This is a genomic window from Rhodovulum sp. BSW8, assembly GCF_003314725.1.
GTDB classification, from domain to species: Bacteria; Pseudomonadota; Alphaproteobacteria; order Rhodobacterales; family Rhodobacteraceae; genus Rhodovulum; species Rhodovulum visakhapatnamense.
This window is the reverse complement of the sequence record NZ_QNVX01000007.1, coordinates 62,256-112,034: the sequence shown is the minus strand read 5'-3', so window position 1 is coordinate 112,034 and position 49,779 is coordinate 62,256. Positions and strand designations below refer to the sequence as shown.

Sequence of the window (49,779 nt, the reverse complement as noted above, 5' to 3'; positions counted from 1 at the left end):
CGAGATGCGCCCCTGTTTCTGCAACACCCGCAAAAGGCGAAGATCGGTTTCGTCCAGCGTCATTTCCCGCATGATCCTTCGACAGTCTGGCGGCATCATGCATGGATCTTCGGTCGAGGCCCAGAGTTCCCCCCCGAGAAAATCCACCCTCTTCGGCCCGACCTGCGGCATTCTGCCGCCAGGAGAAGGAGACCCCAATGCAGATCGGATGCCCCAGAGAGATCAAGCCCCAGGAATTCCGCGTCGGCCTGACGCCAAATGCCGCCCGCGAGGCCGTCGCCCACGGCCATGCCGTGCTGGTCGAGACCGGCGCCGGGTTGGGCGCGGGCTTTGACGACGACGCCTACATCGCGGCGGGCGCCAGGATCGCCGCCTCGGCCGACGAGATCTTTGCCGAGGCCGAACTGGTGGTGAAGGTCAAGGAGCCGCTGGCCCAGGAACGGCGGCGCCTGCGCGAGGGACAGGTGCTGTTCACCTATCTGCATCTGGCCCCCGACCCGGACCAGACCCGCGAGTTGATCGACAGCGGCGTGACCGCCATCGCCTACGAGACCGTAACCGACGACCGCGGCGGGCTGCCGCTGCTGGCGCCGATGTCCGAAGTCGCGGGGCGGCTGGCACCGCAGATGGGGGCCTGGGCGCTGCAAAAAGCCAATGGCGGGCGCGGCGTGCTGATGGGGGGCGTGCCCGGCGTCGGCCCGGCCGAGGTGCTGGTGATCGGCGGCGGGGTGGTCGGAACCCATGCTGCCCGGATCGCGGCCGGCATGGGCGCCCATGTCACCGTTCTGGACCGCTCGCTGCTCCGGCTGCGCCAGCTTGACGAAACGTTCGGCGCGGCCTTCTCGACCCGCTATTCGTCCGAGGGCACGCTGGCCGAGTTGCTCGAGCGGGCCGACATGGTTGTCGGCGCCGTGCTGATACCCGGGGCGACCGCCCCCAAGCTGGTGCGGCGCGCCGATCTGGCGCGGATGAAGCCCGGCGCTGTGCTGGTCGATGTGGCCATCGACCAGGGCGGCTGCTTCGAGACCTCGCACCCGACCACCCATGAGGACCCGGTCTTTTCGGTCGACGGCATCCAGCATTATTGCGTGGCCAACATGCCGGGCGCGGTGCCGCGCAGCGCGACCTTGGCGCTTGGGAACGCCACCATGCCGTTCCTGCTGGCGCTGGCCGACAAGGGCTGGCGCCAAGCCTGCGCCGACGACCCGCATCTGCGGGCCGGGCTCAACGTGCATGCGGGCCATCTGACCTGCTACGCTGTCGGCTTGGCGCAGGGCATCGACGTTCTGTCGCCGCACCTGGCGTTGAAGGCCTGAGCGGAAGGCCGCGCTCAGCGCGCCTTCAGAAGGTCCCGGATCTCGGTCAGAAGCTGTTCCTGGGTCGGGCCCGCGGGCGCGCCGGGCACCGGCCGCTCCTTGCGGCTGGCGGCGTCCTTGATCCGGTTCACGCCCTTGACCAGCAGGAACACCACCCAGGCGATGATCAGGAAATTGATCAGCGTGGTGAGGAAATTGCCATAGGCGAAGACCCCGGCATTCTCGCCCTCCCCGATGCGGAAGGCGAGACCTGAAAAGTCGATGCCGCCGACGAAAAGCCCGATGACCGGATTGATGAGATCGTTGACCAGCGAGGTCACGATGGCGGTAAAGGCCGCGCCGACGATGATACCCACGGCCATGTCCATGACATTGCCCTTGGCGATGAAATCGCGAAATTCCTGCAGCATGAAAATACTCTTTCCTTCTGAAAGTCCCCCGCCGCACCTTCCGCTACGGCAGGTCGAGCCTAGCACAGCCTCGGCCGCCCGCGCTGCGTTTTTCGCCCGGCGGCAGAAGGTCGACCCGGACCCGCTCAGCCGCCGGTTTCGGCCAGGCTCCGGCGCAGTTCGACCGCGTCGCGTCCGGGCGGCTCGCCGAAATGGCGGCGGTATTCGCGGCTGAATTGCGACGGGCTGTCATAGCCGATGCGATAGCCGATGCCCGCGACATCGCCGGACCGGGTCAACAGAAGCCGCCGCGCCTCCTGCAACCGCAGGCTTTTCTGGAACTGCACAGGCGTCATCGCCGTCGCCTCCTTGAAGTGGCGATGGAAGGTGGCCGGGCTCATCCCGGCCAGCGCCGCCAGATGCCCGACCCGCAGCGTCTCGGCATAGTTCTCGCGGATCCAGCCGATGGCGCGGCCGATCCGGGCCAGACGGCTGTCGGCCATCCCGATCTGCCGCAGCCGCGCGCCCTGAGGCCCGTTCAGCAACTGCCAGACGATTTCGCGCCGGATCATCGGCGCAAGCACAGGGATGTCCTGCGGCCGGGCGGCGACCGATAGAAGCCGGTCGAGCGGGTCGATCAGCGCCTCGCCTAGATCATGCACCTCGATGGCAGCACCAATTGGCGGATCGCCCGTCGGGCGCTGGCCCAGCATCAGTTCGGCCACCACGGCCGGGTCGATCTCCAGCGCCAGCGCCAGATAGGGGGTCTCGGGCGCCGCGCCGACGATCTCGGCCCGGATCGGCACGTCGAGCGAGGCGATCAGGCATTTGCCCGCATCGTAGCGGAACACCCGGTCGCCCAGACGGCTGATCTTGGCGCCCTGCAACACCGCGCAAAGCGAGGGCCGGTACACCCCGTGAAAGAGGCCCGACGGTCTTTCGGCATAAGACAGCCTCAGCCCCGGAACCGGGGGCTCGCGCCCATGCGCCTCCCACAACGAAACGAGCTTGGCCCTGAGGCCGGAAAGTCGGTTGGTCATACGCCCACTCTAGCCCGGTCGGCGGCGCTCTCCAAAGTCAATCGGCGGCGGGATGAGAGAATCGTGCAAGTTTGCGAGAGGATCGGCGTGGCGAGGGACCCGGCCCGGGCCCATTTCGGGACAGAGGCCGGAGCGGGCGCCCCTCGCCGCGCTCGGGCCCCCAGTCAGGAAAGGAAAGCAACATGCGCTATCGTCGTCTTGGCCCAAGCGGCCTTTTCGTGTCGGAACTCTGCCTCGGCACCATGACCTTCGGCGGCTCCGAAGGCATGTGGGGCCAGATCGGCCAGCTGGGCCAGGCCGAGGTGGACGGCCTCGTGGGCAGCGCGCTCGAGGCCGGGATCAACTTCATCGACACCGCCAATGTCTATGCGGGCGGCGAAAGCGAGCGGCTTCTGGGCCAGTCGCTGAAGAACCTCGCCGTGCCGCGCGAAGATGTGGTGATCGCGACCAAGGTTCTGGGCCCGATGGGCGCGGGCGTGAACGCGCGCGGCGCCTCGCGCTATCACATCATGGACCAGTGCAAGGCCAGCCTCGCGCGGTTGCAGCTTGATCACATCGACCTTTACCAGATCCACGGCTTCGATCCGGCGACGCCCATCGTCGAGACGCTGGAGGCGCTCGATACGCTCGTGCGGCAGGGTCATGTGCGCTATCTGGGCCTGTCGAACTGGGCCGCCTGGCAGATCGTCCGCGCGGTCGGCATCGCCGAGGCGCGGCGGCTGGCCCCGATCCTGTCGCTTCAGGCCTATTACACCCTGGCCGGGCGCGATCTGGAACGCGAGATCGTGCCGATGCTGAAGGAAACCGGCATCGGGCTGATGGTCTGGAGCCCGCTGGCGGGCGGGTTCCTGTCGGGCAAGTACGACCGCGAGGGCAAGGCCGCGGACGGGCGGCGCGCCAGCTTCGACTTCCCGCCCATCGACAAGGACCGCGCCCATGACGCCATCGAGGCGATGCGCGGCATGGCCGAGGCGCGCGGGTGCAGCGTGGCGCAGATCGCGCTGGCCTGGCTTCTGCATCAGGAGGTGGTGACCTCGGTCATCATCGGCGCCAAGCGCGCGGACCAGCTGACCGACAATATCGGCGCGACCAAGGTCGAGCTGAGCGCCGACGAGCTGGCCCGCCTCGATGCGGTGACCCGCCTTCCGGCCGAATATCCCGGCTGGATGCTGGAACGGCAGGGCGAATACCGCAGCCAGAGCTAGGCCCCCAAGGGGCAGCAGGCGGGGGCCGGCATGGTCCGGCCCCCGTCTTCGATACGTCCGCCGGCGCTATTCGGCAGGGGTCAGCCCGTTGGGGCAGGTTCCGGCCTCGGCTTCGGCCGCGTCGCGGATGTCCTGGCTGATCTTCATCGAACAGAATTTCGGTCCGCACATCGAACAGAACTGCGCCTCCTTGTGGGCGGCCTTGGGCATGGTCTCGTCATGGAAGGCGCGCGCCGTGTCCGGGTCGAGCCCCAGATTGAACTGATCCTCCCAGCGGAAGGCAAAGCGCGCCCGGCTGAGCGCATCGTCCCGCGCCTGCGCGCCCGGATGCCCCTTGGCCAGATCGGCGGCATGGGCGGCCAGCTTGTAGGTCACGACCCCGGTCTTGACGTCGTCGCGGTCGGGCAGGCCCAGATGCTCCTTGGGCGTGACGTAGCACAGCATCGCGGTGCCGAACCAACCGATCATCGCGGCGCCGATGGCCGAGGTGATATGGTCATAGCCCGGCGCGATGTCGGTCGTGAGCGGCCCGAGCGTGTAGAACGGCGCCTCGTGGCAATGCTTCAGCTGCTCGTCCATATTGGCCTTGATCTTGTGCATCGGCACATGGCCCGGCCCCTCGATCATCACCTGACAGTCCCTGGCCCAGGCGACCTGCGCCAGCTCGCCCAAGGTCCGCAGCTCGGCGAATTGCGCCTCGTCATTGGCATCGGCGATCGAGCCTGGCCTGAGCCCGTCGCCCAGACTGAACGAGACGTCATAGGCGCGGCAGATGTCGCAGATCTCCTCGAAACGCTCGTAGAGGAAGGACTCGCGGCCGTGATGCAGGCACCACTTGGCCATGATCGAGCCGCCCCGGCTGACGATGCCGGTCACGCGCCGGGCCGTCAGCCCGATCATCCCGCGTCTCAGCCCGGCATGGATGGTGAAGTAATCGACCCCCTGCTCGGCCTGCTCGATCAGCGTGTCGCGGTAGACCTCCCAGCTGAGATCCTCGGCCACGCCGCCGACCTTCTCCAGCGCCTGGTAAAGCGGCACGGTGCCGATGGGCACGGGCGCGTTCCGGAGGATCCAGTCGCGGATGTTGTGGATGTTGCGGCCGGTCGAGAGGTCCATCACCGTATTGGCGCCCCAGCGGATCGCCCAGACCATCTTCTCGACCTCTTTCTCCATCGAGGAGGTGATGGCCGAATTGCCGATATTGGCATTGACCTTCACCTTGAAGGCGCGGCCGATCACCATGGGTTCAAGTTCGGGATGGTTGATATTGGCCGGGATGATCGCCCGGCCCGCAGCGATCTCGGCGCGGACGAATTCGGGCGTCACCAGATCGGGGATCTCGGCGCCGAAGGGCTCGCCGTCGCGGGGCTGGGCCGCGCTGCGGCCCTCGTTCTCGCGGATCGCGGCGAATTCCATCTCGGGGGTGACGATCCCGGCCCTTGCATAGGCCAGCTGGGTGATCGCCCGCCCAGCCGTCGCCCGAAGCGGCTCGGGCCGCCGCGGAAAGGCCGGCACGAGCCGCGCGCCTTCGGCAAAGCCATTGTCGGCGGCGGTCACGTCGCGGGCCGGATAGGTCTCGGCCTCACCGCGGTCGCGCGCGAAGGGGATCCGCACCGGCGCAAGCCCTGCGGCGATGTCGATCCGCGCCCCGGGGTCGGTATAGGGGCCCGAGCTGTCATAGACCGTCACCGCCCCCTCGCCGGTCGCGATCCGGCGCAGCGGCACCCGGATCGGGTGGATCTCGCCGCACAGGTAAAGCTTTTCCGAGGCGGGCAGCGGCCCCAGCGTGATCTGCGGAACGGTGTCGGGTCTGTTCATCTTCGTCTCCTCAGTTGACCTGACGAGACCCAGACGGATGATGAGGCAGAAAGCGGGGCCGTTGGCCCGAACGACCTTGACGGTCCGGGGGGCCTTGCGGCCCGGGGGGCGGGATCTTGCGGCATGCCCCTCGGTCTTCCTACGCCAGTCTCAACTGGGTCAGGTTCGAAGGGTCGCGTCACCGGGGTTTCCCCCTGTCAGCCTCTCAGTCCCCTTAGCGGGACTCCCCTGACGTGGGACGAGGTATCGCAAAGCCGGGCGAGTCTGTCAAACCCGGGCCGCCGAAGGGTCAGACCGCGTCGCCGGGCGGCGCCACGCGCGCGCCCGAGGCCGTCAGGATCATCTGCCCGTCCTCCTTGTAAAGCGGCCCGGGCGGCAACCGGTCGAGCAGATCGAGCACCGTCTCGGACGGACGGCAGAGCCGCACGCCCCTGGGGCTGGCCACGATGGGCCGGTTGACCAGAACCGGATGCGCGATCATCGCGTCCAGCAAGGCGTCGTCCGGCACGTCCTCACCCAATAGCCCAAGCTCGGCCGCGGGCGATTTGGTCCGGCGCAGCGCCGCGCGCGGTGTCAGACCGGCGGCCGCGAACAGCGCCAGCAGCTGCGGCCGGGTCCAGCCCTCGGCCAGATAGTCGATGACAACCGGCTCGGTCCCCGACCGGCGGATGATCCCGAGCACATTGCGCGAGGTGCCGCAGTCGGGATTGTGGTGAATGACGATCATGCGAGGTCTCCGGCAAAGCGCGCCCGGGTCCGGTTCGCGAAGGCCACCAGCGACAGCATCACCGGCACCTCGACCAGCACGCCGACGACCGTCGCCATCGCCGCCCCGGAATTGAGCCCGAAGAGGCTGATCGCCACCGCGACCGCCAGTTCGAAGAAGTTCGAGGTGCCGATCATCGCGCAGGGCGCGGCGATCCGGTGCGGCACCTTCAGCGCCCAGGCCGCCCCGTAGGCCAGCGCGAAGATCCCGTAGCTCTGGATCAGGATCGGCACCGCGATCAGCGCGATGGCGCCGGGCTGGGTCAGGATGCGGTCGCTTTGCATCCCGAAGAGGATCGCCACGGTCGCGATCAGCCCGACCGTCGAGACCGGCTTGACGCGGGCGGAAAAGCCCGCGATGGCGGCCGGGCTGCCCAGCAGGCGCCGGGTCAGCAGCCCCGCGGCCAGCGGGATCACGACATAAAGCAGCGTGGCCAGCAGCAGCGTTTCCCAGGGCACGGCGATCTCGGACACGCCCATCAGAAAGGCCACGATGGGCGCGAAGGCCACCACCATGATCAGGTCGTTCACCGAGACCTGAACCAGCGTGTAGGTGGAATCGCCCCGGGTCAGCTGCGACCAGACGAAGACCATCGCCGTGCAGGGCGCGGCCCCCAGCAGGATCAGCCCGGCAGTGTATTGCGCCGCATCTGCGGGGGCGATCCAGGGGGCGAAGACATGCTCGAAGAACAGCACCGCCAGCGCCGCCATGGTGAAGGGCTTGACCAGCCAGTTGATCGTCAGCGTGATGAACAGCCCCCGGGGCGCCCGCGCCACGTCCCGCACCGCGCCCAGATCGACCCCAACCATCATCGGATAGACCATGGCCCAGATCAGCACCGCCACCACGAGGTTGATCGAGGCGACCTCGGCCGCAGCGATGCCCTGCACCAGCCCCGGCGCAACCAGGCCCAGCACCAGCCCGACACAGATGGCGGCAGCGACCCAAAGCGTCAGATAGCGTTCGAACCGGCCAAGGGGTCCGGGCTCGGCGGAGGAGGGCGCGGCGGTCATGTCAGCCTCATTTCGTAAATTCTCGAATTATCGTTTCATAGCCGCGCGGCCGGGTCTGGTCAAGCATCGTCATTTCGAGTAGGACCGAAATATGGATCAGATAACCGCCAAGGACGCCTTCGCTGCCCTTGCCCATGAGACCCGCCTGTCGGTCTTTCGCCTGCTGGTCAGGCAGGGTCCCGGAGGCCTGCCCGCGCTGGAAATCGCCCGCCGCCTGGGCGCCCCGCCCTCGACCCTGTCGAGCCATCTGGCCAGCCTCAAGCGCGCCGGGCTGCTGAACGCCGAACGCCGCCACCGCCAGATCCTCTATGCCGCGAACCTCGCCGCAGTGAACGACATCGTGCGCTTTCTGCTGGAGGACTGCTGCGGCGGCGACCCGGCCGCCTGTGCCGGCATCGGCGGCGTGATCCTGCCCGCCCGGGCCACTCCCTCGGACGCGTGACGCGACCCCTGAACGGGGGCGCCCCAGCCGCCGGATTGGTCCCATCACAGCCGTGACAAGAGCGGCCATTGGCCCGATCTCCGCCAGGTTGCGGCGGCGATTCGCTGGGAAAATCAGCGGCTTGCCTCTTCCTTTGTCATCGCCGCCCGGCGGCCGACAGGCTGCACCGGCTTTTCGAAACGTCTGGCGGGCTTTGCCACCGGCATTCACGCGCCTGTCGCGCAGACGTCATCGAACCGTCTCATGTCCTGCCTATCGACCGTCGCATGGCCTTTTTTTGGCCATACTTCCACCACGGGACTGACAGGATTTTTCTCATGAAACGCACTCTTGGGGCGATTGCCCTGGGCCTGATCTCGATGGCGCCCGCCCATGCCGCCACCCTTTACAACACGCTCAGCGGCGAAGCCCCGCTGATCATCGCCCACCGCGGCGCCAGCGGTTATCTGCCCGAGCACACGCTGGGCGGCTACGAACTGGCGTTGCAGATGGGCGCCGACGTGATCGAGCCCGATCTGCAGACGACCGCAGATGGCGAGCTGGTCGCGATGCACGATTCGACGCTGAACCGCACCACCAACATCGAGGCGCTGTTCGCGCCCCGCAACGGCGGTTACCGGGTGTCGGATTTCACGCTGGCCGAGATCAAGACCCTTACCGTCGAGCCCACTGGCGCCACCGCCTCGACCAGCTATGACGGCTTCACCCCCTCGATGGCCGCCCCCTACAAGGTGCCGACCTTCCAGGAAGTCATGGATCTGGTCAGCGCCTACAACGCCACGACCGGCAAGGAAATCGGGATCTATCCCGAGGCCAAGACCCCCAACAGCCTGGCGATGAACCAGCAGATCCTTCAGGAAATGAAGGCCAACGGCTTCGACGGGTCGGTGCAGAACACCTTCATCCAGACCTTCAGCCATGAGGGCGCGCGCCAGCTGGCCGATCTGCAGGTCGAGATGGGCATGGACAACGCCATCGCGGCCCTGGGCTATGCTCGGCAGCTGGGCGACGGCTTCGGTGTCTATGACGCGACCACCGGCACCACCACTTCGCTGGAAGACCTCGCGACCTTCGCCGACGGTCTGGGGCTGAGCCTCAGCGGCGCGCTCAGCGCCGACTTCATCGCCGCCGCCCATGCGCTGGGCCTGACCGTCCATGGCTGGACCTTCCGTCCGACCTCGGACGAGGCCGCCTGGGACATGTTCCTGCCCTGGATCGAAGCCGGGATGGACGGGTTCTTCACCGATTACAGCCTGCGGGGCGTCGAGGTGCTGGACCGCTACGAGGCCGCGGAAGTGCCGGTTCCGGCGACCCTGCCGCTCATGCTGGCGGGCCTGGGCGGGCTCGCGATGCTGCGCCGCCGCCGCGCCGCGGCCTGAGCGACCCTTTGCGAACCGACGCGGGGCGCCTCTTGCGGGGCGCCCCGGCAGGCCCGGCCGGGCCCCCTCAGGCGGTTTCGGCCGGAGCGAGCGTGGGATAGTCGGTCAGGCCATGGGCCCCGCCGCCATACATCGTGTTCCGGTCGGGCTCTGCCAGAACGGCATCGCGCCGCAGACGCTCGACCAGATCGGGGTTCGAGATGAAGGGCCGCCCGAACGCCACCATGTCGGCCGCCCCGCTTTCGACCGCCGCCAGCGCCGAGGCCCGGTCATAGCCGTTATTGGCGATATAGGGGCCGTCGAACAGCGCCCGCAATTCCGGGATGCCGCGCCCCTCGGGCCAGTCGCGCGGGCCGCCGGTCTGGCCCTCGACCATGTGCAGGAAGGCCAGGCCAAAGCGGTTCAGGCCCGAAATCGCCTGCGAGAACAGCGCGAACGGGTCGCTGTCAGCGATGCCGTTGGCGTTCGAGAACGGGCTCAGCCGCAGCCCGGTCCGGCCCGCGCCGATCTCGTCCGCGACCGCCTCGACCACCTCGAACAGGAACCGGCAGCGGTTCTCGATCGAGCCGCCATAGGCATCGGTCCGATGATTGGTGCCGTCGCGCAGGAACTGGTCGATCAGATAGCCGTTGGCGCCGTGGATCTCGACCCCGTCAAACCCCGCCGCCATCGCATTCGCGGCGGCCTTGCGGTAGTCGCCAAGAACGCGGGCGATCTCGTCCGTCTCCAGCGCGCGCGGTGCCGAGACCGGAGCAAAGCCCTCGGCGGTAAAGGTCTTGACCTCCTCGGCCGGGATCGCCGAGGGCGCAACCGGGGCCTGACCGCCCGGCAGAAGCGAGACATGCGATACCCGCCCGACATGCCAGAGCTGGATCGCGATGCGCCCGCCCGCCGCATGCACGGCATCGGTCACCTTGCGCCAGCGTTCGACCTGCAGGTCCGAATAGATGCCGGGCGTGTCGAGATAGCCCTGCCCCTCGGGCGAGATCTGCGCGCCTTCGGTCACGATCAGCCCGGCGCCGGCGCGCTGGGTGTAATAGGTGACATGCAGGTCGGTTGGGGCCAGCGTGTCATGTTCGGCGCGGTTTCGGGTCAGCGGCGCCATCACGACGCGGTTCGCCAGCGCGATGTCGCCCGCGGCGAAGGGGGTGAAGAGCTTGGGCTCGGTCATGGAAAACGTCCTTTGGCATGCGAAAGCTGCAAGGCGCACCTAGGCATCCCCGGCCACCAGGCAAGAGGCTGCGGCGGGAACACCCCTCTGCGCGGTGACGCACAACCCGGGCCTCAGGCCAATGCCATGGCCTCGTCATTGCCCGGACGGTCGGCGACCCGCGCCGGTCGAGAACGTTGACCGCGAACGCCTCGATCCCGGCCGCGCAATCGTTCCGCAGCACCGCCCGCACCGCGCCAATAGTCCTCGGCGCGTTCGCGCCGGCAACCGGGCTGCGGAAGGGAATCGTCCTGGACAACGGACGAGACGGCACCGGCAAAGCGATGCCCGACCGGTCTGAGCGCACCGGCAGCCGGTCTCCTGGACGGTATGGTTCTGCAGGACCACTATCGAGACCCGGTCATGGCCATTCGCTGCGCGATGTCGCAGCTTCGCGCCTGACCATGACCTGTCGGCGGCGCATCTTCCCGACGTGCTGCAGCCGCGCATTCGGCGGCATCAGAAAGGCTGACGAGATCGTCGAGGAAGTCGAAGAAACCCTCAAGGAGCATGAGGACGGCAAACCCGTCTATCCTTGAGGGAAAGACCGGAGAAAGGCAGTGTCAGCCCGAGGCGCTTCTTCTCGTTGATAGTGCGGACGATCCTGCAGAAGGCGCCGATGTCCTTGTTTGCGGCGTTCGTTGAATACTGCCCGGCCTCGACGCGCTCCCAGAGGGCCTGGCGCCAGTCGAGCCTGTCGTCCTGGGTGATCTGGGAGAGTGGGAGGTCGCCGATATGCTCGATAAAGCTGGCAACCGGTTTCTTTCTGCCGTTCCGCCAGATCCGCATCTGATTGGCGTTCTTTCCATGAGCCACGTCGGCCGCGAGCGTCCAGTAGAGTTCCAGAGCGCGGCTGACGGTGATGGAGGGACGCTCGACGGCGCCGAGCAAGGCGCGAGCCTCGATCATGTCCGGCTGACCGCGGCGATTGCTGATCGCATCGACTCGCTCCAGACGCTCTGTCAGCGGCAGGGAGGCGACGCGCTCGACCGGTATGTACCTGAAACCCTTCTGCTTTGCGAGGTTTCGTGCCGCATCGAACCGCGCTTCGGCGTCGGAGGTATCCCCGGCCAGCCTGGCTTCCCATGCACCAATCTGCATGTCCCAGATGCGGCTGGCCTATTGTTTCGCTTCGGCGAGGCTGTCCGTGCCGAGGGATATGTAGATCTCCCGGCGGCCCTCGACGTCGCCGTCGCGGACCCTCTTGGGGACCTCCTTCCGAAGGTAGTAGGTCCCCTTCTTGCCGCGCTGGACGATTTCCATGCCGGGTCTGCCTTGATCTGCGCCTGCAGGCATTGTCCTGCAGATCGGATCATGGTGGGCAAGCGCGAAACACGGGCAAAAACACCGGCAAAAACGTGGGCAGAAAATGCGAAAGTCTGCGCCGCCTCGCGCATGGCGTCCGTCCATCCCTTTGGTTTCAAGAGGTTGGGATTAACGTGGCAGCTTGATTTTCGGATTTAATGGAGCGGGTGAAGGGAATCGAACCCTCGTCACTTGCTTGGGAAGCAAATGCTCTACCATTGAGCTACACCCGCAGCGTCAACCTGACTACCGTTTCGGCGTCACGGCTTCAAGCCGAAAGTGGCCAGGTTACACGGTTTCGCGGCGCTCAGCTGAGTGGCCCTTGCCTCGAAGGAGGCGTTCGATCCTCGCCTCTGCCAGTTCGGCCAACTCGTTCTCAACCTCGTCCGCCTTTGCCCACAAAGGGAGCGTCTGATCTGCGGGTTCGGCTGCGCCGAGATGGCGGCTTGATCGCTGCGGGGACCGTGGCTCGGGTCTTTCACGGACCATTTCGCGATGTCTTGGCCCGCCGTGTTGGCGGTTTTGCAGATTTCGGGCGGACTCGTCCTCTCGCCATCAGCCGCCGTCGGACCAGGAACAGGTTGCCAAGGGGTACCTGATGCGCGCGCCAGAGGTGAAGCTGCCGGAAAAGAAGGCCCGGCATGCGCCTCCGCTTCATCGAGCCGGGCAAACCAGTCCAGAACGCCTTCGTCGGGTCGTTCATCGGCAAGCTGCGCGACGAATGCCTGAATCTGCACTGGTTCCGCTCGCGGCGCCATGCTCGCGACGAAATCGAATGCTGGCGCCAGCATTACAACACCGAGCGCCCTCATTCCGCGCTCGGCTAGCCGAGAACCCGCGCCATCCGCTTGTGCGCGGGCCTGATGTCTTTGGAGAGAATCCGGGATTTGCGGCCATCTTTGGCGCAAATCTGTGAGGCCTCACGAGTTTCCACTCGTTTCTGTGGATCTGGAATTGGCCTTAACCGATTGATTTAACTTGGTCGGAGTGAGAGGATTCGAACCTCCGGCCCCTGCCTCCCGAAGACATATTCAGGCGATATGTTCGCACGATACCCCCTATTTGCCCCACATTTCGTCCTGTTTCGCGCGATTTCGCAGCCGTAGTTTCTTTGCGGTTTCTTTGCGGTCATCCCGCGTGGTGACCCATGGATGACGCTTCCACCCCCACCAGTTGCTACTGGCTGCGCGACGACGACGGCGCCGAGATCCTGATCCCGATGTGCTGCGGGGCGGCAATAGGCGGCCCGGCGGAGTGCACCTGCAATGTGCCGGAGAGCCGGATCGAGGCGGCAGAACGCGGGCGGGCAGAGGCCGAGGCTCAAGTCCTGCGGCTGAGGGAGGTCCGCGATCATCGCCTGGAAGAACAGGCCAGAATGTGGCGCGAGAACAAGCGCCTGCGCGAGCGGATCTCGGAACTGGAAACCCTGCTGGCTACGAAGGCCAGCTAACTTCGGAGACACCATGAAGCTGAAAGCAAGCCCGGAGAGCATTCGCAAGATCCGAAAGTCGGCGGCGGAGAACCTGCGCAAGGCGCAGCGCGAGCTGACCGCGGCTGGCGATCACGGCACCGCCTATCAGGTCGAGACCATTCTTAAGCGGCTGGATGAGCGCCGGAAGATGGACGCGGATGCAGTAGAGCGCGAGGCCCGTGAACAGCGGGCGATACGCAAGTCGCTTGGCCTGTCCAGCTAACCCCAACGCCCCACAGGGCATGCCGAGGACGATCCCCGCAAACCAGAATCAAACTGAACCCGGAGGCACCATGAACAGAACGATGCAGGGCCTATCGAAGAAGGACCAAGCGGCCCTTCTGGCCCGCGAGAGGAAGCGCAGGCGCAGCGGAGATTGGGGTGATTGGGAAACGCTGGCCTTAATGCCCGGCCAAGCCGGTAGCGGATGGGCGGCATTTATTACGACCGCGCACCGCAACAAGGTTTTCAGCGTCCTCGACAGGCAAGCAGAGGTTGGCGTCAGGCACCTTGCCGTCAGCAGCCTGTCAGGCCAGCGCCCGACATGGCCCGAGATGCAGCGCATCAAGGATGAACTGGCCGGGCCCGAGGCCACGGCGGTCGAGGTCTACCCGCCTCGCGATCAGGTGGTCGATGAGGCCGACATGTTCCACATCTGGGGGCTGCGTGGTCGGCTTCCGTTCGGCCTGCACATTGAAACCATACCGCCTGCGGCAACCGCCCTGCGGCCCCAGTCCAGCTAACACCGCCTAGGAGGTCGAATGTCATTCCGCCACTTCACGCGCAAACCATGCGAACGCTCAAACAGGCCCTGCGGATACTGCGGCACTTGCGAGCGCGAGGCGCGGCGGTTCTCTCGGGAGCATCCGATCAAGAGTCGGATCGAGGAGGTGCTGGCGAGCGGGAAGACCGAATACCACGCGCTCGCAAGGCAGGTCTTCCCTGGCGACATTACGCCCAGAGCGTGGCGCTATAGCAGCCACGGCGGCCCGCCGGGTTGCTACATGGCTCTGAGCAAGGCGATCCGCGAAATGGGGCTCCACGAAGGCTTCGCCGCCCATTCGCGATACGTTTACCCAAAGTCCAGCTAACCCCGGAGGCACCACAGATGTTGAAATATATGGCCGAACATAGCTGGCGCGACGAAATCCGCGCTGTCGAGGTGGATAAGGAAACCGAGTCCAGCGTGTGGATCTCCGGGCGCCGTCGCCCGAAGATCGCGCAGAGCGCGACCTTTCACGACACATGGGACGAAGCCCATGCATATCTGACCGCAATCGCGGATGGCGAGGTCATGCGCTGTCGCAGCGCGCTCGATCACGCGAAATCCCGAGCGGGGAACATCAAGAGGATGAAGCGCCCCGCCGACCAGTCCAACTGACCCCGATCCCACAGGGCAGGCCAAGGAGGGCCTAAGAATGGGCAAGATGCCGCCACGCCACCGCCGAGGGGCAGCGAAGTCACTGCGCCGGATTTGCGAGCGCCTTGGGCTGCCGTTCCGAAAGACGCGGGGACAATCGGCGCCGCCCAGGGAAGATCAGATGATGCCGAAATCGAATTGCACCCACGAACACCCAGGCGACTACATTCTTGACGTCTGGATCTGCGGGCAATGCTGGAGGAAAGTCGGAGAAAGACCGCACAGATATGGGCTTGCTGAAGCCCCTCTAGGTCTAGTTCCGGGCGCTGGGCTCCCTTATCGGCAAGACATCGTGTGGCGTGCCCCACTCGCCGAATGCGACGGGGTCAGGATGAAAGACTTTATCATGGGAATGGCGAGACGCTACATGTACAGATGCCGCGGCCTGACAGAACGCGAAGCCACCGACCACGCGCTGGATTACGTCCGCAGCCTCGGCGTGCCGTTCGGCCATGAAGAGATCATGGGCGACCCGAGCGCGCTGGCCGATGACGACTTGGACTGTTGGGAGCAGGACGAGACAGCCACCAACTGACGGCTCTATCGCCGCACCTGAGCCGCTATATCGGCCACGGCCGCGAGCTTCGCGTTCGCCCTGAGCCGCCCGGTCCTCTCGGCAAGCCCAGCCGCCAGCAATTGCCGCTCCGTCACCGGGGCGGCGCCTTCCCAACCCGGCTCAGGCTCCAGCAGATCCGGCGGTATCACCAGAGAACTACTGCCACACCCGGCCAGCAGCACCGCGCACGCTATCAGCCAAGGGCGCATCTGCGTCTTCTCCAAGATTGGTGACGATTTCGGCCAGCCGGTCGCGGTCTGCCTCGATGGCAGCCAGCTTCTTTAGCGCCTCGCGATGGACGCGCGCCGCCTCTTCATGGCCCCGCACAGCGGCGCGAGCCTCGGCCAGATCGTGGCGCAGGCCCTGCACCCACCAGCCAGCGCCAGCGGCCCCGGCCAGCAGCAGGGCTGCGAGGATCTGGCGCCAGTAGCGAAGGGCCAGCATCACCAGATGCCCAGCATCACAAGGATTTTCGCTGATAGCATTCCGATAATCGCCAGCGCATTGAGAACCAAAATTGCGATGCATGAGACAAGCCCAGCCGCCAGAACGACCGCCAACAAGACCGCGCTGATGCGCAAAGCTATGCCGACCATCACTCAAGCCCCCGCAAGCACAGCGCGCGCTCCGCAGCCCGGCGGTTGACGAGGCCCGGCACGACCTTGCCTCCCGCCTTGTTCCACATCGTGAGCGCATCGCAGGCGCCGGGCAGATCGCCCGCGAGGGCCCGGCGGGACATCGAGGACCGGCAAAAAGCGCCCGATCCGATGTTGTACGCCGCCGACACAAACGCCGCGCGGGTCTCGACCGACAGGGCCTCGGGCAGGCACGGGCGGATCTCGGCCTCGAACTGCGCCACGCGGTCGGCCAGCTTGGTACGGCATTCCTCGGGCGTCGCGGTCTGGCCCGGGCCGACGCCCAGGGTCTCGCCGTAGCAGATCGTCCAGACGCCCACGATATCCTGATAGGACGCGGTGCGCAGGCCTTCCCAAGGCGCGATGACGGCCACAGCAGCGGCGATCACGGCGGCGGCGGCACCACCGGCCGCTTGCTTGCGCGACGGAGCGCGCTTCGGGCGCAGGGCAGCGAGGATGCGGCGGATCATTCGTCGTCCTCCCCAAGTCCGGTCTGGGCGATGACACGGGCCAGCATCGCGGCGGCGGACAGCAGCCCCACGGCCGATGCATAGACCTCGGGCGAGAGCCCCAGCATGTCGGCCGAGACCAGCGAAGCGGCGGCCTCGAGGCCGGACAGGATGACCATGGCGGCCAGAATCCACACCGACCACGCACGGCGCAGCACCGCGCGCCAGTTGGGCACGAGTTTCATTTGGATTGCCCTCCTTGGGCTATGTCAGGGGGTGTTCAGCGCTCGGCGCGGCCTTCCAGCCGGGCCACGCGCTCGCGTGTATCGGCAAGCTCTTCGCGCAGCTTGTCGACCTTCTTGCTGGTCTCTTCCCCGGTCCTCTCGATCCGGGCGAGGCTGGCGGCGATGGCGCTCTCGGCGTGATCGCGCGACGGGCGCGGCCCCCACCGCAGATAGGCTGCGGCGACCGTGCCAAGGGCGGTGAACGCGGCCAGCACCATGCCTTGGACGCCCCCGATCCGGTGCGCCTCCTGGATTACCTCGGTCACCGGATCAGTCATCGTCATACCCCCAGACCGCGCGGCTGAGGTCGCCCAGAGCCAGCCAGAAACACCAGACCCACGCGACACAGAGCGGCGCCGCAGCCAGCGCCCAGGGCAGGCCGAACGGCGTCCCCCAGCACCCGACGATGATCGCCAGCGTGATTGAAACCTGCGCGGCGGCCCCAGCGGTGCGGATCGCCGGGGACCAGCGCCAGCGCCCGTTGATCGCGATGCCAAGGCGGTACAGCGCAGCCGAGACAGCCACCACCGCGCCCCATGCTTCGGCGGGCCACCGGGTGATCCGGTCGCCGTAAAGCTCTGGCGCCATCACGTCGGCGGTGGACGCCAGCCCGCCGATGATGAAGGCCAGCCCGATCCCGATGAAAACCGCGCCCATCAGGCGCTGCTGGCCGCCGTGCTTGCGCAGGCTCTCGCTTTCCGGCGGGCCGTAGATCTGGCGGTGGAGGCAATTTGCTTCGATCATGACTGCCTTCCAATCCGTGCCACCAACCCCGCAGCCATGCCATCGGTCCTGAGCCAGACCAGCACCAGCCCGCCCAGAAGCGCCAGCAGGGTGCGGAGCGCGTTGTCGGTTGCGTCAAGCATCCGATCAGCCGGTGATGTATTCGCGGCGGCGGTAAAGGTGCGCAGTGCCAGTGTTTATCGATAACGGGCTACCTGAAGGGCCGCCACGTAGGGTGTATCTGACGTGCCTGACGCCCCCACTAGAGTGCACCCGGGGGAGCCTTGTAAAGCCGAGCCCGTGCATCATGTTGCTGACGACACTTACCTCCTCCATCAACGTGGTCACGGGTCCGTATGAATTTGAAACAGCGTCAAAAATCTGGTAATAGAGCCCAAAAACGACGCTGGCGGGCGGGGCCAGGTCCATCAAGCGCACTGTGTATTCGTAGCCGTCTTCAAAATCAGGCGTCGTGATGGTCGTCGTGGCTCCACTCGTGGCACGGCTCCAGAAAAGCCCTGTTGCACTATCCCCAACGGTGATCTTGTTGTAGGGGTGCCAGCCGGTGGCGACGACAGGCGCGCCGTCCGCACCTTCGGCAAGGCGTTCGATATCGCCGCCGACAGACGCTGACAGCACCTGACCGGAGACCATGCCGAAGACCGTCGACAGCGGATCGCCCGCTTGGGCGGCGGTCAGCTGCGCCACGCCCTCCGGGGTGAAGCCGCCCGTCGCATAGCTGCCCAGCGTGATCCACGCGCTGTTGGCCTCGTTGCGCATTTTGAGCGCTTTTGCGGTGGTATCGGCCCAGAACATGTTGGGCCATGTCTCTGTCGGCGCAGTTGCTCCGGCATTGTTCGACGCTGTGGCTGCCATCACGCCCTGAAAAAAGGCGAAGGCCTGAGCCTTGGTGTGGGTGATGTTCGGAACATAGGTGGCCTGTGTCATGGGCTCCTCTTGGGTTAGGTCGCGCGGTAGGTGAAGACGGACAGGCGGGTGACGCGCAGCGCATAGTCCTCGCTTTCGACGCTCAGGGCCGCGCGGAACTGGAAGAGACGGCCGTCGAACTCGGCCGCATCGAAGCTTTGCCAAGGCCCCCAAGTCGCGGTGCCGTCGTCATAAAGCCGGACTTGGGTGTCGAGATCGCCATAGGCATCGGCCCCGCCCTGCCAGAATAGCCCATCAGGCGGGGTCCAGAAGGCGGCCGTGCCGGGGCCGAACATCAGATCCTGCCGCTCCTCGATCAGCACCTCGACATCGCTGACCAGCCGCACCGGCCCGGATGTTCCGAGGTTGATGAGGGACGAGAAGTAATAGAGCGCGGAGGTCGCGCCCTCATCTGTCGACAGGACGCCGCCGGTCGCGAAGCAATCCGCCTTGGTCCCGGTAAAGCCCGGCGCCTCGATCCGGGAGGCGACCTCGGTCATCGGCACCAGCGAGGCGGCGCGCAGCGACACCGAAGTCACCGGACCGGGGTTGTCCTTTGCATCATAGGGGCGGGCGAGATAGCTTCCAGTCTTCAGAGGCAGGGTCGCCTCGGTGACACCGCCCGAGACCGCCTTGCCGATCACGACAGAGCTTTGCCAGGTGGCGCCGACCAGTTCGGCCGAGTGCCTGAACTCGATCCGGCCACCCTGCTGCACGTCGAGCGACGGGTGCCGGTCCCAGCGCAGCATCGCCACCGCGCCGCCAGCGGACTGGCCCGAAAGCCCGGTGATCGCGACCGGCGGTGCGTTCTCGCCCAGCACGGCCGAAGCGCCGGAATAGGCCCAATCCGACCACATGCCACGGACGTTGCGCCCGCGCGCGCCGAAGACATAGGTGCCGGGGGCCATGTCGTCGATCAGATCCTCGGCCACGTCCGTGATGCCGCGCACCGTCGCCTCGGCATCGGTGATCGGCCTCCAGGAGAACTGCCAGGCGTCGATAAAGGGGTTGTCGGTCATGGCCGCCAGCCGCACCCGGGTCTTGACCCCGCCGCCGCCGCGCGTCTCGTAAAGCTCCTCGCTCATCGTCGGCGCCGAGACCACTGGCTTGGCGGTCGGCGACGGCAGGGTGGGGATGCCGCCCGCAGGCTTCGGCGTCTCTTCGGAGGTGCGCCAGTCGAAGATTGCGGGACCGGTCTCGATGCAGGTCAGCGTGACCGACACGCCGTCTGGGCCAATCGCAACGGTGCGCGCCAGCACCTCGAACTGCTTGTCGGTCCAGCCTCGGCGCGGGATCGTCACGCGGATATTATCGCCGAGCCGCACGCCCCAGGCCGCCAGCGAACAGGGCAGCACTACCTGTTTCTGCCGTCGCGCCTTCAAAAGCGCCAGCTTCATCAGCCGCTGGCCCCGGGCAAACCCGGTCTCGCCCGGCAGCTCGCCCATATCCATCACCAGCGTTTCGCCATTGTCGGCGGCGCGGTAGGTCTCGCTGTCAAGCACCGGCAGATCTGTGACGACATGTTCGTGCGCGGGGTCGGCGTATTGCGCTTTGACGGTGTTGAACTGTTCCTCGAAGGGGCGCCGCGCCGTGACCCTGATCCCGGCGACAAGCATGTCCTCGGTGACCGTGAACGCGGGCTCTTCCCAAGCGGCCCCGCCGACAGCGAGCTTGCCGCGGTCATAGGACCACCAGCCACCCCAGGCGGACGAGAGCACGTCGAGGTTTTCGGCGGCCGTCGCCTCGGTGTCGAGCACGCCGTTGAAGGCATAGCGGTCCTCGCTCGAGTCGTCAGCGAGCGTGACCTGTTCCTCGCTGACATTCGCCAGCGCGATCAGCGCATCGAGGTCGATATCCTCCTCGGTCCAGCCCGGCCCGCCCCGAAGCTGCGGGGTCAGCATGTAATCGCGCAGGCACAGCGCCGGGTTGGTGCTGTAGCGGGTCTGGCCGTCGCGCGGGTCGAAGACGCGCTTGCCGCGGGCGCGGACCCGGATCTGCGGCGCCCCGCTGGGGAAGATGTCGCGGTCGTAGTTCGCCGCAAAATAGACCCACGCAACGCCACGGCCCCGGTGATCGGCCGTCCACTCCGAGGCCGCAGCAACGTATTCCGCGTCCGCGACCTGATCGTCGGACCCATTGTAGACCTTGAGATAGAAGCGCCCTTTGTAGTCGCTGTCGATCTGGCCCCAATAGTAGGGGTTTCCCGTGCCTGCGGCTGCGTCTGCGGTGTATTGCGCCTCGGTCCAGACCTTCGTCTCGCCCAGCCAGACCTCGACCGCGCCGTCGATCTCGTGACAGGCAAGCGGCATGGCGCTGTGGTAACGGAAATGCGGCTTGCCGCCGAATGTCGTCGTCGAGCGCGCGATGATGGACCCGCCAAGGGTGCGCTCGCCGTAAAGGATCAGCCCGGTGGTGACCGGCTGGATCTTGTTCAGCGTGATCTCGTCGCGGGTGCTGACCTTCGGCTTTTTCTGCATCGCCATCTGGATGCCGGTCAGCGCGAAGGCCAGGGCGGCCTGCCCGAGGATCGCGGTCGCGGTCAGGCCCGCCATCCAGCCGCCAGCCGCCGCACCAAGCGCCGCCACGACGGGCGGCATGGCGCAGGCGGGTCCGGCCAGCGCGATCAGCGCGGTCGTGCAGAGGATCAGTCGACGCACCACGCGGCCTCCGCTGTCAGGACCGGACGGCGCACCAGCCCGGCGGCGCCCAGGTGCAGGGCATAGCGCCCGGTCACCACGCCCATGGCGCCGGGCATCGCCCCTTCGGCCGCCGTCATCACCCAATCGCCCCGCCGGGCCCGGGCGACGGCCACGCGCGGCAGATGCGCGTCGACCAGATCCTCAACGGATCGGTGGCCCAGCTCGACCAGCACCTTGGCGGCCGTGTATTCCGATCCGTAGGCTGGCAGGTCCGGGATCGGATCGGCGCCCGTCATGGCGCGCGCGACGGCCCGGCAGAAGCCCAGACAATCGGCCGTGCCCCATTCGAAGGCGCGGCCCTCCCAATCCCGGATCTCGGCTGCCAGTCGCAATTCCCAGCCTTCGCCCCTCATGGCCGCCCCCATGTGTCTTCCCGGTTCTGGATGGCCTGCACGAGGTCGAAGAAGCGGTCGCCGGGAAAGCGGCGCTGCTGATCCTCGGGCAGGTAATAGAAGGGGTACTTGCGCCCCAGCTCCATGCTGCGCGGCTCCATGCCCAGCGTCGTCGTCGCGGCGTCCGGGCTGTCGTCGCTTTCCATGGTGTCGGCGATGCCCTCCCAGAGCACATCCGCCGTCTCGATCTGGCCCTCGCCGTCGAAGAGCCCGAGCAGGACCGTGACCCGGCGGCGCTGGAACTCTTCCAGCTCGGCCAGCGCGATCACCTCCGGATCGAGCCCGGACAGCGTGATCGACATGCCGGGAATATCGTCCTCGCTTGTGACGCTCGCCTCGCCGATGGACAGCGCCTGCCCGGCCCCGACATAGGTCACGCCGTCCCAGGTGACGCTGCCGTAGCCAGTGAACATGGCAACATCGCCGGTGTCGAACCGGCAGCGCACCAGCAGGCCGAGGGTCCGATCTCCGCTCGCGTCCATCACAGAGCCTCGATCAACGAAAGCGTGCGGGTACGGCGGTGATCGCCGTCCACCTCGTATTCGGTCTCGGGTCCGGCCAGCGCCCAGGTGCCGTAGGGCGCCAGCATCTCGACCGTCTCGCCCAGGATCGCGGCCTCCCTGAGCCTCGGCCAGACCCCGATCTTTTGCGTCTGCGCGACCGTCACAGTCCCGGCGCTGGTCACGATATGCAGGTGCCCGCCGATGGTCAGGTAATCACCGACCACGGCCGCGCTGCCGACCGGGACGACGATCCAGAGCTCTTTTACCCGGGTCGCGGTCGAACTCGACACCGTGGGGTTGGCGGACATCACCCCATAGGGGCCGTCATAGTCCTGCGGGGCCATCTCGAAAGTCCCGGTCACGCCGTCGAGACTGGCAAGCCATGCCTCGACCTCGGCATTCTGACGCCGGTCCAGATGCTTCAGCGTCAGCTCGGCCGCCCACATGCCGCCCATGAAGTCATAGGCGGTCTGCGCGAAGCTGTAGGGCGACTGGACGCGAACGGTGCTTGTGAGCCTGCGCAGCCGGAGCGTGGCGGCCTGGACGGCGGCAGGGACGGTCATTGGCCTCGCCCTCTTACCTTACCGACCCGCGCAGTTCTGGCCTGCGCGATTTGCGCTTCCTCTCGGGCAACCCGGCGCACCGCTTCGGCGATCTGGCGCGGGTCCGCATTGGTCTGCCCCACGCTGACGTAGATATCGCCCATTCGAACAGACCCGCCGCCGCCACTATTGGTGCTGAACGCCCCGTTGGGGATGATTTGGCCTGACATTCTGGGGGTGAAGATCTCCGGCCCCATCTCGCCGACAAGGTAGGATTTCCCGCCAGAGACAGGGCCGCCGGACGCACGGGCGCCAGCGATTCCTTGAGCTATCAGGCCAGCAACCGGCTTGACTGTCCCCGTGCCGCCGCCCGCCGTTGCGAAAAGCCCCGAAAACAGCCCCTCGAAAACTGACCCAAAGGCATTTGAAATCGGCGTGAGGGCGCGGTCGAGAAGGTCGTCAAGCATCCGGTCGGCCAGCGCCGAAATCGCGTCGCCCGCATCTCCGGACCCCTTTATGACATCTCGGAAAAAGCTCTTGAAGCTGGCGCTTGCATATTGGACTTCGCCGCCGACACCAGAGGTAACGGCAGCGCCAGCGGCCCTGGCAGTCTCTGCCGCAGCCTGAAGGTTTCCGGATATCCCGCCCCGGAGGCCATCCATCAAATCCCGGCCGATCCGCATCCACGCGCGCGAAGGCGAGCGCGTTTCGGACTCGTCGCGGATTGCTTCCTCGATGTAATTCGCGGCGTCCCTTGCGGCGGCGGCTGCGTCGGCACCCGCGCCGGACATGCCGATGGCAAGGCCCGCGCCAAGGTCTTCCGCGATGCCTTGGCCCGCACGGCGTCCGGCCTCGGACGCACCGGGCACGCTGAAAATGGTTTTGATCTGATCGGAAAACCAGGTCTTCAGGCCTTCCCATCCCTCAAGGATGCCAGCCTTGATGCCTTCAAGGATGCTGCTGCCGATTTCCCGGGCCGACGTCACGACATCGCGGGCGACCCCCATGATTGCCTGATCGAGCCCGTTGAACCACTCGCGCGCTCCGGCAAGGCCATCGACAATCGACTGCCGGATCTCGGCGATCACCTGCTCATTTTTCTCGCGGTTCTTGGCTCGGGTCTCATCATCCCAGAAGCCTTTCGACCCCTCGCGCATTGCATCTGCAAACGACTTTGCAATCTCTTTCAGCGCGCCTGTGGTTTTCGGAAACCGCTTTGTCAAACTTTCCCACTCAATCGCCGCATAGGCCGCTGCACCAGCCATGGCGCCGAAGCCAAGGACGATAGCCCCGACTGGCGTAGCAAGGGCAGCAAGACCTGTCGCCAGAAGCCCGGCGCCGATAGCCATCGGCCCGATAGCGGCAGCAGCCGCGGCAATGGCCACGCCGATCCGAACGAATTTCGGATCCAGCTGCCCCAGCGCCCCGACCATATTCGTGAAACGGCCGACCAGATCTGTGACCATATCCAACAGGCCGGTATCGGCGATTGTCAGCTGCAGCTCCTGAAACGATGAACTCAGGCGCCGGAGGGCGCCATTCAGGCCCTTCATGCGGGCCTGCGCTTGCTCGGTGGCCGAGGCCTTGTCGATCGCCGCCTTCATCTCATTGATGCCGTCCGCGCCTTCGCGCATCAGGGCCAGCGCCGTCCGGCCGGAGTCCGTGCCGAAAATCGTCGTCACCACGTCCATGCGCCGTTCTTCTGTCAGGCCGGAAAGCTTGTCCTGAAGCTCCTGCGCGATCTCGGCCATGGATCGCATGTTCCCCTCGGCGTCGAAGAACTGAAATCCGAGGTTCTGAATTTCAGCCGCTGCCGTGGAGGACACCGGGACCAAGCGCTGAACGAAGTTCTTGAAGCTGGTGCCCGCATCGGAGCCAGATGCAAAGCTGGAAGAGGTCGCGGCAATGGCCGCATTGAAGTCCTCGAAGCTGACCCCAACGCCAGCCACCGCGCCGCCCGCCTGCCCGAGCGCCAGCCGGTAATCGTCAAAGCCGAATTTCGATTGCAGCAAGGCACCGGTCACGAGGTCCGTCACCTTGCCAAGATCCTCGGCGCGCTTTCCGAAGTTCAGCATGACATCGGTCGCGAGGTCACCGGCAGACGCAAGATCGGACGACGACGACGCGGCCAGCATCAGCGACGATTTCAGCGCGCCCCCAAGAATCTCCGAGGCGCTCAAGCCGTTCTTGGCAAGGATTTCGATGGCGTCGGCCGCTTCCGCCGCAGTGAATTGCGTGGTCGCACCCATGTTTCGGGCGGCCTCGCGCAATGCATTGAACTCGGAATCGGACGCCCCCAGGGCGGCCCGAACCCGGTTCATGCTGGCTTCAAAATCACCAGCGGTTTTCAGGATCAGCGCCCCGGCGCCCGCAATTGGGGCGGTCACCCGCAGCGAAAGCGTCTGGCCGACCTCTTTCATTCGGTCAGCGGTCCTCGCCAAGGACCGCTGCAGGCCGTTCATGCCTGCCTGCGCGCGCTTCACCCCGCTCTCGAATGCCGCGCTGTCCAAGGACAGCAGGGCGCGCAGGACGCCAATTTCAATCGCCATTTGGGTGGGACCTCGCGTGCATCGCTTGCATCCAGCCGCGCATCTCGGCCAGCGCAACAGGGGTATTCACTGGTGCCTCGGCGCTCTTGGGCGCCAGCGTTGGTTCAGGCGGCATGTCGCCGGGCTTGTGGTAAGCAAAGCGCGCGTATTGCGCCGCCTGCCACGCCAGCCGCAGGTCGCGCAGCGCGGAAGATTCCGCGATGATCTGCATTTCGCGCAGGGTGACGTGCTGGAAATCTCCGGGCGCCTGCCCAGACAGGCACCACGCCCGGAATAGCTCGGGCCAGTCTATGCCGCTTTCGGCGTCCGGCCCTTCGGAGGGTTTCCCCCCTTCTTCACCTCCGGGAATGCGGCTTCGGCGACGCGGCCGATGACCTCGCTTGCCGAAATGGCGCCCAGCGTGTCGATGATGACCTGTGCGCGGGCGATGTCGGCGCCCGCGCCATCGTTGGCGCATTCCGCGATGATCTTGGCGATGTCGGAGACGCGGAACCCTTTTTCGAAGCCGGTCATGATCTCGATCATGCCCATCCCGAAAATGTCTTCCAGCGCCATCATCGCGCGGGTCGACATGCGAAGGGTTTCGGTCTCGCCCGCGACTTCAATCGTGACGCCGCTGATCATCAGGAGCCCGCCGTGAAGGTGTAGGCACCGGTACACCGGATCTTGAGGGACAGGCCGATGATGCCGCCCACGTCATCGCCTTGGATCGAAGGGGTGACATAGCCCTCGAACACGAACTTGTCGGGCGTCGTCTGGCCGCGCTCGAGCGGAAGCGTGGTTTCGATCGACAGAAGGGTGCCATCTTCGCGATACCCGTCCGCCGTCGCGAAAAGTGCCGACGTATAGCCGCAGGGAATTTCGATCTCGCCCGGGTCCGTCAGGCCCTTGACGTATTCACGAAAGCCGCCGGAGCTGTCGAGGCTCGTCGCGTCGATCCATTCCGGCTCGATGACCGGCACCACGAGCGCCTTGCACTCAGGGATCGCGGCATAGACCACCGGATCCGCCGAGGCATCGCCCCATTTGGATGCCGCGCCGTGCACGATACGTTGCTTTGTCGCCATTATGGCAACCTCCTTTGAATATGCCGGTAGACCGGCGGGTTATTTGACGTAGGTGATCGAGAAGATCAGGGAGATGCGCTGCAGCAGAACGGTCTTCGTGCCCTGCGCGCCGTCTGCACCGTCTCGGATCGCATCCAGAAACATGCCCTGGACAGGGCCGCCACTGTGGCCATCAAGCAGCGCCAGAACCGCGTCTGCCGCGCCTTGCGCCTCCGCAAACGTTCGGCCGAACGCGTCGACCTGAATGCGGCCTTGCGTCGGGCCGGGTCCATCCATTGACCATTCTGCCCGGCCGGAAAGGCGATGCATCGAGACATAGGGGGCGCCTGCGCCGCTATCCAAAGTCCCCCATGCCACCGGGAAGGGCACAGATGCCAAAAGAAGGTCCTGAAGGTATTTTTCCATCAGCGCCGCGCCGCCCGTTTCGCCCGCCGCGCCACCGTCTTGGCGATTTCCTCGCGGAACCTCTCGGCCAGCCCGCGCAAGACCTTGTCTTTGTTGGCATCCCATGCGGGAGTAAGCATCGGCTGCGGCGAGACTGAGCCGGTGTATTTCCCGCTTTCGTGGTATCGAGGGCCGGTGCCCCACTCCAACAGGTGCGCGTGCGGTTTGCCGTCGCGTCCGCTTGGGGCGCCGACAACCATATTGACAACCGACCGGCCGGATGGCGGCTGCGGCTGCGAGCGTGAGACCTTGTGGGTCACCTGAAAAACATCGTCATCGGCTCCAGGCCAAAGCGCATTAGCCATGTCTGCGACAGGTTGAAGCTCTTTCTTCATCACCCGACGCGCGACGCCTTTCGATGTGCTGCGCGGCAGGTCCGCCAGCGCCTTCTCGATTTCCTTCAGGCCCGTGACCTTCATGCTTATCGACATTTGCGCCGCCCTCCTTGCGCAAAAACCCCGGATCTTACGGCAATGGAAATCCTGTGCGACATGTCGGTCAGTCGGCCTCAACCACCAGCCACACCCACGCCCGATCCGTGATCGCGTCCACCTCGCGGATATTCCATTCCTGCCCGCGCCGAGTGTCGCGCATCCGCCAATCAGTCGTGATGCGCCTCGATTGACTGCTGGAGTTGATCTTGACCTTGTAGCTGCCACGGCCAGCCAGCCGCGCCGCCTGGACCGTCTCATCTCCCTTGGCATAGGTAAATTCGGCATGGCATGCGAACGCCTCTACCCACTCGATCGTGGTACCGCCGTATCCGTCAGGAACGCCGGATGGCCGATCGAACGCAACGGCTTCCGTCAGCACCGCACGATACCGCGACGTGGCGTTCAGACTGCGCGCCATCTCAGCGCCTCCACCATCGCACCGAAAGCCGGGGACAGGTCGTATCCGAAATAGAGATGCGTGAGGTACAGCTTGACCGCGACCTCGGCCGCGCGCAGCTGCCCCGCAGGCAGACCGCAGGTATAGCTGAGCGTCACGCCCTCCACCGGCTCGGCCAGCGTTACCATGGGGCCGAGGGCAGTCAGCTCAACACTGACCGCGCCCCCGGCCGAGGCCGTCACTTCGGACACATCGGGCATCGCCAGCATATAGGGGCCCGGCCCGACATGGGTTTCCTGCCAGCCCTGGGGCAGGATCGCCCGGCCCAGAACCCCGCGCCAGCCGTCGAGATGGGCCGTCGCGGCCAGCACCAGCCCCTCGATCATCGCGTCCTGCTCGTCATGGTCTATCTGAAGATGCGCCTTGGCGTCTTCCAGCGAGACCACCGGCCGCGCGGGCGGCGTCACCAGAACTGGGATCGCGGTCATTCCCCGGCACCCTTGCGGGCGCGGCGTGGTTTGGGCGCGGCCGAGGTCGAGGGTTCGGCGGTCTCCGCTGGCGCGACCGGTTCCAGAACACCGGCGGCGATCAGATGGGCCACCTCAGCCTCGACAGCCTCACGCATGTCTCCTTCCAGATACATGCGCTCGCCAAGATGCTGTCGCAGGACCGTGTATTTCGGCATGTCGTCCTCCTATAGGCTCAGGAAAGAGGGCGGTTCGCCCGCCCCCTCATAGAGCCGATCAGGCCTCGCGGCCGAAGTCGCCGTAGATGAACGCGCCCGGGCGATAGGTGGCCAGGGCAAGGCGCTTTTCGGCGAGGATCGTCACCAGGTTCTTGGTGAAATCGTCGTTCTCGTAGCCGGTCTCGATCGTGGTCGACCACCGGTCGAAGATCTGCGCCCCGGTGCGGAACGCGCCGACCAGCACCTTGTCGAGGGTCATCGCCATCGAGGGCACGACCGGCAGCGACCACATGGTGGCGCCGATGGTGCCCTGGGGCTGGCCGATGATGTAGCGCCCGGTGGTGTCCTTCAGAAGCTCGATCCAGGCCCAGTCGGCGGGGTGCATGACGACGCCATCGGCGGGCAGAAGCGCCAACGAGGCCTGCAGCATCATCAGGCGGATCTTGTCGATCGAGGTGGTGTCCGCGCCGGTCAGCGGGCTGACATAGGGCGTGGCCTGCGGGATGATGCCCAGCAGGTTCTGCCCGGTGCCGTCGCCGTTGAGCAGCTGGTTTTCCTCGACCAGGTCGAGACCGTAAGCGAGGCGGCTGTCGATCATCGAGCGCACGGCCGACACGTCGGACAGCACCTGGCGCGAGGCCTTCATCCAGTGGGCAATGACCTTGGCCGAGGTCGAGACCACCTCGAGGCGGAAATCCGAGGAGGGCTTGGCCGCGCCTTCGGCCACCATGCCCGCACCATCGGTGCGCGAATGTTCCTTCACGAACTCGATCGACTGGCCGTCCATGTTGCCCTGCGCCAGCAGCGCGCGGATGGTCAGCGGGCGCTGGGGCAGCTCGATCACGCCGGGCAGGCGCGTGGGCGCCAGCGCCGGGCCGATCGATCCGGCCGCGGCGGCGGTCGAGGTGGTCAGCGTTGCCTTGGTCTCGATCCGTGCCCGGTCACCCCGCGCGAACCCGCCCTCGGCAAAGCGCTTGTACTCGTCGCTGTCGACGAAGGACTGGCCAGCCGTCTTCGCTTCGGCCGGGGCGTCCTCGCTGCCGCTCCGCGCGATCTTCTGCTCGATCTCGCCCAGTTGCGCCTTCAGCGCGTTCATGCCGGTCAGCGCCTCGTCGGCTTTTCCCTTGAGGTCCTCCGACAGGGCCTCCCCGGCCTTCGCCTTGCCGAGGGCCTCCTCGGCCAGCGCCTTCACGCCGTCCAGCGACTTGTCGAGCGCTGCTTTCATCTCGACCGCCAGCTCGGCGGCCGTTTTGGTATCATCAGCCATATTGGCCTCCTGTTTGGGTATCAGGCCGAAAGGCCCAGAAAGGCGCGCATGAAATCCGCGCCGTCATTTGCCGCTGCGGCCGGTTCCCCCGGCCCCTTGAGGTGGATGCGCGCGGCGCGCTCCGCCTGCGAGTTCGACAGGCCGAAGGCCCCCTTCAGCAGATCCTCGAACTCCCGCTCGGTCAGCCGGCCCCCGGCCTTGAGCTTTTCCGTCACCGCAGTCACACGCCGCTCGGCCTTCACCGCGGCGATGGTCGCGTTCTCATTGGCGCCAATGCTGACGATGGACACTTCGCGCAGATTCAAGTTCGTCAGTGTGCGCATTTCCGCTTCCTCGTCGAGCTCGTAGCTCCTGACGCGATAGCCGATCGACAAACCGTCGATGTCGCCAGCCTTCAGCAGTTCATAGGCCTCACGCGCCCGCTGCACGCCCATGTTGAGCTGCCCCTTGACCAGCAGGCCCTTGCCGTCTTCGACGGCTGAGGTCCATTTGCCGATGGGCTGCCAGGGATCGTGCTGCCAGAACATCTTGGGCATCGTGCTCTTGGCGGCATGTTCAGCCAGGCTCTCGGCAAAGGCGCCGGGCGCAATGATGTCGCCGTAGCTGTCCGCCTCGCCGCCGAATGTGCTGGCATAGCCCTCGATCTCGCCCTTCTCCCTAAGGGCTTTGATATCGAGAAGCGCCGCCCCTTGCCTGATCTGCATCTCAGCCTCCATTGCCCAGGTCCTCAACCGCGGAAATCGGAACGTTCTGCTTCTGGATGCGCGGCACGTCCCCGCCAGGGACGGGCGGCAGCCCCTCGAGGCGCCGGACCTCGTTGATCGACATCGCGCCCATCTGCGTCATCGGGCCGTAGAAGGCCGCGCGCTCGGCGCTCGACCCGCGCAGAAGCGCCTCCATGTTGACACGCACCGACAGCCCGGCGGCGCGGTCCTCGACGCTCAGCAGCTGCTTGGCCACCGCCTGCTCGATCCGCTTGATCCGCCGCCGCAGGGTGAACTTCTGGAACAGAAGCCCCTGCTGCTCGACGCTGGTGGGCCAGGCGGTGGTGCCGCCGGGATGGCCGATCATCACCGGCGGCACCCCGAAGAAGCGGCAGATCTCCTCGACCGAGAATTGCCGCGTTTCCAGCATCTGCGCGTCTTCCGGCGAGATGCTGATATGCTGATAGTCGAACCCGCCCTCGGCGATGAACGGGCGCCCGGCATTGATGGCGCCCAGATACTTCTCGGGCAGCTTCGCCTCGACCAGCTCGCGCTGTTCGGGCGTCAGCCATTTGTCGAACTTCAGGATGCCGCTCGGGCGCAGCCCGTTGCGGAACATGCCCGCCGCCGACCGTTCCGCGGCCAGCGCCGAGGAAAACGCCTGGCGCCCGAACTGCAGCGTCGACATGCCGCCCAGCGGATCGCCTCCCGGCCCGCGGACATGCAGCACGTCGCGATCGGTCCCGACGAAGGATCTGCCGTCCCGCGTCCAGCGATATTCGAGCGCGCCATCGGGCCGCCGCCGCACCGACACCGCCTCGGGATGGATCGGGTAAAGCCCCACCACCCGGGCGCCCGACCGCTCGACCTGAGCATAGCCATTGCCCCAGAGCTCGATCGAGAGGTTGAGATAGTCCCAGAAGTCGAGCGCGGTCTGGTCGTAGTTCGGGCTGTCATGGATCACCGCCTGCAGCGGATGCGCCGCGGCGGGCGCGCTGAAGCCGACCGCTTCGCGGCGATGCACCTCGAAGGGCAGCGACGAGATGGTCCCGGCGACAAGGTTCGCGCAGGCCCAGACCGCCGAAAGCGCCATCGAGGACTGCGCGGTGACAATCTCGCCCGCATGGCCCGCGCCGCCCCCGAGAGCCGCGACCAGCGCCGCGTCCGTCACCTCGGGCAGCAGCGCGACGGTATCGGCCTTCTCTTCCATCGCCTCGATCGACGGCCGCAGCCATCCGGCAAGCCGGTCTCGTACCCGCATCAGGACGCCTCCAGAGCTGCCAGGAAATCGGCCATCGAGCCCCCGCCCTGCGCCTCGGGATCGCGCAGCATCAGCATGAAGGCGTCGAAGGTGGCGACCAGCGGGTCGATCTTCGACTTGCCCGCCACTTCCTTGGTGATCCGCACCGCCGAGCCCTTGATCTCGGGCCTGGCATTGCCCGCGCACCAGGACATCAGCGCCTGACCGCCATGGCGGAACGTGCCTTGCTTCAGCATCCGCTCAAGCCCCCAGATCGCGGGCGACAGCCGCCAGTCCTGGCCGACGATGACCAGCTGCTCGTAGGTGATGCCGCGGGCGAACATCTCGAACTGGATCGCGGCCGAGTTGGTGGTGTCGACGCCGATTGCATTGGCCCCCGGCAAAAGCCCCGCCTCCAGCAGCCGCGCGGCGATGGCCGCGACCTCGCGCACATCGCCCGAGGTGTCATGATCGTCCAGCAGCACCAGGTCGCCCGCCTCGGCGAAGTCCTGCAGGCGTGGAGCGATTTCCTTGCGTTCTTCCAGAACCTCGGGATGCGCCCAGGCCCGGCACCAGTGCAGCCAGTGCCCGGTCTCGCGGCAGCGCCCGATCACCGCCGCGGCAAAGAGATCGTCAAGCCCGCCGCCATCGACGCCGAGAACCGCCACCTCGCTCCGTTCGATCAGCTCCTCGAGGTCAAGCCCGTCCTCGGCGCAGCCATCCCAGTATTGCGCCCCGAGCCAGCCCGCCGAGAGGCCCACCCCGATCTCGATGTTGAGATGCTGCGAGGCCCAGATCTGTTCGGTATGCTTGGTGACGCGGCCATTGTTCTCGTAATCGTCGACCAGCGCCTGTTCGTCGATCGAGAGCCCGAGGTTCGGCAGCACGATGTTCCAGTTGCGCCGGTCGCGCCAATACTCCTGGTCTCGCTGCAGATCGGGCGGGAACTCGTACAGCACCGGTAACATTATCGGGGACAGGCCGCCGCGGCCGTCCCGGATCGCCCGGGCCTTGTCCAGTTCGATCTTCCAGATCCCGGCGGGCGGCTCGTCGGACTGGGTCGTGATCATCAGCACCTTGCCGCGGGTCTTGGTGATCCCGCCGCCACGGATCTGCTGCATCACCGCCGCGGCCTTGGCCTTCTTGCCGAGCTCGTGCAGCTCGTCGAGGATCGTGAAGACCGGGATTTCCCCGGTGACGATCGAGGTGTCGAAGGTCTTCACGTTCAGCTGGGTATTGGTCTTGCGCCGGGTGATGCTCTTGAGGTGATCCTGCACCTGGAAGATCGCTTCCAGCTTGGGATCGAGCCGGACCATGCCCTGCGCCTGGTCGAAGCAGCGCTCCGAGATGTTCTGCGACGGCCCCACCAGAAGCCCCTGCCGGTTCGGCGCCTCCTCCATGTAAAGCGCGGTCAGCCCGAGCCCGGCCACATAGGTGGTCTTCGAATTCTTCTTCGGCACCATGCACAGCAGTTCCCAGACCAGCGCGGCTTGGGTTTCGGGGTCCTCGGAGGCGAAGAAGGCCACGAGGATATCCTTGAACCAGTCGCCGCAGGCCTCGGCCATGGTCGGGTTGCCCGGCACGTCGGGCAGGCGCAGGCGGTTGAAGAAGGCCAGCGAGCGCGCCGCCCGTTCCTCGTTGAGCGGCACTTCGGCAATGGGCGTCTCGCCAGCCTGCAGCTTGTCCCACCAGTCCGGGCAGGCGAAGCGCGGCAGAGCCTCAGTTCGGTCGAACGAAATTCTGTCCCGCCTCGTGTTCCAGTTCCGCCATCAGATCGGCCTCGGCATCCCGGGCGCGCAGCTTGTCGACCTGCTTCTTGCCCAGCTTGTCGGCGCTCGCGGCCTTGGGCTTCTCCGACAGCCGCCGCTCGATTTCCATCCGTTCCTGCCGGTCGATCAGCTGGGCCAGCACCCGCTCGGCGCCGACATTGCCGCTTTCGGCCATGTCCCAGACCCGCATCAGCCGCCGCGCCTCGCGCTGGTCCTGGGCGGCGTCGCGTTCGGCCAGCTCGGGACTAAAATGCCGTCTCAGCGTCTTGACCGAGATCGACCGCCCGGTGCGCGGGTCCTTGATCACCCGCGCGATCCGCTCGGGCGCCCAGCCGACCGACAGCAACATGTTGACTTTGCGCGCGTTTTCCTCGGTGCGTTCGAAGGGCGGTCGGCCGCGCTTGCGCTTCACTCGGTAAACGACATCGCCGCCCAGGTTCAGTTCGAACTGGTCGTCCGGAATTGCATCTGTCACGGGAAAAAAATCTCCAGATGAGGGACCCCACCGGTCTGGGCCCCCTTGGGCCCCGAAGGTCGGACCACCCCCCCCCTTGGCGGGGGCATCAGCGCGTGGCGGCCTCTTCGCGCTGCTTCGCGCGGTCGTGGCAGGCCTTGCAGAGGCATTGCAGGTTGGCCCGGTCCCAGAAGAGCCCGGCGTCGCCCCGGTGGGGCACGATATGGTCGGCGACAAAGCCCGGGGCCGAGCCGGTCACGAGATCCAGCTGGCCGATCGCCGCCAGCGCGTCGCATTCTGCGGTCAGCTGCGGATGCACGGCGCCGCAGCGGCGGCAGCGGAAGTGATCGCGCACCAGCGCCGCCCAGCGAAGCCGCTGCCAGCGCGCGGTCTTGTACCATTTACGATAGTCGAGCCGCGCATCGCGACTGCGGGACTGCGCCGCCCGGTCGGCCGCCAGATAGCCAAGGCCTGTGCTCAGCCGGGGCGTGGCACTCCTCAGCATCTTCAGCCGGGCCATGGCTCAGCCCACCTCGCCGGTGACGCGTATCATCAGCCAGCCCGCCGCCGGGGCGGTCTCGACCGCGCCATCGGCATAGGTGATCTCGACCTCTGCGGCATAGGTGCCCGCCGTATCGGTGTCGCCTTCGGCCCAAGCGTACCGCACGATGCCGTCTGCGTCCTGCACCGTGGCGGGGGCGTCAATGACCAGCGGGGCCGAGGCGTCCCAATATGGGCGCATCAGGAAGCGGACACTGGCGCCGGTCAGGAGGCCACTGCCTGCGGCATAGCTGGGCAGTTGGTACTCGAGCCCGGGGCTCGTGTCGCCTCGCTTGATGGTGAAGGTTGTCGCGCTCACCGCCATCCCCTCAGGCTGCCGGGGCCTTGTCGCCCGGTCAGGATCTTGCCCTTGCCCGGCGTCTCTCCGGGCCGTGCCCAGCGTCGGCCGGACACCTGCCCTTGCGTGAAGGCGCCGCCAGCGGCCACGAAGGCCGATGCGATGGCCCCGCCACCGATCCGGTGCACCTGCCCGAGGGCGCCGCCGGTTGCGTCGATCCGGGCTGCCACAGACCCGCCAGCCAGGGCATGGGTCTGGGCCAGCGCACCGCCCGATATCGCGGCCTGTGCCACGGCAGATCCACCCCCGATCCGGTGGGTCTGGCCGAGAGCCCCGCCAGCGATGGCCACCTGTGCGGCGATGCTGCCACCCGGAACCGCCGATATGTCCCCGATGGCGCCGCCGGTGATGACCACCTGCGACGTGACCGACCCGCCGCCGATGCGGTGGTTTTGCCCCAGCTGGCCGCCAGAGACGGCGACTTGGGCCGACACCGCGCCGCCGGGCAGCGCATGTGTCTGCCCGAGACCGCCACCAGACGCCGAGACCTGCGCCGACACGACGCCACCGCCGATGGCATGCGTCTGCCCCAGCGCGCCGCCGGTCGCATCCGGTGCCGAAGCGATGGCCGACCCACCCAGCCGGTGCGTCTGCCCGACCGCGCCCCCGGAAATCGATACAGCCGAGGCAATAGACCCGCCGCCGACTTCATTCGGCGTCGTGGCGCCCGGGGTCGCGACCCGGAGGATGACCACACCATTCGCGCCGGGCGACCCGGCAAGATAGGGGCGGCTGGTCACGCCGGGGCCGCCATGGCCCGGGATGGTCGGGGTTTCCGGGTCGGTCGGGACGTTGACGTTCAGTTCCCAGATCCGGCCGGTGCCACCTGCGCCATATTCGACCGACAAGCCGGTGATGTCAGACAGGATGCCCGGGCCACCAGCCCCGGCAGTGTCTGCATCGGCATCGCCGCCGTTGCCACCGGCTCCACGTCCGCCGCCGGAGTGCTTTTTACCGCCACTGACCCGATAACCGTTGCCGCCCCGATAAGAGGTGGGATGCGCGGCCCCGAGGAGGCTGTCGCCATCATCCCGCGCCCCGCCCCCGCCGCCATCGGTCGGCAGGATCGCCGCGCCGCCGCCAAACCCGGCACCAATGCCACCGCCAAGCGCGGTCAGGCCAAGCGCTGAGGTGTCGCCACCAGACGTAGCGGCCGACGTTGTCGACGTCCCGCCCAGCCCGACCGTGATCGCCTTGGTCCCGGCGGACACCGCCTGTGTGCCGATCAGCACATCGCCACCAGACCCGCCGCCCGAGGCGTTGTAGTTCGCCGGAGACGAAGCCCCGCCCGCGCCGACGATCAGGTAATCGACGTCGCCCGGCGTCCCCACCGTGATCGCGCCATCGGCGGGCATCTCGTAAATGTCGTAGCTGGTCCCCGCGATGTTGACCGTGGTCTTGGTCGCCCCGGTCCCGGAGAAGGCCGAGATAACCGCATAGACCACGGGCTCAGCCTTTCAGTTCGCGCCGGTACTGCACCCCGGAAGCCAGCATGACGGCCAGCACGATCAGCACGGGCCACCAGAGCGCGGCCAGCACCCCGCCGGTGACATAGGCCAGATCTTCCAGCCCGTCAGACAGCGCAGCCCCGTAGAGACGCCACTGCGCGGCTTCCCAGATCGCATAGAGACCAATGGCGGGCAGCGCGGCCCAGGGGCCAAGCAGAAACACCGGCAGAAAGCCGATGATCAGCGCGTGGCCGGTCTGGTTGCGGGCATAGCCCCAAGGGTCGCCGATGAACGCGCTCGGGCTTTTGAACAGGTGCCAGATCAGCATGTCACGCCCCCGTTGCTTCGAGCGCCGCGATCAGATCGTCCAGCGCCTGCGCCTGCCGCAGCGGGGCGGCCGTCGCGTCCGGCACCGCCTCGATGCGGGCGATATAGCGGGTATCCACCCCCTCGCGCAGCATCGTCGCGGGCTGGATCAGGTCGCTGACCGCCAGCGTGTTGAGCCAGGCAGCCCAGCTGTCATTCCATGCCGTCGCGGCGGCGTCGATCTGCGCCAGCGCCGCGCCGAAATCGGCCAGCGTCTCGGGACCGCCGAGAGAGGCCATGAAGGCCTCTGCCGCCACGGGCTGTTTCTGCCCCTCGGCCAGAGCGGCAAGGCAGGCAAGCTTGGCAGCCCGCAGTGCCTCGATGGCGCCGTCAATCTCGCGCAGGCGCAGGTCGCCCGAGGTGTCACGGATATACCTCAGAGCATCGGCGGCGGCGATCACCGCCTCGGCCGCGCGCGGCATGACGGCGGGAAAACGCGAAAGGGCCATCAGGCATCCTCCCAGGGAAAAACGACACCGGGCATCCGGCGCAGCGTCCAGCCGGACCACGGATCGCAGTCGATTTCGATCAGCCCGCGCAGCTTGGTCCGCAGACGGGACAGGTAGGCGGTCAAGAGATTGGCGCCGCCCGCCTCGGGCCGGTCTGGCCAGAGCGCCGCCAGCAGGCTTTCGCGCGCCACGAACCGCCCCTCGCGGCGGTAAAGGATCAGAAACAGCGCCCGTTCCGTGCCGGTCAGGCGCCGAGGCCCCGACCAGCGGCCGACCGCCTCATCGACCTGACCAGCCAGCTCGCGGACCAGATACATCAGAACCGGCACCGCCTCTTCTGGCGGCATCGCCTCGATAGCGGCCTCAAGCGCCCGGATCGGATCGCGGCCCGGGCGCCCCATGTCACGCGGCCGGGGAGAAGCCGATCTCGATGGCCGAGGTCAGCGACAGCGGGTTGCCCGAGGTCACCGCCTGCGGGGCGGGAACCGGCAAGGTCGCCAGCAGCCGCGAGGTCGCGCCATCGACCAGCGCCCAGTGGGTCGCCGTGCCCGTCGCGTCGACCGTGCCGTCAGTGAAGGTCCCGATCTCGATCTTGCGGCCGCCGCCGGTGCGGGGCGCCTGCGCGCCGATGGTCGGGGATGCCTTGGTCCCGAGCTTGTAGGTCGAGGACGCCTCGGCATAGGTCGTGGGCTCCTGCGAGCACAGATACAGCACCGGGCTCGCGGCATCGCGGATCTCTTGCAGGCCCGCGTCGAGAACATCGTTGGAAAGGGTGGTCATGCGTGACTCCTGTCACTTTTTCGAGGGGATCGGGCCTTCGGTCTTGCCCAGCGAGCGTGGCGACCTGCTCGCGCAGTGTTCTGCCGTGAAGAGCGGATGCGGCGGGTCGCGCCTCTCGCCCACCAAGCCAAAGTCTCCACCGAAGACGTAGCCCCCCGTCGCCCACTCACGGTCCATCTTGGCCACGCGCTTGCGGTAAGCCAGCCACATGGCCATCCAAACGGCATGGATCACGGCAAAAAAAGCCACTCCTGCGGCGATGGCAATTTCGACGTTCATGCATGGCTCCTGCAGTTTGTGTGGCGCGTATCTCCGTCGCGCCCCGGCAGCAGCGTGCACGCGATGACCCAGCCAGCCAGCGCGCGTGTCAGCGCATCCAGCCAGGCATCCGGGATTTGCGCACGGATCAGACAAACAGGCGCCAGAGCGGCGTAAGCAACAGACACCCGCCAGCGCGGAACGCAAATGCGAATGCGAATTTCCACCGTTTTGGCCATGCGTGAATCCTGCGGCTTGTGTCGAGCGCGGCCCCCGCACTTGAAACGACACGCACCCATCCTCTCCGCAGAGGTGCCGGGCCAGCGTAGCGTGCCGATCAAAGGACGGGGTGTCTGGAAACCAACGCGCCCGCGGCGGGGGTTCCGACGCGGGCGCAAATGTGGAGCTGGCACAATGTCAACCAGGACTGGTTAAATGGCAAGAAGAAATTTTCCACGGCTCCATCGGCGGCATGGCGCGCGTCACCTCGATTGACACTAGCCCGGCCCCGCGCAGCGCCGCCTGAAGGTCCAGAAGCCAGCCCCACCAGTCAAGATAGGCGCGCCTCGCGGCCGCGATCTGCCCCGCCGTCGGATAGTAGGTGACAGGGCAGCAAGCCCCCCGCATCTCGACAACCGCCGCCCCATGGCGACCCCGGCCCGCCCGATACCGCCACGTATCGCCATCGGCCTGGGCAGCGCGCGGCCCATGCGAGGTCTCCCGCCACTTGACTGGCACGCAGCGCGGGCGGGCGTCCGGCATCCAGTCCGGGGTCCGGCCCGCGCGGGCCAGATCGGCAACCTGCGTGGCGGCGTACCAAGGCAGCGTGTTCCGCACCACGGTCGCGATCAGTTCGGCATCGTCATGCGGCCAGGACCGGCCCGGGCTGGTATCGACGCGGGCGCCCAGCTGTTCCTGCTGGATCGCGACATACTCCATGCCGTAGGACCGCCAGCCGGTTCCGCCGACCGCGCCGATTTCATCATGGTCGAACCGCGCGCATTCGGTGCCGAAGGCCCATTCCAGCGCCGCGCGCACCGGCATCTGGCGCAAGGCACGGTGCGCAACAGGTCTGGCAACGGAAACAGGTCTCAGTTGCATGTGCCCGCCCCCACGACCGCACCGAGGCGGCGGCACCTGTCGGTGATCTCCTGACGATGCTTCAGCCATTGGTCCTCGGCCGGGGCCACCTCGCCCTCACGCTGCTTCCGCGCGGTCAGGTCCTCGATCCGGCGCAGCGCTGGCCCGGAATTCTGCTTGATCTGCGACAGCACGAAGTCGCCCGGCCAGCGCCGGTTGTCCCGCAGCCAGTCCAGCAGTTCTGGCGCCCAGCCTTCGGCGATGGCGCGCTGACCGACAGCATGGCCCATCACCTTGCGGATCAGCGGGCTGTCGCCCACGGGCGGGGCGCACATATCCGAGGCCTTGGCGAGGATTTCGTTCGCGATCGGGAACCTGTCCTTGTCCTTCCCCCCCGGCCGGGCCGCCATCTCTTCCTCGAGCGCGGCCAGATCGAGGTCGGACATGTACGCCAGCTTGGCGCACAGCCCATCCAGCATTTCTTCAAACTCCGGCACCTTCATGTGCCCCGGCTTCACCAGCCCCCGCACCAGCAAGGGCTTCACCAGCAGCCTTCTCACCCTGTCTTCACCGGCCTTCTGGTCCCGCGCGTCCATCGGCTCTGCCTCCTGTTCTTTGCATCGCGACCGTTCCGCATCAGCGCCGGTCGGGGTGGGTAGAAATGTTTTGTTCTGTGTTTTCTTGTCTTGTCTTGTCTTGTAGGGCAGTCACAGCACTTGGCCCTTAAAAACAGGCGTTTCCGCCTGTCGCATCACAGCACGGTCACTGTGATATCACTGTGATTTCACTGTGACCGTCACAGCTGATCACACATCGTCACAGCCCGCGCCGCGTCGTCGATGATCCAGCGAAACGATGTCCCGCGGTATACCGGCCGCCTCGGACATGGCTGCCCGCACGTTGTCGTCATTGACCACCAGACCGGCCTCTGACAGCCAGTCCGTGACCACACCGATCACCTGCGCACTTTCGTAATGCGGCTTGCGATATCCCAGCCGTTTGATCCGCTCGCGCACCCGGCTGCGCATCGACGCCAGGCGCGATCGCTCGCGGGATTCGTCCCGCCCGCGCTTCCGCTGGTACATATCGACGGCGATCTTCGCGATGACCGGATGCCCCAGCCGGGCGCCGCGCCCTTCGGAATTCTCGACATGCACAGGCCGCCAGCCATGCAAGGCCCCGGTCCGCACCCGCCGCCAGCCCTCGATGTCCGACCCGAACCGGGCGATCTGGGCCAGCAGCACGTCGTCGTCCGGCAGGGTGCCCGCCGGATCCTGCTTGAAGGCCTCGGCCCACAGGATCAGCGCCGTGCCGATATCGCCCCGCCGGTCCTCGGCGCAGGCATAGGCCACGAAATCCGAGGTCAGCAGGCGGTTCACGTAAAGCGGCACCCAGTCGTGGTTCGACAGGGTGTCGCCCCAGTGCAGCGGATACCACCAGTCGTCCGAAAGGACCTCGACCGTCATGGCGCGCCCTCCCCATCATCCAGCACGGCGTCGACCAGCGCACCCTCCGCAATCGCCGCCAGAAGGGCGCCTGCCAGCTCGGCTACGGACAACCCCCGCGCCTGGGCAGCGGGCACCAAGGCAGCCCGCGTGGCACGGCCGATCCGGCAGGTCATCCTTGTCATGTCCGGGGAAAGGGCAGGCGCGCCATTGGCAAAGCGGGGGATGTCCTCGCCCGCCCTGCGCGCATCCTTGAGCATCTGGTGCAGCACGCGCGGCGCCACACCGTATTCGGCAGCCAGCACGCGGGGCGGGATGCCCGCCTTGGCGCGGGCGATGGCTTCGTCCCTGAAGGAATGCGCACCTGGCATGGTCACATCCCCAACGCTTCGCGGTAGAGAGCCATAACCGCCTCTTCCTCGGCCACATCATTGGCATCCCGCTTGCGCAGGGCGATGATCCGACGAAGGACCTTCGTGTCGTAGCCGCGACCCTTGGCCTCGGCCATCACCGCCGCCTGCTGGTCGGTGATCTCGGCCTTTTCTTGGGCCAGCTTCTCGAAACGCTCGATGAACCCCCGCAGCTCGCCCGCCGCCACACGATAGGTGCGGTCCCGCACCTCGACGTCCTCCGGGCTCTCCTTCATCCGCCCCTTGGCCGACGAGTTGACAGACGCTACCACCGCGTCTGCCGCTTCTTGCGTATCTACCAGAACCGCCAACGAAAAAGGCAGCGCATCGACCGCCACCTCACGGTGGCCGACGTGATCGGCGGGCGTCACGATGCCCTCGGCTTCAAGAGCCTCCATCAGGCGCGCGGCCCGGTTGTAGCCGACCCTCAGCACTGACTGCAGACCGGACGTCGACGCCTTGCGCGTCTTTACCACGTGCTGAGCCGCCTGAAGCATCAGCGGATCGACAGCGATGTCATCCGCACCCGCCAAGTCTGCGCCAAGATCGTCGATATCTTTCGGCATTTTTTCCCCCATCAGAACAGTCCCAATGCAAAGGTCATGCGGCGACCGCGAATTTGCCGGTTTCGTTGCCCCAGACCGACCATCCCGCCCGATCGGTGCGACTGAACAGCTCAAGCCGTCGTGCCTCTGGCATCAGCGCCTCGGCTGCGGCATAGGCCTCTTCCGGTTTTCTCGAATGTTCGCGGATCTGGCCCTCGACCACCGACCGCACGTTTCGCGCGGTCTTCGGCGCCCCGCGCGTGGCCAGCAAGAACGGCTCGCCCGCACATCTCAGCAGGTAACCAGTTCCAAAAGCCATCTTTCCGCGCGTCGTGCGCTTCACCCAATGGCCCCCGGTCTTGAACGCGAAGCCCCAAGCCGAGATCACTTCCAACGCCTGCGGCAGCATCGGGTTGGTCGCCCAAAGCCACAGCAGGCAATCGTCGGCCGCCAGCACGGACACCGGCAGCGCCTTGATCCAGTCCAGCGGCGTGCAGGCGTATTGCGCCTGCGGCGCCTTTGCCTGACCTTTTTCCGAGTACAGCTGATAAGCCCATGGCGGATCGGCCATGATCAGATCGAAGCCCCCCGCGGGGCGAAGCGCGGCGAAGTCACGAACCAGTGTCATGCCACCCCCCCTCAATGCCGAATGAACGCGATGGGCCGGTCGGTGGACCAGCAGACGGCGCAAGTGCCGCAATGGACGCCATCCCGATCGCCGCGATTGGCGGCGCGCTGTTCGGGGCAGACGATGGCATCGCCGATCCGCTTTTCCGGCTCCGGGTCGGTGATGTCGAACGACCCCCAGACGCCGGTGCGACCGGAATGGCGGATCATGAACCGGTCAGGATGGGCCTCGCGCAGAAACCGGATCGCGCGGCCGATCTCGCTGTCATCGGGATGCGCGGTGAAGCCGAAGACCGCGAGGCCCCGATGGGTCCGCAGCGCGGCATGCCACAGCGCGACACAGTCGAGACTGTAGAAATCGCCCAGCACGTGCAGCCGGATCAGCACCAGGTCATGCGCGGCGCAAAGGTCCGACAGCTCGCGGCGCAGCGCCGCCTCAAGCGCGGGCCCATGCCGCCAGCGGCGGGCATAGTGCATCGCATTGCCATAGCACCCGCGCCAGTGGGCGCAGCTGCGCGGACAGGTGGCCCGCTCTTCCAGCGTCAGAGTGAAGATCCTCGCCCCCCGCAGCCGCCCGACCAGGACGTCGCCGCCGATCTTGGCATTCATCGCACCGTCCTTCAGGACGGCTTCGCCGTCGCCCGGGTCGGCCAGCATGTGGCCATGCACCGTGCAGGTCGCGTCGGCGGGCACCATCTTCGCATAGCGCCCGTCGGCCACGACGCCGGTCTTGAACCGCCGCCGGTCCCGGATTGCCGCACGCTTCCTGCCGGCCTGCGCGATGCGCTTTGCCGCCGCCTTGTCATGGGCCTGGATGGGGGCCGGGGCCGGGGCGCCATCCCGCACCGCCTCGGGGGCCTCGGCAGCGGGGACAGCAGCATCCTTGCGCGGCTGGCGGCGACCATCCGGAATGTCCAGCCCAAGCGCGGCGATGTCCGCATAAAGCGACCGGGGGCTGACCCCAAATGCCTCGGCGATCTGCGTGCGGGTCATGCCCTGCGCCGCCATATCCGCGATCCGTGACCGCCGGTCCTCGACCGCCGCCGCCCGGGCCGCGTTGTGATCGGACAGACCTTGCGGCAGGCCGTGCGTCACCGGTTTGAGGCTAAGCCCCAGAACCTTCAGGTCGTTCCAGATCGCGGCCTCGGATACGCCCAGGGCCTGCGCCATTTCGGCCCCGGTTCGTCCGCCTTCCGCGACCATGACCCGAACGCTCTGGCGCCGCGCCGCCAGCGCCGGGTTGGCAGGCCGCCCGCTTTTGCGATGCGCCCATGACTTCGGCGCGTAGGGCTCGCGCATGACCAGGGTATTCTTGGACCCATCCCAGACAAACCCGCCATGCGCGGATGCCCCCGCGGGCACCGACGTCACGCGCCCCGACGCCACCGCTTCGTCGATCAGGCGACGTTCTTCGGGCGACAGGGCGTCCATCACATCGCCCCCCGAAAATCCCGGCCGCGCGTCTTGGCGCGCGCTTCACCGGGCAGGCCCGCCGCCAGGGAGGAGGAGAGCGGCGGATAGACGCGGGGCGCGCATTGGAAACGGTCAGGGGGAACCTGCGCGCCCCGCCCCGACGTGCCGTGAGCGGTCCGCCGGAAGGGGAAAGGGATCGGCCGGGCGGCCGGGACGGGGCCGAAGCCCCGAATGGACGTGAAGACCGACCCGTTGCGGCAGGGCGCTTTACAAGGAACGCCCTGCCGCCCACCATCGCCACCACCACAGTCAGCGACGGAGGAACCAGTGAAGCTGAGAACGATCAACCACATCCGCACAGTCCGCTTCCCGGAGGGGATCGAGGGGACCCCGATCAAGGCCATCCAGGAGGAAGACGTCGAAGGCCTCGACGATTGGCCGATCTGGCCATCGCGCCTATTCGCGCAAATCGGGATTGAGGTCATGGACGACATCACGCCCGAAGGATGCAGCCCCCGCGACGTAGATTTCGAAGTCGTGATCCGGTGCGATCCTACCGAGTCGCTCGCGACAATCGAGCAGCGCTCTTTACGGCAGCTTGCGTCAGATTTGGCAGTTCTTTCCGAAGAGATCGCACGCGCCGCAGAAGAAGGATGACGCCTGCGGCAAGGGCGATGTTCAGCGCGATCTGACCCACAAGCATGGTGATGAACATGGGAAAACTCCTGTTCCGGTGAAAGGGGGGCGGTGCGGGTCATGCGGCCCTCCGAAAAGCGCGAAGACCAAGGAACCCAGTCGCGATCAGCACCGCCGCGGACGGGGCAGGGACCTGCGCCACGTCAGGGCCGGTCGGTTGCGGCACAGGGGCGGGGTTGTTCCACCCGTTCAGCGCGCTGGAAAAGCTCCCAATGGACCCAACCGCCCAACCCGCCAACGACCAGGGCGATGAGTGCGGGCGCAGCGACCCCGAACATGACGTCGCGCAGGACATGACGGCGGGGACCGCGTGCATCCGGCATAACGTCCACTCCTGTCCCAGGGCTTCCTGCGGGCAATTCGCCGCCTCGCGCGGCAGCGCCCATTTCGCGGCATAGGGCATGTCCGACCCCACCGGGCGGAACGCCGACCGGCAATCGGCCAGCGTCACCACCTGCAGGTCATCCGCATGCCAGACCGGCACCGTCGCGGCGCTGGCCGGGGCGGCAACCGCCATGGCGAACAGGGCCGCGCGGATCATTCGCCCAACCCCTTGATACGGGCAAAAAATTTTTCAGCCTGCACCTCGAACCGTCCGGCGGCGGCGCGCGCCCGCGCCGCCCGGATCTGGTAAAACCGCGCTGTCACCCGCCACAGGACCTTCATGTCCGCACCTCCGGATCAAGGATTTCAAAGACCCGTTCGGCCCCGGCCAGCGCCAGGATGCGCAGCGTGTAATGGAACCCCGGCGCGTTTTCGCAGCGCAGCCAGTTCCGCACCGTGCGCGGATGCACCGGCACCCGGTCGGTGGTCAGAACCTCGGCCACCAGCGTCGCCAGCTCGTGTTCGCTGGTGGCCTCGGGAAAGGCCCGCCACATCAGCGAGGCGAACCACGCCCGTTCCCGGTCCATCTGACCGCCGCCGCTGCGGCTGCATTTTCGACAAGATTTTTCCACACCGTTTCCCCTACGCTGACCGTGTGGAAGCGGTTCAGACGTGGTTGCGGGGAAAGGCAGGGAGGACGTCGCGGGTGTCATGCGGCGTCCTCTTCGCTTTCGGGTGCAAGAAAGGCCGCCCGCGCCAGACCGATCTGCTCATAGGTCAGATCAACCCCACGCCGCCGGGCCGCCGCGATCACATCTGCGTCGCGCCGCGCCGGGATGCCGCGCCGCTTCCAAGCCGCCACAGTGGGGTACTTCTCCCCCATGTCGCGCGCCATCTCTGCGAGGCTCGGCCAGATTGCGAAGATATTATCCATGGGCGCCATGCTATGCATAACGCATATCGTTCTGTCAATGCGTTTTGCATTGCGTAAGCTGTTAAACCCCGCGAATGACGGATCTGGATCAAGCCGAGCGTCTGAGGCTGGCACGCAAGCGTGCGGGCTTCAGGGAAGCAAGTGACGCAACGGAACGATTTGGGTGGAAATACCCAACATATGCCGCACATGAGAACGGCTCGCGCGGCTTCAAAAGTCGTGCCGCCGAGTATGCGCGCGCCTTCAAGGTTGACCTATCTTGGCTACTGACTGGCCAGGTGGCACCAGCTGCGCGGGATACCGATGGGCGCGTGACCGGCTTGGCAGAGCCCGAGGTTCAGGCGCTGCGTCCGGGCCAGAAGACCTATCCAATCGACCTTGATCATGCGGCGCGGATACTGGCACCGGAATCGACACGACCCGCCTTTTTCCTTCTTTCGCGGGACCTTTCGGAACTGTCGCTGCGCCGCGGCGACTTACTGGTCTGCGACTTGCATCCGTCCCCCGACCCAGACCCCGGCAGCATCGTGCTGGTGCAGATCGTGGACGAAGCAACAGGCACTGCCGAAACCGTCGTGCGGCGCCTTTATCCGCCCTATCTGGCGGGCGGCCCGACGCATGACGCCCGCCCCCTGCGCTTCGACCCGGCCTCGATGTCGATCATGGGGCAGGTGGTGGCGTCGTTCCGGTATTGTGGCTGAGGTCTATTCCAGGGAAAGGACCTCGACGCTGCAGTCGTCATTGCGATAGCGGCCGATAGCCTCGCCCACATTCATGCCGCCGAACCCGTTTCGGGCGCGATACACCATGCGAATCGCGTGCCAGCCATTGGTCACAGGGCCGACAAGCGTATCGACATGTTCGAAGCTGTCCGGGTCGCGCATTGAATTCTTGACGATACGCTTGAACGCGGGATGCGACCCATCCCACCCCGACAGACAGTGAAATCCCTTCCGCCGGTCTTCGGCCTCGGCTGCGGCCTTCGCGTCTGCCGCAATCCTCTCCTGCTCCGCCTTCTTGGCAGCTTCCGCCTGTCGACGTGCAGCTTTCTCAGCGGCGGCTGCGGCTCTGGCTTCTGCCGCAGTCCTTTCCCGTTCTGCTTTCTCTGCCGCTTCCGCTTCCTGACGTGCAGCTTTCTCGGCGGCTTCCTCCGCGCGCCGCGCGGCACGGATCTCCGCCCACTCGGCCGGGTCCTCAATTCCTGCAAGACCGGCGGCGCCTTTGTCGCCGATTCCCTCGAACCCTTTCTGCCGGGCGTCCCATGACATCATCGCGACGATCAGCCCCGCCCAGACCAGCGGCGCCCCCAGAAAGATCGTAAGCCCGCGTTTGCGGCGCCCGGGGCGGAAAAGCAGCATGGCCAGCCCGATAAGCATCGCCACAAATGCGACCAGCGTCGCGACCAGCAAAGTCACCGCGGCCAGACCGGACATTTTATTTCCCCAATAAATCTCAGCACGCCCGATTTGACCCTGCCGCCACACGTTGCGGCAAGGTGATTCTTCGTCACGCATCGCCGCGTCATGGTGTTATGCATTTTGCATTGACTAGTGATAATGCGTAATGCATAACATTCCCCCATCACATGAGTGATGACAGCAAAGGGGACACCCATGAAACTGATCCTGACCGCCACCGCCGCGCTGGCCCTGCTGGGCGCGCCGCTGATTGCCTCGACCGACGCGACCGAAGACCTGGCCGCCGCCGCGACCCCGGCGACCGCCCCGGCCTGCTTCAAGCAGATCGAGGGCACCAACACCTTCCAGCGCACGGGCGCCGAGGGCTGCATCTACTACTCGGCCCCGACCGACGGCGCCTATCACGGCAATGACCCGGACCACGACGTCGACCGCTGACCATCGGTGTCCCGCCCCGCGCGGGCGGGCATCCCATGCTCAGAAAAGGAGCGAGGCCATGTCCCTGATCCAATGCGAAACGTGCGCCGGGACCGGCGAGGTGGTCACCGACTGGGATGTCTACCTGCATCCGCACGAGGGAGCCCCCGCTGAGGCTGGCGTAAAGGACTGCCCTGAGTGTGACGGCCTCGGGTGGTTCGATGATGGCGGTTCTGCTGCCGACGAAGAGTCCAACTGAGGAGGCGTCCATGCCCGACTTTCCGACCCGACCCTCACCAAGAACCCTGACGCTGGGGGTGCTGACCGGCGCGCTGGCGCTGATCACCCTTTGGGGCGGCACGGTCCTCGCGGCCCGCGCCCAATCCGCCGCACCGGCCTGTGTGCTGGCGCTGGCACCGGAGGCAGCCCGATGATGACCTGCATCGACCCCGGCGCCGCCCAGGTCGCCCATGCCAGGGCCATCGTCCTGAACCCGGGCGCCTACGCGCATCGCCTGTCGATCCGGCTGCATGCCTGGGCCGTCCTGAAAACGGCCCGCGGCCAGACCGTGCGCGCGGCCCGGCTGCAGCAGATGCAGCGGACCGAGAACCATCGGGGGCTGGCCTTTGACCGCTCCGGCCCAACGCCCGGCGGGGATGATGGCGGAAGGGCGGCGTGATGGCGGGAATTCTCGAAATCGAAATCGTGCGCAGCACAGACATCGAGCGTTTTGTCAGCAACCATTTGTTGGACGGGCTGCTGCCGCCCCGTCGCGGCTGGGGCTGGGGCTGGCGTCGGCTGCCCAGATACAAGGTAATCGGCCAACGGCGCTTTCAGCTGCACGCGACACGCGGTTGGAAATGCATCGGGAGGACCGGCCGATGAACGCCGCCGAGCATGTCGCCCGCGAAATCCTCAAGGCCTCCGAGCATGCCGCCCGCGAAATCATCAAGCGCGAGGACTTCCTGGCCGAATGGGGCAACGCCGCGCCTGCGGTGCAGGTGGCCGCGATCCGCGGCGCGCTGCGCCAGACCGGCTGGACGCGCGTCGGGACTGCCCCGGTCGCCTTCCACGAGATCCAGCTTTTCGGGGTGCTGGCCCGCGCCGCCACCGAAGCCGACGCCGTGGCGACGTGGTTCGACGCCGCCCGGAACCGCTTTCCTTTCGCCTGACACCGAAGCGCCCGGATGGTCCGGGCCACAGCCAGAAAGCCCGACCGATGAACGGCAACAGCCCGCATGAAGAGGCGCCCGGCGCCACACCCCGAGGCGCGATCCTGATCACGGCGATCATGGTGCCGGTCCTTCTGATCGGCGGCGCCGGGGCACTGTTCCTGGTGCTGACCGTCCTGAAGATCGCGCGGGGGATTTTCTCATGATCCCGTTCCTGCTGGGCATGCTGGCTGGCGCTGGCCTTTGCGTCCTGATCATGTGGGCGCTGGCCGCCGTGGTCTGGCACTTCGGTTGGCTGGACTTCTGATGCGGGTACTGATCGGCTGCGAGACCTCGGGCGTCATGCGCCGGGCCTTTGCCGCGCGCGGGCACGATGTCTGGTCCTGCGATCTGCTGCCCGCCGAGGACGCCACCAACCGGCACATGATCTGCGATATCCGCGAGGTGCTGGATCTGGGCTGGGATCTTCTGGCCGTGATGCATCCGCCCTGCACCCGGCTCTGCAACTCGGGCGTCCGCTGGCTGCATGTGCCGCCGACCAACGCCCCGGCCGAGGCGCAGCCGGACGAAAAGGCCGCCTGGCCGAACCTGCCCGAAGAGGCCCGCCGCGCGATCATGTGGAGGCTGCTAGACGAGGGTGCTGCGCTCTTCTCGGCCTGCTGGCAGGCGCCGATCCCCCGCGTCGCGGTCGAGAACCCGGTGATGCATCCGCATGGCCGCGCCCGCCTGCCCGCCGATCTGCCGAAGCCGCAGATCGTCCAGCCTTGGTGGTTCGGCGAGCCCTTCTTCAAGGCCACGGGGCTCTATCTGCGCGGCCTGCCGCCGTTGACAGCAACCGACAGGCTGACCCCGCCCGCGCCCGGCACCGGGACGCACAAGCGCTGGAGCGCGGTCCACCGGGCCCCGCCCGGCCCCGACCGCTGGAAGATCCGCAGCCGCACCTTCGAAGGCCTCGCCAGCGCGGCGGCCAGCCAATGGGGCGGCGACGCAAGACAGGAGGCCGCGTGATGGCAGAGACCGAATGGCCCCGCGAAATCTGGGCCGCCCAAGCCGAGCCGGACGGTGCAGAGGGCAGGCACGTCTTTTCGGAACACGCCACCGTCCCGCGCTTCGAAGGCGACAGCGACCGCGATTGCGCGTTCCACCGCTATGTCGACGGCGACATCGTCGACAGCGCGGATCGCTACCACCGCGAAATGCTGATCGCCGCGCGCGCCCGGGCCAACGCCGCAGAGGCCGAATGCGACCGGCTCCGCGCCGAGATCGAGCGGCTTCGGGATGTGCTGTTTGGGATCGAGATGCTCACCGCAACCGGCGACGGATTGGGGCCGCAGGAGACGATTGAGGTTCACCTGCTCGCCGCCGAGGGGCGGTCGGATGACCCGCATGCTTGGCGGGCCGATCCTGCTGCAATTGCCCGACTTCGCGTCGCGCTCAGGCAGGAGGGCCGAGAGGATGGCTAATTTGGCGATCAACCTGGCATCGCTGCCGCCGGAGCCGCGATGGACAGTCTGCATTCACCTGAAAGGCGGTCATGTGGCGCGCCTCATGATGCCAGAGGCGAACGCGGTCAGCCTGTTGGAAGCAATAGATGGCCACGTTCGT

Annotated in this window: 77 protein-coding genes, 1 tRNA gene, 2 pseudogenes and 1 riboswitch (1 of these 81 cut by a window edge); of the genes and pseudogenes, 22 read left to right on the top strand and 58 right to left on the bottom strand. The window is 66.7% G+C overall.

All coding sequences use genetic code 11. The annotated features are described in order from the left end of the window. On the bottom strand, positions 1-63 hold the beginning of the coding sequence (locus tag DSD19_RS06445) for an Lrp/AsnC family transcriptional regulator (protein ID WP_075786875.1). It extends 396 nt beyond the left edge of the window; 63 of the gene's 459 nt are visible here — the first part of the coding sequence; its start codon is at positions 61-63; its stop codon lies off the left edge, out of view. A 134-nt stretch (positions 64-197) separates the two neighbouring features. Here DSD19_RS06445 and ald point away from each other — a divergent pair, with 134 nt between their 5' ends. Beyond that, positions 198-1,316 carry an alanine dehydrogenase gene (gene ald / locus DSD19_RS06440; protein WP_113668984.1) on the top strand — a complete coding sequence of 373 codons (1,119 nt, stop codon included), beginning with the start codon at positions 198-200 and terminating at the stop codon, positions 1,314-1,316. Between the two features lie 14 nt (positions 1,317-1,330). On the opposite strand, the gene mscL is transcribed toward ald, so the two are convergent. Beyond that, positions 1,331-1,732, bottom strand: coding sequence for a large-conductance mechanosensitive channel protein MscL (gene mscL, locus DSD19_RS06435; protein WP_178390773.1), 402 nt, complete (start codon positions 1,730-1,732; stop codon positions 1,331-1,333). 119 nt (positions 1,733-1,851) lie between these two features. Continuing rightward, positions 1,852-2,745, bottom strand: a complete 894-nt coding sequence (locus tag DSD19_RS06430; protein WP_113668983.1) for an AraC family transcriptional regulator — start codon at positions 2,743-2,745, stop codon at positions 1,852-1,854. A gap of 182 nt (positions 2,746-2,927) precedes the next feature. Here DSD19_RS06430 and DSD19_RS06425 point away from each other — a divergent pair, with 182 nt between their 5' ends. Continuing rightward, positions 2,928-3,950, top strand: coding sequence for an aldo/keto reductase (locus tag DSD19_RS06425; RefSeq protein WP_113668982.1), 1,023 nt, complete (start codon positions 2,928-2,930; stop codon positions 3,948-3,950). A 66-nt stretch (positions 3,951-4,016) separates the two neighbouring features. Here DSD19_RS06425 and thiC read toward each other — a convergent pair whose 3' ends face one another. The 3 genes from thiC to arsB form a co-directional block, all read right to left on the bottom strand. Further along, positions 4,017-5,768, bottom strand: coding sequence for a phosphomethylpyrimidine synthase ThiC (thiC, locus tag DSD19_RS06420; RefSeq protein WP_113668981.1), 1,752 nt, complete (start codon positions 5,766-5,768; stop codon positions 4,017-4,019). 119 nt (positions 5,769-5,887) lie between these two features. Beyond that, positions 5,888-6,008: riboswitch (TPP riboswitch) on the bottom strand. Positions 6,009-6,057: 49 nt separating this feature from the next. Continuing rightward, entirely contained in the window at positions 6,058-6,495 is a 438-nt protein-coding gene (locus tag DSD19_RS06415; protein WP_113668980.1) for an arsenate reductase family protein, read from the bottom strand. After that, a complete protein-coding gene (gene arsB / locus DSD19_RS06410; RefSeq protein WP_113668979.1) occupies positions 6,492-7,547 on the bottom strand; it encodes an ACR3 family arsenite efflux transporter in 1,056 nt (351 codons plus the stop codon). The genes DSD19_RS06415 and arsB overlap by 4 nt, the downstream gene beginning before the upstream one ends. A 91-nt stretch (positions 7,548-7,638) precedes the next feature. Between arsB and DSD19_RS06405 the strand changes: the two genes are divergently transcribed. Beyond that, positions 7,639-7,989 carry a helix-turn-helix transcriptional regulator gene (locus DSD19_RS06405; protein ID WP_075786883.1) on the top strand — a complete coding sequence of 117 codons (351 nt, stop codon included), beginning with the start codon at positions 7,639-7,641 and terminating at the stop codon, positions 7,987-7,989. A 317-nt stretch (positions 7,990-8,306) separates the two neighbouring features. Beyond that, positions 8,307-9,368: a glycerophosphodiester phosphodiesterase family protein gene (locus DSD19_RS06400; protein ID WP_075786884.1), complete on the top strand. Its 1,062-nt coding sequence runs from the start codon at positions 8,307-8,309 to the stop codon at positions 9,366-9,368. Positions 9,369-9,435: 67 nt separating this feature from the next. On the opposite strand, the gene DSD19_RS06395 is transcribed toward DSD19_RS06400, so the two are convergent. Next, the gene (locus DSD19_RS06395) at positions 9,436-10,539 is read right to left on the bottom strand and encodes an alkene reductase (RefSeq protein ID WP_113668978.1); all 1,104 of its coding nucleotides are present in this window, start codon (positions 10,537-10,539) and stop codon (positions 9,436-9,438) included. 176 nt (positions 10,540-10,715) lie between these two features. Here DSD19_RS06395 and DSD19_RS21405 point away from each other — a divergent pair, with 176 nt between their 5' ends. Continuing rightward, positions 10,716-11,117 (top strand): hypothetical protein, encoded by a 402-nt coding sequence (locus DSD19_RS21405; RefSeq protein WP_133260377.1) that lies wholly within the window; start codon positions 10,716-10,718, stop codon positions 11,115-11,117. Here the strand turns inward: DSD19_RS21405 and DSD19_RS06390 are convergent. The 3 genes from DSD19_RS06390 to DSD19_RS06385 form a co-directional block, all read right to left on the bottom strand. After that, positions 11,080-11,679, bottom strand: coding sequence for a hypothetical protein (locus DSD19_RS06390; RefSeq protein WP_113668977.1), 600 nt, complete (start codon positions 11,677-11,679; stop codon positions 11,080-11,082). The genes DSD19_RS21405 and DSD19_RS06390 overlap by 38 nt on opposite strands. A gap of 18 nt (positions 11,680-11,697) precedes the next feature. Beyond that, positions 11,698-11,841, bottom strand: a complete 144-nt coding sequence (locus DSD19_RS21715) for a DUF6538 domain-containing protein (RefSeq protein ID WP_165828068.1) — start codon at positions 11,839-11,841, stop codon at positions 11,698-11,700. Positions 11,842-12,042: 201 nt separating this feature from the next. Further along, a tRNA-Gly gene (locus tag DSD19_RS06385) sits at positions 12,043-12,116 on the bottom strand. Between the two features lie 408 nt (positions 12,117-12,524). On the opposite strand from DSD19_RS06385, the pseudogene DSD19_RS06380 reads away from it, so the two are divergent. From DSD19_RS06380 to DSD19_RS21710, 6 genes and pseudogenes are all read left to right on the top strand, one after another. Beyond that, positions 12,525-12,710: pseudogene (locus DSD19_RS06380) on the top strand (transposase); the annotation flags it as partial. A gap of 320 nt (positions 12,711-13,030) precedes the next feature. Further along, entirely contained in the window at positions 13,031-13,333 is a 303-nt protein-coding gene (locus tag DSD19_RS06375) for a hypothetical protein (RefSeq protein ID WP_113668975.1), read from the top strand. Between the two features lie 13 nt (positions 13,334-13,346). Continuing rightward, on the top strand, positions 13,347-13,577 hold the full coding sequence (locus DSD19_RS06370) for a hypothetical protein (RefSeq protein ID WP_113668974.1): 231 nt from the start codon (positions 13,347-13,349) through the stop codon (positions 13,575-13,577). Positions 13,578-13,647: 70 nt separating this feature from the next. After that, positions 13,648-14,097: a hypothetical protein gene (locus DSD19_RS06365; protein WP_113668973.1), complete on the top strand. Its 450-nt coding sequence runs from the start codon at positions 13,648-13,650 to the stop codon at positions 14,095-14,097. Positions 14,098-14,462: 365 nt separating this feature from the next. Continuing rightward, entirely contained in the window at positions 14,463-14,735 is a 273-nt protein-coding gene (locus DSD19_RS06360) for a hypothetical protein (protein WP_113668972.1), read from the top strand. 406 nt (positions 14,736-15,141) lie between these two features. Then, a complete protein-coding gene (locus DSD19_RS21710; protein WP_165828067.1) occupies positions 15,142-15,309 on the top strand; it encodes a hypothetical protein in 168 nt (55 codons plus the stop codon). A 177-nt stretch (positions 15,310-15,486) separates the two neighbouring features. Here DSD19_RS21710 and DSD19_RS06350 read toward each other — a convergent pair whose 3' ends face one another. From DSD19_RS06350 to DSD19_RS06160, 43 genes and pseudogenes are all read right to left on the bottom strand, one after another. Beyond that, positions 15,487-15,774 carry a hypothetical protein gene (locus tag DSD19_RS06350; RefSeq protein WP_113668970.1) on the bottom strand — a complete coding sequence of 96 codons (288 nt, stop codon included), beginning with the start codon at positions 15,772-15,774 and terminating at the stop codon, positions 15,487-15,489. Further along, positions 15,774-15,926: a hypothetical protein gene (locus DSD19_RS21705; RefSeq protein WP_165828066.1), complete on the bottom strand. Its 153-nt coding sequence runs from the start codon at positions 15,924-15,926 to the stop codon at positions 15,774-15,776. The genes DSD19_RS06350 and DSD19_RS21705 overlap by 1 nt, the downstream gene beginning before the upstream one ends. Then, complete coding sequence (locus DSD19_RS06345; protein ID WP_113668969.1) at positions 15,926-16,435, bottom strand: lysozyme; 510 nt, start codon at positions 16,433-16,435, stop codon at positions 15,926-15,928. Before DSD19_RS06345 ends, DSD19_RS21705 begins: the two co-directional genes overlap by 1 nt. Beyond that, the gene (locus tag DSD19_RS06340; RefSeq protein WP_113668968.1) at positions 16,432-16,659 is read right to left on the bottom strand and encodes a hypothetical protein; all 228 of its coding nucleotides are present in this window, start codon (positions 16,657-16,659) and stop codon (positions 16,432-16,434) included. Before DSD19_RS06340 ends, DSD19_RS06345 begins: the two co-directional genes overlap by 4 nt. Before the next feature lie 35 nt (positions 16,660-16,694). After that, positions 16,695-16,976, bottom strand: a complete 282-nt coding sequence (locus DSD19_RS06335) for a hypothetical protein (protein ID WP_133260376.1) — start codon at positions 16,974-16,976, stop codon at positions 16,695-16,697. Beyond that, positions 16,969-17,442, bottom strand: a complete 474-nt coding sequence (locus DSD19_RS06330; RefSeq protein ID WP_113668967.1) for a hypothetical protein — start codon at positions 17,440-17,442, stop codon at positions 16,969-16,971. The genes DSD19_RS06335 and DSD19_RS06330 overlap by 8 nt, the downstream gene beginning before the upstream one ends. Next, the gene (locus DSD19_RS22555) at positions 17,439-17,564 is read right to left on the bottom strand and encodes a hypothetical protein (protein WP_256359737.1); all 126 of its coding nucleotides are present in this window, start codon (positions 17,562-17,564) and stop codon (positions 17,439-17,441) included. Before DSD19_RS22555 ends, DSD19_RS06330 begins: the two co-directional genes overlap by 4 nt. Positions 17,565-17,568: 4 nt before the next feature. After that, positions 17,569-18,369: a hypothetical protein gene (locus tag DSD19_RS06325; protein ID WP_113668966.1), complete on the bottom strand. Its 801-nt coding sequence runs from the start codon at positions 18,367-18,369 to the stop codon at positions 17,569-17,571. A gap of 14 nt (positions 18,370-18,383) precedes the next feature. Then, entirely contained in the window at positions 18,384-21,005 is a 2,622-nt protein-coding gene (locus DSD19_RS06320; RefSeq protein WP_133260375.1) for a hypothetical protein, read from the bottom strand. Further along, positions 20,993-21,400, bottom strand: a complete 408-nt coding sequence (locus DSD19_RS06315; protein WP_133260374.1) for a hypothetical protein — start codon at positions 21,398-21,400, stop codon at positions 20,993-20,995. The genes DSD19_RS06320 and DSD19_RS06315 overlap by 13 nt, the downstream gene beginning before the upstream one ends. Continuing rightward, entirely contained in the window at positions 21,397-21,921 is a 525-nt protein-coding gene (locus DSD19_RS06310; RefSeq protein ID WP_113668963.1) for a hypothetical protein, read from the bottom strand. The genes DSD19_RS06315 and DSD19_RS06310 overlap by 4 nt, the downstream gene beginning before the upstream one ends. Further along, the gene (locus DSD19_RS06305; RefSeq protein WP_113668962.1) at positions 21,921-22,505 is read right to left on the bottom strand and encodes a hypothetical protein; all 585 of its coding nucleotides are present in this window, start codon (positions 22,503-22,505) and stop codon (positions 21,921-21,923) included. Before DSD19_RS06305 ends, DSD19_RS06310 begins: the two co-directional genes overlap by 1 nt. Continuing rightward, complete coding sequence (locus tag DSD19_RS06300) at positions 22,502-25,033, bottom strand: phage tail tape measure protein (protein WP_113668961.1); 2,532 nt, start codon at positions 25,031-25,033, stop codon at positions 22,502-22,504. The genes DSD19_RS06305 and DSD19_RS06300 overlap by 4 nt, the downstream gene beginning before the upstream one ends. Then, entirely contained in the window at positions 25,023-25,244 is a 222-nt protein-coding gene (locus tag DSD19_RS06295; protein ID WP_113668960.1) for a hypothetical protein, read from the bottom strand. The genes DSD19_RS06300 and DSD19_RS06295 overlap by 11 nt, the downstream gene beginning before the upstream one ends. Before the next feature lie 77 nt (positions 25,245-25,321). Continuing rightward, positions 25,322-25,657, bottom strand: coding sequence for a GTA-gp10 family protein (locus DSD19_RS06290; protein WP_113668959.1), 336 nt, complete (start codon positions 25,655-25,657; stop codon positions 25,322-25,324). After that, complete coding sequence (locus DSD19_RS06285) at positions 25,657-26,100, bottom strand: hypothetical protein (RefSeq protein ID WP_113668958.1); 444 nt, start codon at positions 26,098-26,100, stop codon at positions 25,657-25,659. Before DSD19_RS06285 ends, DSD19_RS06290 begins: the two co-directional genes overlap by 1 nt. Positions 26,101-26,139: 39 nt before the next feature. Then, positions 26,140-26,505, bottom strand: coding sequence for a DUF3168 domain-containing protein (locus DSD19_RS06280; RefSeq protein WP_165828065.1), 366 nt, complete (start codon positions 26,503-26,505; stop codon positions 26,140-26,142). Then, positions 26,505-26,963: an HK97-gp10 family putative phage morphogenesis protein gene (locus DSD19_RS06275; protein WP_243627756.1), complete on the bottom strand. Its 459-nt coding sequence runs from the start codon at positions 26,961-26,963 to the stop codon at positions 26,505-26,507. The genes DSD19_RS06280 and DSD19_RS06275 overlap by 1 nt, the downstream gene beginning before the upstream one ends. Before the next feature lie 79 nt (positions 26,964-27,042). Beyond that, the gene (locus DSD19_RS06270) at positions 27,043-27,396 is read right to left on the bottom strand and encodes a head-tail adaptor protein (protein ID WP_113668955.1); all 354 of its coding nucleotides are present in this window, start codon (positions 27,394-27,396) and stop codon (positions 27,043-27,045) included. Then, positions 27,381-27,863: a head-tail connector protein gene (locus DSD19_RS06265; RefSeq protein WP_113668954.1), complete on the bottom strand. Its 483-nt coding sequence runs from the start codon at positions 27,861-27,863 to the stop codon at positions 27,381-27,383. Before DSD19_RS06265 ends, DSD19_RS06270 begins: the two co-directional genes overlap by 16 nt. Further along, positions 27,860-28,060, bottom strand: coding sequence for a hypothetical protein (locus DSD19_RS22030; protein ID WP_113668953.1), 201 nt, complete (start codon positions 28,058-28,060; stop codon positions 27,860-27,862). Before DSD19_RS22030 ends, DSD19_RS06265 begins: the two co-directional genes overlap by 4 nt. A gap of 58 nt (positions 28,061-28,118) precedes the next feature. Then, positions 28,119-29,327, bottom strand: a complete 1,209-nt coding sequence (locus tag DSD19_RS06255; protein WP_113668952.1) for a phage major capsid protein — start codon at positions 29,325-29,327, stop codon at positions 28,119-28,121. Positions 29,328-29,347: 20 nt separating this feature from the next. Then, positions 29,348-30,031: an HK97 family phage prohead protease gene (locus tag DSD19_RS06250; protein ID WP_113668993.1), complete on the bottom strand. Its 684-nt coding sequence runs from the start codon at positions 30,029-30,031 to the stop codon at positions 29,348-29,350. A gap of 1 nt (position 30,032) precedes the next feature. After that, positions 30,033-31,292 (bottom strand): phage portal protein, encoded by a 1,260-nt coding sequence (locus DSD19_RS06245; RefSeq protein ID WP_243627754.1) that lies wholly within the window; start codon positions 31,290-31,292, stop codon positions 30,033-30,035. Continuing rightward, a complete protein-coding gene (locus tag DSD19_RS06240; RefSeq protein WP_243627752.1) occupies positions 31,292-32,920 on the bottom strand; it encodes a terminase large subunit domain-containing protein in 1,629 nt (542 codons plus the stop codon). Before DSD19_RS06240 ends, DSD19_RS06245 begins: the two co-directional genes overlap by 1 nt. Before the next feature lie 70 nt (positions 32,921-32,990). Beyond that, positions 32,991-33,515: a hypothetical protein gene (locus DSD19_RS06235; protein ID WP_243627749.1), complete on the bottom strand. Its 525-nt coding sequence runs from the start codon at positions 33,513-33,515 to the stop codon at positions 32,991-32,993. A gap of 88 nt (positions 33,516-33,603) precedes the next feature. After that, on the bottom strand, positions 33,604-34,014 hold the full coding sequence (locus tag DSD19_RS06230; RefSeq protein WP_113668950.1) for an HNH endonuclease: 411 nt from the start codon (positions 34,012-34,014) through the stop codon (positions 33,604-33,606). A gap of 3 nt (positions 34,015-34,017) precedes the next feature. Then, positions 34,018-34,353: a hypothetical protein gene (locus tag DSD19_RS06225; RefSeq protein ID WP_133260373.1), complete on the bottom strand. Its 336-nt coding sequence runs from the start codon at positions 34,351-34,353 to the stop codon at positions 34,018-34,020. Further along, positions 34,350-35,837, bottom strand: coding sequence for a glycine-rich domain-containing protein (locus DSD19_RS06220; RefSeq protein WP_113668948.1), 1,488 nt, complete (start codon positions 35,835-35,837; stop codon positions 34,350-34,352). Before DSD19_RS06220 ends, DSD19_RS06225 begins: the two co-directional genes overlap by 4 nt. 4 nt (positions 35,838-35,841) lie before the next feature. Continuing rightward, positions 35,842-36,168 (bottom strand): hypothetical protein, encoded by a 327-nt coding sequence (locus DSD19_RS06215; protein ID WP_113668947.1) that lies wholly within the window; start codon positions 36,166-36,168, stop codon positions 35,842-35,844. A gap of 1 nt (position 36,169) precedes the next feature. Further along, complete coding sequence (locus tag DSD19_RS06210; RefSeq protein ID WP_113668946.1) at positions 36,170-36,655, bottom strand: hypothetical protein; 486 nt, start codon at positions 36,653-36,655, stop codon at positions 36,170-36,172. Next, positions 36,655-37,056 (bottom strand): helix-turn-helix domain-containing protein, encoded by a 402-nt coding sequence (locus DSD19_RS06205; protein ID WP_113668945.1) that lies wholly within the window; start codon positions 37,054-37,056, stop codon positions 36,655-36,657. Before DSD19_RS06205 ends, DSD19_RS06210 begins: the two co-directional genes overlap by 1 nt. Before the next feature lies 1 nt (position 37,057). Continuing rightward, positions 37,058-37,435 carry a hypothetical protein gene (locus DSD19_RS06200; protein ID WP_113668944.1) on the bottom strand — a complete coding sequence of 126 codons (378 nt, stop codon included), beginning with the start codon at positions 37,433-37,435 and terminating at the stop codon, positions 37,058-37,060. A gap of 12 nt (positions 37,436-37,447) precedes the next feature. Next, positions 37,448-37,714, bottom strand: coding sequence for a hypothetical protein (locus tag DSD19_RS06195; protein WP_113668943.1), 267 nt, complete (start codon positions 37,712-37,714; stop codon positions 37,448-37,450). Further along, entirely contained in the window at positions 37,711-37,932 is a 222-nt protein-coding gene (locus tag DSD19_RS21400; protein WP_133260372.1) for a hypothetical protein, read from the bottom strand. The genes DSD19_RS06195 and DSD19_RS21400 overlap by 4 nt, the downstream gene beginning before the upstream one ends. Positions 37,933-38,110: 178 nt before the next feature. Further along, the gene (locus DSD19_RS06190; protein ID WP_113668942.1) at positions 38,111-38,737 is read right to left on the bottom strand and encodes a hypothetical protein; all 627 of its coding nucleotides are present in this window, start codon (positions 38,735-38,737) and stop codon (positions 38,111-38,113) included. Between the two features lie 47 nt (positions 38,738-38,784). Beyond that, entirely contained in the window at positions 38,785-39,369 is a 585-nt protein-coding gene (locus DSD19_RS06185; protein WP_113668941.1) for a hypothetical protein, read from the bottom strand. A gap of 210 nt (positions 39,370-39,579) precedes the next feature. Then, entirely contained in the window at positions 39,580-40,239 is a 660-nt protein-coding gene (locus DSD19_RS06180; protein WP_075784003.1) for a DUF1376 domain-containing protein, read from the bottom strand. Next, positions 40,236-40,589 carry a hypothetical protein gene (locus tag DSD19_RS06175; RefSeq protein ID WP_113668940.1) on the bottom strand — a complete coding sequence of 118 codons (354 nt, stop codon included), beginning with the start codon at positions 40,587-40,589 and terminating at the stop codon, positions 40,236-40,238. Before DSD19_RS06175 ends, DSD19_RS06180 begins: the two co-directional genes overlap by 4 nt. Positions 40,590-40,591: 2 nt before the next feature. Next, positions 40,592-40,864, bottom strand: a complete 273-nt coding sequence (locus DSD19_RS22245) for a DUF2312 domain-containing protein (RefSeq protein WP_075787410.1) — start codon at positions 40,862-40,864, stop codon at positions 40,592-40,594. 105 nt (positions 40,865-40,969) lie between these two features. After that, a pseudogene (locus DSD19_RS22240) lies at positions 40,970-41,125 on the bottom strand (DNA translocase FtsK); the annotation flags it as partial. A gap of 103 nt (positions 41,126-41,228) precedes the next feature. Beyond that, positions 41,229-41,801, bottom strand: coding sequence for an MT-A70 family methyltransferase (locus DSD19_RS06165; protein WP_113668939.1), 573 nt, complete (start codon positions 41,799-41,801; stop codon positions 41,229-41,231). Positions 41,802-41,812: 11 nt separating this feature from the next. Beyond that, positions 41,813-43,231, bottom strand: coding sequence for a helix-turn-helix domain-containing protein (locus DSD19_RS06160; RefSeq protein WP_113668938.1), 1,419 nt, complete (start codon positions 43,229-43,231; stop codon positions 41,813-41,815). A 309-nt stretch (positions 43,232-43,540) separates the two neighbouring features. On the opposite strand from DSD19_RS06160, the gene DSD19_RS06155 reads away from it, so the two are divergent. After that, positions 43,541-43,870 (top strand): hypothetical protein, encoded by a 330-nt coding sequence (locus DSD19_RS06155; RefSeq protein WP_113668937.1) that lies wholly within the window; start codon positions 43,541-43,543, stop codon positions 43,868-43,870. 97 nt (positions 43,871-43,967) lie between these two features. Here the strand turns inward: DSD19_RS06155 and DSD19_RS06150 are convergent, their stop codons facing one another. From DSD19_RS06150 to DSD19_RS06140, 4 genes are all read right to left on the bottom strand, one after another. Continuing rightward, positions 43,968-44,450: a hypothetical protein gene (locus tag DSD19_RS06150; RefSeq protein WP_113668936.1), complete on the bottom strand. Its 483-nt coding sequence runs from the start codon at positions 44,448-44,450 to the stop codon at positions 43,968-43,970. Further along, positions 44,447-44,575, bottom strand: a complete 129-nt coding sequence (locus DSD19_RS22550; RefSeq protein WP_256359736.1) for a hypothetical protein — start codon at positions 44,573-44,575, stop codon at positions 44,447-44,449. Before DSD19_RS22550 ends, DSD19_RS06150 begins: the two co-directional genes overlap by 4 nt. Next, complete coding sequence (locus tag DSD19_RS06145; RefSeq protein ID WP_237399840.1) at positions 44,572-44,820, bottom strand: hypothetical protein; 249 nt, start codon at positions 44,818-44,820, stop codon at positions 44,572-44,574. Before DSD19_RS06145 ends, DSD19_RS22550 begins: the two co-directional genes overlap by 4 nt. A gap of 122 nt (positions 44,821-44,942) precedes the next feature. Next, positions 44,943-45,128 (bottom strand): hypothetical protein, encoded by a 186-nt coding sequence (locus DSD19_RS06140; RefSeq protein WP_133260371.1) that lies wholly within the window; start codon positions 45,126-45,128, stop codon positions 44,943-44,945. 113 nt (positions 45,129-45,241) lie between these two features. Between DSD19_RS06140 and DSD19_RS21395 the strand changes: the two genes are divergently transcribed. Further along, positions 45,242-45,868 carry a LexA family transcriptional regulator gene (locus DSD19_RS21395; RefSeq protein ID WP_133260370.1) on the top strand — a complete coding sequence of 209 codons (627 nt, stop codon included), beginning with the start codon at positions 45,242-45,244 and terminating at the stop codon, positions 45,866-45,868. Positions 45,869-45,871: 3 nt separating this feature from the next. Here DSD19_RS21395 and DSD19_RS06130 read toward each other — a convergent pair whose 3' ends face one another. Next, positions 45,872-46,681 carry a hypothetical protein gene (locus DSD19_RS06130; protein ID WP_133260369.1) on the bottom strand — a complete coding sequence of 270 codons (810 nt, stop codon included), beginning with the start codon at positions 46,679-46,681 and terminating at the stop codon, positions 45,872-45,874. A 99-nt stretch (positions 46,682-46,780) separates the two neighbouring features. Between DSD19_RS06130 and DSD19_RS06125 the strand changes: the two genes are divergently transcribed. The 9 genes from DSD19_RS06125 to DSD19_RS06100 all read left to right on the top strand — a co-directional run bounded on the left by DSD19_RS06125 (position 46,781) and on the right by DSD19_RS06100 (position 49,637). Next, the gene (locus DSD19_RS06125) at positions 46,781-47,023 is read left to right on the top strand and encodes a hypothetical protein (RefSeq protein ID WP_113668932.1); all 243 of its coding nucleotides are present in this window, start codon (positions 46,781-46,783) and stop codon (positions 47,021-47,023) included. Between the two features lie 58 nt (positions 47,024-47,081). Beyond that, positions 47,082-47,261, top strand: coding sequence for a hypothetical protein (locus DSD19_RS06120; RefSeq protein ID WP_113668931.1), 180 nt, complete (start codon positions 47,082-47,084; stop codon positions 47,259-47,261). 10 nt (positions 47,262-47,271) lie between these two features. After that, positions 47,272-47,436: a hypothetical protein gene (locus tag DSD19_RS21695; protein WP_165828062.1), complete on the top strand. Its 165-nt coding sequence runs from the start codon at positions 47,272-47,274 to the stop codon at positions 47,434-47,436. Beyond that, positions 47,433-47,681 (top strand): hypothetical protein, encoded by a 249-nt coding sequence (locus tag DSD19_RS06115; RefSeq protein ID WP_113668930.1) that lies wholly within the window; start codon positions 47,433-47,435, stop codon positions 47,679-47,681. The genes DSD19_RS21695 and DSD19_RS06115 overlap by 4 nt, the downstream gene beginning before the upstream one ends. Continuing rightward, positions 47,681-47,887, top strand: a complete 207-nt coding sequence (locus tag DSD19_RS21390) for a hypothetical protein (protein WP_133260368.1) — start codon at positions 47,681-47,683, stop codon at positions 47,885-47,887. Before DSD19_RS06115 ends, DSD19_RS21390 begins: the two co-directional genes overlap by 1 nt. Then, positions 47,884-48,174, top strand: coding sequence for a hypothetical protein (locus tag DSD19_RS06110; RefSeq protein WP_113668929.1), 291 nt, complete (start codon positions 47,884-47,886; stop codon positions 48,172-48,174). Before DSD19_RS21390 ends, DSD19_RS06110 begins: the two co-directional genes overlap by 4 nt. A gap of 47 nt (positions 48,175-48,221) precedes the next feature. Next, a complete protein-coding gene (locus DSD19_RS21690) occupies positions 48,222-48,380 on the top strand; it encodes a hypothetical protein (RefSeq protein WP_165828060.1) in 159 nt (52 codons plus the stop codon). 100 nt (positions 48,381-48,480) lie between these two features. Beyond that, positions 48,481-49,182, top strand: coding sequence for a hypothetical protein (locus tag DSD19_RS06105; RefSeq protein WP_243627747.1), 702 nt, complete (start codon positions 48,481-48,483; stop codon positions 49,180-49,182). Continuing rightward, positions 49,182-49,637 carry a hypothetical protein gene (locus tag DSD19_RS06100; RefSeq protein ID WP_113668927.1) on the top strand — a complete coding sequence of 152 codons (456 nt, stop codon included), beginning with the start codon at positions 49,182-49,184 and terminating at the stop codon, positions 49,635-49,637. The genes DSD19_RS06105 and DSD19_RS06100 overlap by 1 nt, the downstream gene beginning before the upstream one ends. The last annotated feature ends 142 nt before the right edge of the window (positions 49,638-49,779 follow it).

Coding starts and splice junctions, on each gene's coding strand:
- ald (WP_113668984.1), top strand. CDS start 198: ATGCAGATCGGATGCCCCAGAGAGATCAAGCCCCAGGAATTCCGCGTC.
- DSD19_RS06430 (WP_113668983.1), bottom strand. CDS start 2,745: ATGACCAACCGACTTTCCGGCCTCAGGGCCAAGCTCGTTTCGTTGTGG.
- DSD19_RS06425 (WP_113668982.1), top strand. CDS start 2,928: ATGCGCTATCGTCGTCTTGGCCCAAGCGGCCTTTTCGTGTCGGAACTC.
- thiC (WP_113668981.1), bottom strand. CDS start 5,768: ATGAACAGACCCGACACCGTTCCGCAGATCACGCTGGGGCCGCTGCCC.
- DSD19_RS06415 (WP_113668980.1), bottom strand. CDS start 6,495: ATGATCGTCATTCACCACAATCCCGACTGCGGCACCTCGCGCAATGTG.
- arsB (WP_113668979.1), bottom strand. CDS start 7,547: ATGACCGCCGCGCCCTCCTCCGCCGAGCCCGGACCCCTTGGCCGGTTC.
- DSD19_RS06405 (WP_075786883.1), top strand. CDS start 7,639: ATGGATCAGATAACCGCCAAGGACGCCTTCGCTGCCCTTGCCCATGAG.
- DSD19_RS06400 (WP_075786884.1), top strand. CDS start 8,307: ATGAAACGCACTCTTGGGGCGATTGCCCTGGGCCTGATCTCGATGGCG.
- DSD19_RS06395 (WP_113668978.1), bottom strand. CDS start 10,539: ATGACCGAGCCCAAGCTCTTCACCCCCTTCGCCGCGGGCGACATCGCG.
- DSD19_RS06390 (WP_113668977.1), bottom strand. CDS start 11,679: ATGCAGATTGGTGCATGGGAAGCCAGGCTGGCCGGGGATACCTCCGAC.
- DSD19_RS21715 (WP_165828068.1), bottom strand. CDS start 11,841: ATGGAAATCGTCCAGCGCGGCAAGAAGGGGACCTACTACCTTCGGAAG.
- DSD19_RS06375 (WP_113668975.1), top strand. CDS start 13,031: ATGGATGACGCTTCCACCCCCACCAGTTGCTACTGGCTGCGCGACGAC.
- DSD19_RS06370 (WP_113668974.1), top strand. CDS start 13,347: ATGAAGCTGAAAGCAAGCCCGGAGAGCATTCGCAAGATCCGAAAGTCG.
- DSD19_RS06365 (WP_113668973.1), top strand. CDS start 13,648: ATGAACAGAACGATGCAGGGCCTATCGAAGAAGGACCAAGCGGCCCTT.
- DSD19_RS06360 (WP_113668972.1), top strand. CDS start 14,463: ATGTTGAAATATATGGCCGAACATAGCTGGCGCGACGAAATCCGCGCT.
- DSD19_RS21710 (WP_165828067.1), top strand. CDS start 15,142: ATGTACAGATGCCGCGGCCTGACAGAACGCGAAGCCACCGACCACGCG.
- DSD19_RS06350 (WP_113668970.1), bottom strand. CDS start 15,774: ATGCTGGCCCTTCGCTACTGGCGCCAGATCCTCGCAGCCCTGCTGCTG.
- DSD19_RS21705 (WP_165828066.1), bottom strand. CDS start 15,926: ATGGTCGGCATAGCTTTGCGCATCAGCGCGGTCTTGTTGGCGGTCGTT.
- DSD19_RS06345 (WP_113668969.1), bottom strand. CDS start 16,435: ATGATCCGCCGCATCCTCGCTGCCCTGCGCCCGAAGCGCGCTCCGTCG.
- DSD19_RS06340 (WP_113668968.1), bottom strand. CDS start 16,659: ATGAAACTCGTGCCCAACTGGCGCGCGGTGCTGCGCCGTGCGTGGTCG.
- DSD19_RS06335 (WP_133260376.1), bottom strand. CDS start 16,976: ATGACTGATCCGGTGACCGAGGTAATCCAGGAGGCGCACCGGATCGGG.
- DSD19_RS06330 (WP_113668967.1), bottom strand. CDS start 17,442: ATGATCGAAGCAAATTGCCTCCACCGCCAGATCTACGGCCCGCCGGAA.
- DSD19_RS22555 (WP_256359737.1), bottom strand. CDS start 17,564: ATGCTTGACGCAACCGACAACGCGCTCCGCACCCTGCTGGCGCTTCTG.
- DSD19_RS06325 (WP_113668966.1), bottom strand. CDS start 18,369: ATGACACAGGCCACCTATGTTCCGAACATCACCCACACCAAGGCTCAG.
- DSD19_RS06315 (WP_133260374.1), bottom strand. CDS start 21,400: ATGAGGGGCGAAGGCTGGGAATTGCGACTGGCAGCCGAGATCCGGGAT.
- DSD19_RS06310 (WP_113668963.1), bottom strand. CDS start 21,921: ATGGACGCGAGCGGAGATCGGACCCTCGGCCTGCTGGTGCGCTGCCGG.
- DSD19_RS06305 (WP_113668962.1), bottom strand. CDS start 22,505: ATGACCGTCCCTGCCGCCGTCCAGGCCGCCACGCTCCGGCTGCGCAGG.
- DSD19_RS06300 (WP_113668961.1), bottom strand. CDS start 25,033: ATGGCGATTGAAATTGGCGTCCTGCGCGCCCTGCTGTCCTTGGACAGC.
- DSD19_RS06295 (WP_113668960.1), bottom strand. CDS start 25,244: ATGCAGATCATCGCGGAATCTTCCGCGCTGCGCGACCTGCGGCTGGCG.
- DSD19_RS06290 (WP_113668959.1), bottom strand. CDS start 25,657: ATGATCAGCGGCGTCACGATTGAAGTCGCGGGCGAGACCGAAACCCTT.
- DSD19_RS06285 (WP_113668958.1), bottom strand. CDS start 26,100: ATGGCGACAAAGCAACGTATCGTGCACGGCGCGGCATCCAAATGGGGC.
- DSD19_RS06280 (WP_165828065.1), bottom strand. CDS start 26,505: ATGGAAAAATACCTTCAGGACCTTCTTTTGGCATCTGTGCCCTTCCCG.
- DSD19_RS06275 (WP_243627756.1), bottom strand. CDS start 26,963: ATGAAGGTCACGGGCCTGAAGGAAATCGAGAAGGCGCTGGCGGACCTG.
- DSD19_RS06270 (WP_113668955.1), bottom strand. CDS start 27,396: ATGGCGCGCAGTCTGAACGCCACGTCGCGGTATCGTGCGGTGCTGACG.
- DSD19_RS06265 (WP_113668954.1), bottom strand. CDS start 27,863: ATGACCGCGATCCCAGTTCTGGTGACGCCGCCCGCGCGGCCGGTGGTC.
- DSD19_RS22030 (WP_113668953.1), bottom strand. CDS start 28,060: ATGCCGAAATACACGGTCCTGCGACAGCATCTTGGCGAGCGCATGTAT.
- DSD19_RS06255 (WP_113668952.1), bottom strand. CDS start 29,327: ATGGCTGATGATACCAAAACGGCCGCCGAGCTGGCGGTCGAGATGAAA.
- DSD19_RS06250 (WP_113668993.1), bottom strand. CDS start 30,031: ATGCAGATCAGGCAAGGGGCGGCGCTTCTCGATATCAAAGCCCTTAGG.
- DSD19_RS06245 (WP_243627754.1), bottom strand. CDS start 31,292: ATGCGGGTACGAGACCGGCTTGCCGGATGGCTGCGGCCGTCGATCGAG.
- DSD19_RS06230 (WP_113668950.1), bottom strand. CDS start 34,014: ATGGCCCGGCTGAAGATGCTGAGGAGTGCCACGCCCCGGCTGAGCACA.
- DSD19_RS06215 (WP_113668947.1), bottom strand. CDS start 36,168: ATGCTGATCTGGCACCTGTTCAAAAGCCCGAGCGCGTTCATCGGCGAC.
- DSD19_RS06210 (WP_113668946.1), bottom strand. CDS start 36,655: ATGGCCCTTTCGCGTTTTCCCGCCGTCATGCCGCGCGCGGCCGAGGCG.
- DSD19_RS06205 (WP_113668945.1), bottom strand. CDS start 37,056: ATGGGGCGCCCGGGCCGCGATCCGATCCGGGCGCTTGAGGCCGCTATC.
- DSD19_RS06200 (WP_113668944.1), bottom strand. CDS start 37,435: ATGACCACCCTTTCCAACGATGTTCTCGACGCGGGCCTGCAAGAGATC.
- DSD19_RS06195 (WP_113668943.1), bottom strand. CDS start 37,714: ATGAACGTCGAAATTGCCATCGCCGCAGGAGTGGCTTTTTTTGCCGTG.
- DSD19_RS21400 (WP_133260372.1), bottom strand. CDS start 37,932: ATGGCCAAAACGGTGGAAATTCGCATTCGCATTTGCGTTCCGCGCTGG.
- DSD19_RS06190 (WP_113668942.1), bottom strand. CDS start 38,737: ATGCCGGTGCGCGCGGCGCTGGAATGGGCCTTCGGCACCGAATGCGCG.
- DSD19_RS06185 (WP_113668941.1), bottom strand. CDS start 39,369: ATGGACGCGCGGGACCAGAAGGCCGGTGAAGACAGGGTGAGAAGGCTG.
- DSD19_RS06180 (WP_075784003.1), bottom strand. CDS start 40,239: ATGACGGTCGAGGTCCTTTCGGACGACTGGTGGTATCCGCTGCACTGG.
- DSD19_RS06175 (WP_113668940.1), bottom strand. CDS start 40,589: ATGCCAGGTGCGCATTCCTTCAGGGACGAAGCCATCGCCCGCGCCAAG.
- DSD19_RS22245 (WP_075787410.1), bottom strand. CDS start 40,864: ATGAAGGAGAGCCCGGAGGACGTCGAGGTGCGGGACCGCACCTATCGT.
- DSD19_RS06165 (WP_113668939.1), bottom strand. CDS start 41,801: ATGACACTGGTTCGTGACTTCGCCGCGCTTCGCCCCGCGGGGGGCTTC.
- DSD19_RS06160 (WP_113668938.1), bottom strand. CDS start 43,231: ATGGACGCCCTGTCGCCCGAAGAACGTCGCCTGATCGACGAAGCGGTG.
- DSD19_RS06150 (WP_113668936.1), bottom strand. CDS start 44,450: ATGATCCGCGCGGCCCTGTTCGCCATGGCGGTTGCCGCCCCGGCCAGC.
- DSD19_RS22550 (WP_256359736.1), bottom strand. CDS start 44,575: ATGAAGGTCCTGTGGCGGGTGACAGCGCGGTTTTACCAGATCCGGGCG.
- DSD19_RS06145 (WP_237399840.1), bottom strand. CDS start 44,820: ATGGACCGGGAACGGGCGTGGTTCGCCTCGCTGATGTGGCGGGCCTTT.
- DSD19_RS06140 (WP_133260371.1), bottom strand. CDS start 45,128: ATGGCGCGCGACATGGGGGAGAAGTACCCCACTGTGGCGGCTTGGAAG.
- DSD19_RS21395 (WP_133260370.1), top strand. CDS start 45,242: ATGACGGATCTGGATCAAGCCGAGCGTCTGAGGCTGGCACGCAAGCGT.
- DSD19_RS06130 (WP_133260369.1), bottom strand. CDS start 46,681: ATGCGTGACGAAGAATCACCTTGCCGCAACGTGTGGCGGCAGGGTCAA.
- DSD19_RS06125 (WP_113668932.1), top strand. CDS start 46,781: ATGAAACTGATCCTGACCGCCACCGCCGCGCTGGCCCTGCTGGGCGCG.
- DSD19_RS06120 (WP_113668931.1), top strand. CDS start 47,082: ATGTCCCTGATCCAATGCGAAACGTGCGCCGGGACCGGCGAGGTGGTC.
- DSD19_RS21695 (WP_165828062.1), top strand. CDS start 47,272: ATGCCCGACTTTCCGACCCGACCCTCACCAAGAACCCTGACGCTGGGG.
- DSD19_RS06115 (WP_113668930.1), top strand. CDS start 47,433: ATGATGACCTGCATCGACCCCGGCGCCGCCCAGGTCGCCCATGCCAGG.
- DSD19_RS21390 (WP_133260368.1), top strand. CDS start 47,681: ATGGCGGGAATTCTCGAAATCGAAATCGTGCGCAGCACAGACATCGAG.
- DSD19_RS06110 (WP_113668929.1), top strand. CDS start 47,884: ATGAACGCCGCCGAGCATGTCGCCCGCGAAATCCTCAAGGCCTCCGAG.
- DSD19_RS21690 (WP_165828060.1), top strand. CDS start 48,222: ATGAACGGCAACAGCCCGCATGAAGAGGCGCCCGGCGCCACACCCCGA.
- DSD19_RS06105 (WP_243627747.1), top strand. CDS start 48,481: ATGCGGGTACTGATCGGCTGCGAGACCTCGGGCGTCATGCGCCGGGCC.
- DSD19_RS06100 (WP_113668927.1), top strand. CDS start 49,182: ATGGCAGAGACCGAATGGCCCCGCGAAATCTGGGCCGCCCAAGCCGAG.